The sequence below is a fragment of the Roseovarius sp. genome, assembly GCF_018066915.1.
Classification (GTDB): Bacteria; Pseudomonadota; Alphaproteobacteria; order Rhodobacterales; family Rhodobacteraceae; genus Roseovarius.
Map to the genome: position 1 here is coordinate 1 of NZ_JAGPVV010000347.1, position 55787 is coordinate 55787.

The following is a 55787-nucleotide window of genomic DNA, read 5'->3' on the forward strand; positions in this document are numbered from 1 at the left end:
CCCGGATGCGCTAAGGGCGCCGCGGGGGTTTCCTGTTCTGGGTCCCTGCGGGTGTTGGGCATCCTCTTTCACTCTCAATCCATGCTCGGCCCATACAAGTCCCCGACGGCTTTGGTGTCATTCAGAGGGCCAAGGCGCTCACGATGTTCAACGACCTTGGCGAAATCAACCCGGCCTTCGTGTTGTGTTTGCGGCCAGTCGCTGCCCCAGACTAGCCGCTCGGCTCCGAGGGTCCGCGTCAAAAACGCCGCGTGGGCGCTCATATACAACCCAGTCCGGCAGGGCGCAGAGAGCTTGACGTAAAGGCGGGAAATGTCAGCGAGCCGCGTGATCCGCGACAACAACGGGTCTCTGCATCCGCAGGGCGGGTGGCTCGCGGTCAGAACGCGCGACTTTCAGGCACGGACGCGCAGATTTTCGGGATCATACAGACATCCCGGCACCACGGTTGCGGGTGTGGGAACACCGATCACGTCGACTGTCAGCCGCGTTCCATCCGCTGCAAAGGCAGGTTCGACAAAGCCCATTGCGATGTTCTTGCCCACGCGATGCCCCCAGGCGACCGATGTGACCGAGCCCACCACGCGCCCCTCAGCGAGGATCGCATCGCCGCCATGGGCTGTCGCATGCACGGCGTCCACGATCATCGACACAAAGGCCCGGCGCGGGCCGTCGCCCTTCATCCTTTCAAGCGCCGCCTTGCCGATGAACTCGGCCTTGTCCAATCTGACAAACCGCCCGAGACCGCTCTCGAACGGGTTGAACTCTGTCACCAGATCCGCCTTCCAGTGGCGGTATCCCTTTTCCAGCCGCATCGATTCAACGGCATAGGACCCGAACAGACGCAATCCATGGGGCGTGCCCGCATGGCGGAGTGCGAGATAGGCCGCGTAAAGCTGTGCGTTCGGAACATGGATTTCATAGGCCAATTCACCCGAAAAGCTGACGGACATCACGACAGCCGGAGCAATGCCCACAAAGGCCCGCCGCACCGAAAGCCAAGGGAAAGCCTCTGCCGACCAATCGCCCCGCGCGGCCGCTGCCAGCACGTCGCGCGCCTTGGGCCCTGCCAGCACGAGGATCGTGTAATCGTTCGTCAGGGACCGGATGCTGACCGACTTGTCCTTCGGCAGATGTGTCGTCAGCCAGTCCATATCGTGATATTCCGACGCGGCGGCGGACCCATACCAGATCGTGCCCCCATCCAGATTGGCCAAGGTCGCCTCGCCCTTCACATTGCCATGGTGGTTGAGAAGGTAGCCAAGACCGACCTTGCCGGTCTTCCGCGTCATCCGCCCGCAAAACATTCTGTTGAGCCAGTCGTGCGCGCCCGGCCCGGTGATCTCGAACCGGTTAAAGCCGTTCACTTCGGTTATGCCTACGCCGGTCTGCACAGCATGAACTTCGGCGGCGACGACATCAAAAGTCTCGTTGAGCCGGAAACCATGTGTCTCGTGGAACTGAGGCGTGGGCTTGATATAGGCAACCCGCTCCCACCCGTTCACTACGCCGAACTCCGCCCCTTCCGCCGCCAAGATCGGCGTCAAGGGCGTGGTCTTCATAGGGCGACCTGCCGGGCGATGCTCGTGCGGAAGATGGAACCGGAATTCATTCTGGTAATCCTCGATGGCCTTCACCGCGCACAGCTCGACATTTGCGTGCCCCGTGAAGCGGCGCGGATCGGTCACCCAGGTGTCGTACTGCGCCTCGCCGTGAACAATCTGCTGAGCCAGAATCCAGCCATGCCCGCCCCCTTCGCCGATCCCGGCACGTAAACCGATGATGCAGAACGCGTTGCGCTTGCCGGGGATCGGCCCGACGAGGGGCGCCCCGTCGATGGTATAAGTAATGGGTCCGTTGACGATGGTATGAATCCCCACCTGCTCCAGTGCGGGCATCCGTTTGAAAACATTTTCCAAAACCGGCAGGATGCGGTCGGTATCCGAAGGACACAGCGCGTTGACAAAATTGGGATCGACCCCGTCCATTCCCCATGTCCGGCAGTCCTGCTCGTAGAACCCGACCAGCAGACCCTGCTTTTCCTGCCGCGCGTAGAAATCGTCGATCGGACAGCGCAACAGCGGCACGCGGCGACCAAAGTCGATGATCCCCTGGATCGGTTCTGTCAGGAAATACTGATGCTCCATCGACATCACCGGATGGTGGATTCCCATCATCGCGCCCACCTCGTTCACGCGGTACCCACAGGCGTTCACAACGATTTCGCAAGCGATGTCGCCCTTGTCGGTGTGCACGATCCAGCTGTCATCCGGTCTTTGCGTCAGGCCGGTGACGGGCGTGTTGCGGTAAACCTCCGCCCCCACCTTGCGGGCCCGTCGTGCCAAGGCCTGGCACAGTTGCGCGGGGTCAATGTCGCCATCCTCGCCGTCCCAGAGGCCCCCGATCAGCCGCTCTGTGGTGATCAGCGGATGCCGCCGCGCGCATTCGGCCGCGTCGAGGATCTCGAACTCCACCCCCATGACCTTGGCCTGGCTGGCAAAGTGCCGGTAGCCGTCCATCGTCGTTTCTGAATTTGCCAGGCGAATGCCGCCGTTGCCATGGTGGTAGTTGATCGGATACTCGGGGTCTGCTGCCAACTCCTTGTAGAGTTTGATGGAGTGGCTTTTCAGCCCCACCATCGTTTGCGTCATCCCGAAATTCGTGACCTGAGCCGCTGAATGCCAGGTCGTGCCGCTTGTCAACTCGTTGCGTTCGATCAACACGACATCGGTCCATCCCTCTTGCGTCAGGTGGTAAAGTGTCGAACAGCCGGCAATGCCGCCACCGATCACCACAACACGGGTCTGGGATTTCATCTTTCACGCTCCTCGCTCTTGCCGAAAAACCAAGCGCGAAGGCCGCGTGCTTCGTCAACCAAGCCTCGATCCGTTCAAGGAAAGCGAAGCCCTTCGTCCAAAAATATGAAGCCTTCGCTTGGATGTTGTCAGCTTGTGGCGGATCGACCCCTATGACACGTGAAACGGAGGGCCACGATGACCGACGAACGAACCGGACGGCGCAGCGGCGGGCGGGCAGAGCGGGTTGCTCAGCGTGCGCTGCCGCCTGCGGTAAATCCCTGCTCGCCGGGCCAGCGGGGTGGGCAATACCGGCCCCTCTCCGATGCCGACATGGTGGCGATCTACCAGACTGCCCTGCGGCTGCTGGCCGAGCTTGGTGTGGGCGAAGTGCCCGAGGTTCTGGTCAAGCCCTTCCTTGTCGCGGGAGCGAGGCTCGGCGGCGGTCGCGTCTATTTTCCGCAGGAGTTGGTGGAAAAGGTCATCGGCATGGCTGCCAAGACCTTCACCTTCCACGGTCGCGACACCGCCCGCTCGATTGAAGTTGGCGGCGACCATGTCCATTTTGGGACCGGGGGGGCAGCGGTCCTGACACTGGACATCGACACGGGCGGCTACCGGCCGTCCACCCTGCGCGATCTGTACGATTTCACCCGGTTGCAAGACACGTTGACCAATGTCTCCTGGTTCACCCGCTGCTGCGTGGCGACCGATCTGCCGGACATCTACGAACTCGACGTGAACACAGTCTTTGCGCTGATGAAAGGCACCACGAAACCCGTCGCGACCTCTTTCACCATTCACGAGCATGTCGCCCCGATCATGCGTATGGTCGACATGGGCCTTGGCGGTGACGGCACATCTGGCCTGTTCCGCGAAACGCCGTTTCTCAAGGCTCATATCTCGCCGATGATCTCGCCCATGCGCTATGGCGAAGATGCGGTCATGGTCACACTCGCCTGCATGGCGCATGGCATTCCGCTCTCGTGTATCACGGCCGCGCAATCCGGGGCCACCGCGCCCGCCACACTGGCGGGTTTCCTTGCACAATCCCTGGCCGAAACGCTGGCCAGTCTGATCATGGTCAACGTCATCAAGCCGGGCCATCCGATGGTCTTTTCCAATTGGCCACTGGTGGTGGATCTGCGGACCGGCTCCTTTGTTGGGGGCGGTGGGGAAATCAGCGTGATGAACGCGGCCTCCGCGCAGATTTCAAACTGGCTCGGTCTTCCCTCCGGCGTCGCCTCCAGCATGACGGATGCCAAGGTGCCAGATGCGCAATACGGGTCCGAGAAGGGAATTTCCTCACTGGCCGCAGCGCTGGCTGGCGGAAACCTGATCTACGAATCCTCAGGCATGATGGCCTCGCTTTTGGGTGCGTCTTTCGAGGCATTCATTCTGGATGACGAGATGCACTCGTTGATTTACCGCACTCTGCGCGGCGTCGAAGTGAATGACGAGACCTTGGGATACGAGGCAATCCGTGAGGCAGTCCTTGGCCCCGGTCATTTTCTGGGCGGCGCGCATACCATCGCCGCGATGCAACGTGACTATTTCTACCCCACCATCGCCGACCGCGATGCGCCAATGACGTGGGACGAGAAGGGCCGCCACGATGCTTGGGGGCGTGCAAAACTTGCTGCTCGCCGAGTGCTGGAAACGCACCACCCCACCTACCTGACCCCCGAGGCGGAAGCCCGGATGCGCGCCGAATTCCCCATCCTGCTGGGGCCTTAGATGGCGGAAATATTCAATTAGAGCGTGTTGCGTGAAGGCAAATGAACACAAACCCCCGCTCCGCATTCCGGCAATGGCGCGGGCGAAACGGGATCATCCGCCGAACTCGAGCGTGCCGTTGGCAGTTTCGTCGGGCAGCCCTATTGCCTTGCCGTTACTTCTGCAGGACAGGCGTTGCAGATCACCCTCTGCGCGGCCGGGATCGGACCGGGCGACCGCGTTCTGACACACGCCGTTACACGTGCCCCGGTGCCCCGGCGCAATCGCGCGGGTGCGGTCCTAGCCGTCGTCCTCGGCGACTTCGATTGCCGCCTCGAACCCCGGTGCTATGGCGCAAAAACGGGGAACCAACACGTTGCGCAGGATGCGGCGACAATCCCGAGCCAATGCCTCGGGCAAGTGACCCAGCTCTTCAGCCCGGGCGACAAGGTGGATATGCCGGCTCTCGCCCGCGAACGGCAAAGGCAGGATATCCAGCATCGGGATGAATCGCTCCGCATCGAGCAGGTTCAGCGGCGTCGTCAGGGTCCAGCCCCCGGTCTGGACGACCATGGCAAGCACCGAGCGGGTCGCCTCAAAGGCAAAACGGCGCGGCACGTTCAGCTTTACCCGCTTCAGGTGCTGGGCGACCTTCTGGCCGATGGGCATCGTCTCGGAATACTGCACAAAGGGCAGACGGGCCAGTGTCGCGCGGACGTCCACATCGGGCCGGATCGCGCCCTTGGCGGCCACCAGAATGAACGCCTCTCGCAGGATCGGCACGGACTGATAGGTGTTGCTGTCCGCGGGCAAAAGGGCCGTGACCGCGATGTCCGCATCGCGTGATTGCAGACGCTCGATGATGTGATCGGACCGGCCTGAAAAGGCATGGACAAAGCAATTCCTGAACCGCGCCTGCAGGGCGGACACCAGCACAGGGGTCAAAGAGGCATCCAGATCATCAATGATGGCAAGTTTCAAACTTGGCAGATTGGTCATGCTGATCTCGGCCAATTCGGCCTGCGCTTCCGAGACGACCGACAGGATACGGTGGGCATGGGCGCGCAGCAGTTGGCCCGCGGGCGTCAGCGTCACGGGCTTGGCACGGCGATCAAAAAGCTTGGCCCCGATGGCGCTTTCCAGTGCAGTAATGTGCTGGCTGACACCCGACGATGATCCGCCGATCCGCGCTGCGGCCCCCGCAATTGATCCCGCCTCTTCCAAGGCAACGAACACGCGCAGGCCGCGCAGCGTCAATTCGGCGGGCAATCGAGCAGGGGAGTCGGCGGGCATGAAAGGCTCCTTTTCAATACTCTAGATCAGTTCGTTCATTTTCGGAAACTGCCCTGCACGATGCGGTCAATCATCATGGCACAGAGCAGGATGGCACAGAGCAGGATGGCAATTCCCGCAAGCAACCCTTGCCCCTTGGCCGCGTATTGCAGCGAGGTCAGCACAACCAATCCCAGCCCCTGCGCACCGATCAGGCTGGCGATCACCACCATCGACAGGCACATCAGGATGGTCTGGTTGATCCCCGCCGGGATTGACGCGCGGGCCGGCGGCAGTTCGACCCCGCGCAGCACGTGCCATTTGGTCGCCCCATGGGCGCGGGCGGCCTCTTTCACATCCTCTGCCACGCCGGTCAGACCGAGCGTGGTGAGGCGGAGCGCCTCTTCAAGGTCGTGGGTGATGAAGAGGGTTGTCTTGCCCAGCTTTTGGGACAACTCCATGAATTGGTTCTGCAACTGCCGCCGGATCAGCCCGCCTTGTGCAAGTCGGCCAGCGCTGCGTCATAGGCGATTTGGCGGCGGCCCTCAGCCACGCCGCTGTCGATCAGGCGAAATGGTGTCATAGCTCTTCCCACGCGACTGCGGGACCGGCATCGCGCGGGGGCGCATTGTCTCGGGTCGGTTCCAGTCGCCTGCGCCTGTTCGAGCCGCCGGAGAGCAGGACGCCGCGCAGGTGCCGCGTTTCGGCGATGCGCCGTGCGCGCTCCGCCCCATCCCGAGGATGGCTTTCGCCTTGCGTGAAGCGGACGAAAGATCTGGCCGGGGACCCATGTCACGGACCTGCCTTGTCGCCCCAACTCATCGCGATATAAGAGTGCTTTTGAAAAGAAGAGGATGACATGCGAGTCTTTCACAGAATTGGTGCGATCTGCGCCGCTTTAGTGCTGGCCGGAACAGCCAATGCTCAAACACTATATTTTTCGGCCATTCCCGACGAGGACGAGACCGCGCTGATGACGCGGTTCTCCAAGGTGGCGGCCTATCTTGAGGAAGAATTGGGCGTCGAGGTGGAATTCGTCCCCGTCAAGAGCTATCCGGCTGCGGTCACGGCGTTCCGCAACGATCAGGTGCAGCTTGCGTGGTTCGGCGGGCTGTCGGGCGTGCAGGCACGGCAATTGGTGCCGGGGGCGCGGGCGATTGCCCAAGGGTCCGAGGACCCGACGTTCATCACCTATTTCATCGCCCACAAGGATACCGGACTGGTGCCGGATGAGGCTTTTCCAATGGCCGCTGAAGGGATGAGCTTTACCTTCGGGGCCAAGACCTCGACGTCGGGGCGGTTGATGCCAGAGTTCAATATCCGGCAGAACACCGGCAAGGCGCCAGAGGACTTCTTTGATCGCGTCGGGTATTCGGGTGATCACAGCCAGACCCTGCGGCTGGTGGCCTCTGGGGCGTGGCAGGTGGGTGCTCTCAATTACGCCGTCTACGACAAGGCACTGGCCGAGGGTGCGCCCGAGACCGAGAGCGCCAAGGTGATCTGGCAGACGCCGCCTTATCCCGATTACAACTGGACGATCCGGGGCGATGTCGATGCGCGCTTTGGCGAAGGCTTCGCGGACCGGGTGCAGGCGGCGCTGGTGGGGATGACCGATCCCGACCTGCTGGCGAGTTTCCCGCGCGAGGCCTTCATTCCGGCGCAGAACTCCGACTTCGAGCCGATCGCCGAGACCGCACGCGCGCTTGGCCTGATGGAGTGAACCGGGTGCTGCTGGACCGGCAATCGCTGGGCTATGGGGCTGCGCCGGTCCTGACGGGGGTGAGCTTTGCGCTCGCTCCCGGTGAGCGTGTGGCACTCTTGGGTCGTAGCGGCGCGGGAAAAACGACGCTTCTGGGTGCGCTTTACGATGCTCTTCTGGCTCAGGGCAACCGGGTGGCGCTGGTGCCGCAGGAACAAGGGCTGGTGCCGCAACTGAGTGTGTTGCGCAATGCGCTGATGGGGCGGCTTGACGATCACGGGGCGCTTTACAACCTGACCAATCTTGTGCGCCCGCGCGCGGCGGATCGCGCCGGGGTGGGCGAGGTTTTGAGTATCCTTGGGCTATCGCCGCAAACGGATCGCGCGGTCGAGGGGCTGTCGGGTGGTCAGAAACAACGCGTCGCGCTGGCGCGTGCGCTCTGGCGGGGCGGCGATGTCCTGCTGGGGGACGAGCCGGTCTCGGCGCTGGATGAAACGCAGGGAGCCGAGATCTTGAGCCATATTGCCGCCCGGTTCAACCGTGTGGTGCTGGCCCTGCACGATGTCGATCAGGCGCTAGGGTTTGCGACGCGCGTGGTCGGCCTCAAGGACGGGCGCGTTGTCCTCGACGCCACCCCCGCCGACATTTCGCGCGCGCGGATCGAGGCCCTTTATGCCTGAACACCTGAGCCGCCTTCAGGTCACGGCAGGGCTGTTGTTGCTGGCGCTGTTGGCGCTGCCCTTTGCCGATCTCACGCTGGCGGGGCATGATCCGCGCGGCGTGCTCTGGCGCATGGCGCAAGGGTTTCTCGCCCCCGATTTCAGTGCGGTGGATGAAATCGGTCGCGCCCTGCTGCTCACAGTGATGTTCGCGGTGGCCGGTGTTGCGGCGGGCGGTGTTGCGGGGGTGATCATGGCCCCCTTTTACGACCGACCCGGCCTGCGCGCGTTCTGCATCGCGCTGCGGTCGGTGCATGAATTGTTCTGGGCGCTGCTCTTGTTGCAGGTGTTCGGCATCGGGGCGCTGACCGGTGTTCTGGCCATCGCGCTGCCCTATGCGGGCATCTTCGCCAAGGTCTTTGCCGAACATCTCGACGAGGCCGATCAGCGCTCCGCCCGCGCCTTGCCCAAGGGGGTGGATGCGCTGTCACGGTTTCTCTATGCCCGCGCGCCTCTGGCACTTGAACCGATGCGGATCTATGCGCTCTACCGGCTGGAATGCGGGTTGCGGTCTTCGGCGGTGCTGGGGTTCATCGGCTTGCCGACACTGGGCTTCCAACTCGACAGTTTCTTTCGTCAGGGCGAGTATGGCGCGGCCTCCGCGATCATGATCCTCTATGTGGCGCTCATTGCGTCCATCCGGCTCTGGATGCGCTGGCGGCTGGTGCCGGTCTGGATCGCGGCTGCGTTGGGGGTGCTGGCCTCGGTCCAAAGCCCGCCAATGGGGCAGGGCGCACTTTGGCGCTTCTTGACCGAGGATATCGTGCCTGTCCCGTTACGCGGCGGCTGTGACGGGGCGGCGCTGGCCGATTGGTTGAGGGACATCCTGACCATGGAGGCGCTGCCGGGGCTGGTGGCCACGGTGATCTGCGCGCAAATCGCGCTGGCCCTGACGGGGGCGGTGGCGTTCTTCGGTTTTGGTCTGATCGTGCCCCGCGTGAGCGGCCGCGTGGGCGCTGCTCTGGGGCATCTCGGGTTGGTGATCCTGCGGTCCTTTCCCGAATACATGCTGGCCTATCTTTTTGTGCAGGTCTTCGGCCCCTCGATGCTTCCTGCGATCCTGGCGCTGTCCTTGCATAACGGCGCGATCATCGGTCATCTGCTCGGGCGGCAGGCCGAGGCCCTCTGCCCGGACCTGCGCGCGGATGCGCCGCGCGGTGCCACGCTCTGGGGATGGGAACTGGTGCCTCGCCTTTTCGGCCCGTTTCTGGCGCTCTGTCTCTATCGTTGGGAGATCATATTGCGCGAGACAGCGGTCATGGGTCTTCTTGGGGTCATGACGTTGGGCTTTTTCATCGACAGCGCCATGGCCGAGCTACGTCTGGACCGCGCGCTCGTGCTTTTGGTCGTGGCCGGCGGGCTGACGGCGGCGGTCGATGCGCTATCTCGGGCCATCCGGCGGCGCCTTGGGACGGGGGCGCTACGCCGGGTGCCGCGCGAGACGCTGCTTGGAGAGCGGGCATAACAGAGACACCGGATATGCGCGGCACCCTCTGTCCCAAGCCGGTGCTGGCTCTGAACCGCAGGTTAAAGACCCTGCCGGCAGGGGCTCAATTGGTCCGCACGGCGGCGACGATCCAGCTTTTGTTGGGCAATCAGAGCGTGGCGGGTGGCGCAACATTGCACCACTTACGTCCCGCGTCTTCCGACTGGCCCCGAACGCGGATCTCACAGACCCTTGGGGACGGCGCGCGCGGCTGCGGTGTGGACCCGGCAGGGCTCGACTAGGCGGTAGGGCTGACCGCACTGCGCCGCGCGCTGGGCTTGCCAACCACTTGGTGTCCTTGTGCCGTGCAGGACCAATCACCCGCCTTCCCCCCGCGGTCGAGGCGGCTTTGCGCTCGATCAAGGCGCGCTCTGCCGTCCTCTCTATGCTCAATGCTGTGTTCCGAGTCGTGGCCAATTCCGGTCGTAACCAAGCAAGGCCGCAGGGCGCTGCGCCTCTGCCCATGATCCGAGGGACGATAAATGACCAAAGCACCGCACCGTATCGCAACAACAGTGCCAAGGCGGCCGGTCCCCCGTCGCCCCTCCGTGACCGCCCCCGTGACACCGCCACGACCAGAATCCGCGCCCGTGCATCCGCACCAGACCCTCGACCGCGCCGCGCGCGCCACGCAGGCCCGGCACAGTGCCGGGGTCTCGCCCCATTCCTTCATCGAGGCTTGGGCAGACTGGGCCCAACACATGAGCCAGGCTCCGGGCCGCCAACTGGAACTGATCGAGCGCGCGCAGCGCAACGCGCTCATGCTGATGACGCAGATGGCAGGCCCCAAGACCGACGCGGCCCCGCCCTTTGCACCGAGGCCCTTCGATCACCGGTTCCGCCACAAAGGCTGGCAGAAACAGCCCTTCCACCTCTGGCAGCAGGCTTTCCTTGCCACGCAGGACTGGTGGGATTTTGCAACCGAGCCTCTGCGCGGCCTTCGCCCCGAAAACGCAGAGCGAACCCGGTTCATGGTCCGACAGGCGCTCGACGTCGTGTCTCCGTCGAACTTCCCTCTGCTGAACCCGGAAATCCTCGCGGCCACGATCCGCTCCGGCGGGCGGAACCTGACCGAGGGGGCCGTCAATGCCGCACATGATGCCCTCAAGACCGTGACACAAGCCCGTGATCCGGTGCCAGAAGGCTACCGCCTCGGGCAGGATCTTGCCTGCACGCCGGGCCAGGTGGTGTTCCGCAATGACCTCTTCGAACTGATCCAATATGCGCCGCAGACCAAAGAGGTGCGGTCCGAGCCGATCCTGATCGTTCCGGCCTGGATCATGAAATACTACATCCTCGACCTCTCGCCGCAGAATTCGATGGTGAACTATCTCGTGCGTCAGGGTTTCACGGTCTTCGTGATCTCGTGGTGCAATCCCACCGCCGCGCAAGCGGAGCTCGCGCTCGAGGATTACCGCACCGACGGGGTGATGGCGGCGCTCGGTGCCGTGAACGCCATCGTGCCAGACCAAAAGGTGCACGCCGTGGGCTATTGTCTGGGCGGCACGATCCTCGCTATCGCAGCCGCCACCATGGCGCGCGACCGCGACGACCGGCTGGCCTCGATCACGCTGATGGCGGCTCAGGTCGATTTTGCCGAAGCGGGCGAACTGCTCCTCTTCGTCGATGAAAGCCAGGTGGCCTTTCTCGAGGACATGATGTGGGATCAAGGCTATCTCGACCGGCCCCAGATGGCGCGCACGTTTTCGGCGATCCGGTCCGAAGACCTGATCTGGTCGCGGGCCGTGCAGCGTTATTTCCTGGGCAAGGAGGATACACCCACCGACATGGGCGTGTGGCTGGCCGACACGACGCGGATGCCCGCGCGGATGCATTCGCAATACCTCCGGGGGCTGTTTCTTGAAAACCGCCTGACCGCCGGGCGCTTTGCCGTCGAGGGACAGGTGATCGCGCTCAAGGACATTTCCGCACCGATCTTTGCCGTTGCCACCGAAACCGACCACATCGCGCCCTGGCGCTCGGTGTACAAGACCCAACTCTTCACCAATTGCGACCTTACCTTTGTTCTGACCAGCGGTGGCCACAACAGCGGTATCGTCAACGAGCCGGGCAATCCGCGCAGCCGTTTCCGTGTCTCGCATCGACCGACAGGGGCGCTCTATGTCGGGCCGGATGCGTGGTTAGAGCGCAATGCCGACCGGCAGGGATCGTGGTGGCCTGAATGGGCAGACTGGCTTGCGGGCAAAAGCAGCGGCACGCAGCCCAGCCCCAAGGCGCTCGGGGCTGCCGCACGCGGGCTCCCTCCGATCGAGGCAGCACCCGGCTCCTATGTGCATCAGATGTAGGCGCGATAGCCCAGAGCACTTTGTCGCCCGCTCGCCTCAGATCGGCGGTGCGGCGCGTTCGGTGATCAACTGGCGGGCGGTCACGCGCTCTCGGTGGATCATGTAGAGGCCCGCGCCGATGATGATGGCGATGCCCGTGAGGGTCAGCGCGTTGGGGAAATCTCCAAACACCAGATAGCCCAGCAATGTCGCCACCGGCAGTTCCAGATATTGCAGCGGTGCCAGCGTGGCCGAGGGTGCCAGCGACAGCGCATAGGTCATCATCATGTGGCTCAGCGTCGCAAAGAACCCGACCCCCAGCAACCAGAGCCATGCGATACCGTCCGGCCAGACCGGATCGAGCATGTCGATCCCCGTGCCCTCTGCTAGGATCATCACCGGCAGGCAGAGCAGGCTGGCAATCAGGCCCGTATGAAACTGCAATGTGACCGGATGCACCCGCCGCGACAGCCCGCGTGTGACGAGGATGTAGAACGCAAACCCCACCGCGGTCCCGAGCGGAAAGAGCGCCACCGCACCAAAGGCCGCGAAACTGGGCTGGATCACGAAAAGGACGCCGACAAAGCCCACCAGTGCCGCGCCCACGCGGCGCGGGCCGACATCCTCGCCCAAATAGAACTTGCCCACCAAGAGCACGATGAACGGGGCCACAAAGACGATCGCCAGCGCATCGGCCAGCGGCATGACCCGGATTGCGGCGATAAAGCAGAAGGTTGCGCCAAAGAGCAGCACCGCGCGCGCCAAAAGCGCCAACCATTGCGCGCGCGGCACGCGCACCGACAGCCCCATGATCCAGACAAACGGGGCCATCAGCGCGCATTGCACGATGAACCGCGCGGCGGTGATCTGGCCCACGGGAACGCTGGTCGATGCCAGCTTGGCCGCCACATCCAGCAAGGGAGCGGTCACGCAAAACCCCAGCATCAGGGCAACCCCGGCAAGAATGCGGTCGGTCGACGGAGAGGCAGAGGCAACGCGTGTCATGCCCCCGCATAGGATGTCCCCCCGACCGCGTCTATCCCCTTTGCGACGCATCGCGGCCCCCAAGACAAGCGCCATAGCCCCTCACAGCAGGACCCTAGACATTGTTCCGGCAGAGATTACCATGCAGCCATCCTCATTCCACACCATCCTCATCCCACAAGGAGATTGCCATGGCCGACGGAAGCCCCGACCTCACCACCGCACGGCGCAGCGTTGTCGTCAGCGGCTTTACCAACAGCGTGCTTGATCCAGAGGCCCCGATGCTAGGGCCCGTCGAGAATGGCGGCACGATCATTGCCAACACCGCCCCCGGATGCTGGGGGCCGATGATCACACCACGGTTGCGCGGCGGTCACGAGGTGACGCAGCCTGTGGCGGTGGCGGGTGCCGAAGTGGGCGATGCGGTGGCGATCCGGATACGGGATGTGACCGTGACCTCGATTGCCACGGCCTCGGGGCATGACAGCTCGCCCGAGGGGTTTTGTCTTGGCGATCCCTATGTGGCGGCGCGCTGCCCCGTGTGTGATACGGTCTGGCCCGAAACCCATGTCGAGGGGATCGGTCAGGACTGCGTGAAATGTGACACCTGCGGCAATGCGGTGACGCCGTTCGAGATTGTCCACGGCTATACCGTCACCTTTGACGATACGCGCACCGTCGGCCTGACCCTGCCAGAGGCGGCGGCGGACAGGATTGCCCAGAACCCCAACCACTATGCCGCCCTGCCGGATGCAAGCCGTCAACATTCGATCCTGAGCTATGCGCCCCATGACATGCCGGGTGCTATGGTCCGGATGCGGCCCTTTCTGGGTCAACTTGGGACTTGCCCGTCGATGGCCATGCCCGACAGCCATAATGCGGGGGATTTCGGCGCGTTCCTTGTCGGCGCGCCCCATGCCTATGCGATCACCTCTGAACAACTGGCCGAGCACAAGACCGATGGACATATGGATATCGACGCGGTGCGACCGGGGGCGATCCTGATTGCGCCGGTCAAGGTCAAAGGCGCGGGCGTCTACATGGGCGATATGCACGCGGCACAGGGCGACGGTGAAATCGCGGGTCACACCATGGATGTTTCAGGCAGCGTGACGCTTCAGGTGGAGGTGGTCAAAAACTATCCGATCGACGGCCCAGTGCTCTTTCCGCTGCTCGAAGACCTGCCGCCGCTGGCCAAACCCTTTAGCGCCGACGAGCGCGCAAAGGCGCAGCGTCTGGCCAACCAGTGGTCGGTTGCCGAAATCGAGACTGTTGCGCCTATCTCGGTCATCGGCACCGCCGCCAATCTCAATGACGCAATCACCAACGGGTTGGAGCGGGCGGCAAAACTGCTCGGCATGACCGTCGCCGAAGTGCGCAACCGCGCGACAATCAACGGCGCAATCGAGATCGGGCGCGCGCCGGGGGTCATTCAGGTGACATTCCTTGCCCCCCTGTCCCGGCTTGATGCCGTGGGCTTGGGTCACTACGCGCGCGAACAGTATAACCTCTGAGCCACTGGGTTGGGGGCACCGTCCCCCAACCTGACCAGCGCCGCGCGGCCCCTTTGGTCTAGAGCTTGCTGTGCGTCCCGTCGCAGAGCGGCGCCTTGCCGCTGTGCTTGCACCCGCAAAAGAACACCCGCTTGCTCGTGTCGGCGGTGTATTTCACCGGGGCAAACCCTGTGTCCTTGTGGCTCCCATCGCAAAAAGGCTGCTTGCTGCTCTTGCCACAGGCGCACCAGAAATAGGTTTTGCCCTCTTCGACCTCGACAGGGTAGGGCGCCTTTTGTGCGATAACGGGGTCTGCCATGTGATCTGCTCCTGTGTTGGACCTTGCGCGTAGATAGCACGGTCCCGGCCCTGATCCAGCGCGCCGCGCGCGCAGAGGCCATGGGGAACTAGCGTTTGACATCCCCCCCCTCGCCAGTAAGGTTCCCCAACGCAACGGTTTTCCAAGGTCACGAAGCTCTCAAGATGACATCTTCTCGCGCGATTGCAGTCTTGGGCATGCACCGGAGTGGCACCAGCACTCTTGCCGGGACGCTCCGCGCGGCGGGGGTGGAATTTGGCGCGGTGCTTGACAAGACCTTTCGTCTCAACCCCAAGGGCCTGCACGAGGCCCCCTCAATTCTCTTCATGCATCAGGACCTTCTGGAAACCAATCAGGGCGATTGGCATGATCCCCCCGCCGAGGTCGTGTGGGGCAAACTGCATTCTGCCGTGCGCGATCTCTTCATCGAGTCGCGGGCAGGGGTGCCGGTTTGGGGCTTCAAGGACCCGCGCACCCTGCTGACCCTCGAGGGGTGGTTCGAGGTGCTGCCAGACCTCGCATGTGCGGGCATATTCCGGCATCCGGCCGAGGTCGCGCTGTCCCTGTCCCAACGCAATCAGTTCCCGCTAGACAAGTGTTTCGAGATCTGGCGCGTCTACAACGAACGGCTTTTGACGTTCCAGCAGCAGCGCGGCTTTCCGGTCATGGAATTCGTCGGCGATGCCGCGCGCATGAGGCGGTCCTTTACACAAATGCTGGAACAACTGGACCTGCCTGCCGGGGCCGAGGCGCTGTCCTTTTACGAACCCGAGCACAAGCATCACGACCGTCCCGACCTCGACCTGCCAGCGCCGGTTGCCGCCCTCTATCGACACCTGCAAGATGTGGCGCTCTGACCCCGTGTTCCGCGCACATTCGACCCGGCTTTTCCCCAAGGGACAAGGTGCCGACGCCTATGAGATCACCGGCATAGCCTCCTGCTGCGATTGGGTTCTTTTGACCGACCGGGCCGCGCCGCGGGCGCATCTTGTCCGCCGGGTGCAGACAGACCAGCCGCGCCACATCTTTCTCTCGATGCGGTCGCCCTTCACGGCCATTCCCCATTTCGCCCGCCATGTGCTGCCCATGCTCACCGCGCCTTTCGTTCTGGTCAGCGGCTCCGAGGACGCCACGGTGCCTGTCCAGATGGATCAACGCTGGCGCCGCTTTGATGCCTCTGAACAAGAGGCGATCCAACAGGTTCTCGACCATCCGCTGCTCTTGCATTGGGTCGCCGAGAACCTCGATTCCGCCAGCCATCCCAAGCTGCGACCGATCCCCGTCGGCATGGTCTACAACGCCGAACCCAAGATCCGCGACAGCACCGCATGCCCGACTGTGCCGCCCACAGCCACCCGCCCTTTGCGGGTTCTCTGCGCGCACCGGACCCGCCCCGGACCACAATGGGACAGACGCAAGCATGTCACTGAATTGGCGCAGACCTGCTGGGACAGTTGGTGCACGATCATCCAAGAGGACATCTCGGAGTCCGACTTTCTCGCACTCCTGACGCAGCACGCCTTCGTGCTCTGCGTCGAAGGGGGCGGTCTCGACCCCTCGCCCAAGGCATGGCAGGCGGTGTTGCACGGCACCATCCCGATTGTGCGACAAACCGCGCTCGCCCCGGCTTATCAGCGCTTGCCGGTGGCCTTCGTCGCGGAATGGACCCCAGACGCGCTTGACCCGGCGCGATTACACGCGTGGCTGACCGATCTCGCGCCGCATCACGACAATGCAGACCGCCGCAAAGAGGTGCTGCACAGGCTCAGTCTCGAGTATTGGTGGGACTATATCACCGACCTCGCCCGCCCCGCGTGACCTCTCGCGCCAAGGAACAAGCCCCGGCTGCGGTCTGCGGCAAACATATCCGTTTGAGAGTGGCAATCGGGATTGTGCGAGGGCGAAGCCTTTTCTATGAAAGGCCAATCACGAAACCGAGAGGAAGCGCGATGCAAACAGAGCCTCGACGTTTCCTGATTGCCAGCCACGGATGGAGCGGAAGCTATTGGTTGGCGCATGTGTTGCATGGTCTGCCGGGAATTGCCTGCGTTCATTCCAGCGCAGCCTTGCCCGCCGCAGAGGATGATCCCTATGCGATTGACGCAATCCTGTCTCAGGGCACGCTAGACGACGTTTATGCCCGTCTTGGCGTCCTGCGCGCAGGATATCTTGACCGCGCCACGCGGCAGCCCTCCACGCTCTGCCAAGAGGTCGCGGCAGGCTTTCCAGAGGCGCGGCTCGTCGGGTCCGTGCATACCTTCAGGATGCGGGATTTGCCCCGGTCCTTCGCGGATCTGGGGCCAAAGGGCGCGGGCATTTCCGTGGCCAACCTATTGCGTCACCCTGTGTCCTTGGTGCGCTCCGGCTACGGACAGTTTCGCGACAGCATGGCGATTGATCTCAACGAACACGCGTGGATCGCCCGCCGCGTGGCCGAAACGGACCTGCCCGCGTTCGAGCGCATTTCGGCCCGCCATGGGGTGCGGCCCGGCGCCTTCGACGCGCTCTGTTTTCTGGGGGCCTGCTGCACCCTTGGCGGGCTCGCCGAGGATTTTCGCGCCGCCCGCGCGCTAGAAGACGACGGGCGCGCCGCATGGCTGGGTCACATTCTCATGGAGCGGATGATTGCCGACACGGGCTATCTCGCCCACTGGATCGAGCGGCTCAACGACGGTCCTATGCCCTTGACCACCGGCGCTCTGGACACGTCGGTCCTCGCAGGACGCCGCAATCGCCACAATCATGAGGCAGGGGCCGAAACCCCAGACCGGGTTTTTGCAGAGTGGTCCGATTGGCAGCGCGCCATCTTCGTTCATTGCCTAGATCACTTCGGATTGCGCGCGCCCTATGCGGCGGTCGGATATGATCTGTCGATGCTACCGCCGCCAATGGACGCGCAATGAACGTCGTCATCGCGCTGCTCGTCGGCAATGAGGCCGAACTGATCGAGGCGCAGATCGCGTATCATCTGGATCTTGGCGTTGTCGGAATGGTCATCGCCGACCTGAACTCGCTGGATGGGACAGCCGAACGCCTTGCGCCCTACGCGACCGACCCTCGGTTGGTGATCCGCCGGTTCGAAGAGGACAGCCTCATCTCTGCCCAAGGCATGCGCATGTCCGAGGTCTGGGCCTGGACGCTCGACGCAGCGCGCAGCCATTTTGCGCCCGATTGGGTGGTGCGGCTGGATGCCGACGAATTCCTGATGCCGCAAACCCCCGATCTCGCGCAGGCCTTTGCCGCCCATGACACTCACATCGCGACACGTATTCCGCGCCACAATGCGGTGTTCGAGGCAGGCCCGCCAGAGGTCTTTGCCGGTTCCCGGAGCTACGCCGATCTGGCGGCCCAAGTCATTGTCAAAACACCGCTTTCCTCCGATGCCGCGCGCGCCGGTGCGCAGGATGCCTGCCCCCTTATCCTGACCCGGATTCAGCCCAAGGTCGCGGTTCGGCCCGACGCTGTTGGCAATTTCACAACCGGCGGCCACGGTGCCGTTCACGCGAATGGCACGGCGCTGAAAATTCCGACCTCCCGGTCGCTCGCCATCGTGCATTACTGGTTCACCACGCTTGGCCGCTTTCAACGCAAATCCTCGTTTCTTCTGGAGTTTGAAGAGCGTTATCGCCGGTTCATGCCGGAAAAGGCCGGGTGGAAATGGTCGCATTGGGCGCGGGTCGCCGCCGAGGGGCCAGCGGCCGTCGTGGCGGAATTCGCCCGGCAGTTCCCCGATCCCGAGACCTGCGCCCAGTTGCGCCGCGATGGGATCATCGGCCCCGCAGCCCAACTCTGGAGCGACCCGAATGCCTGAGCCTTGGACCCGCCGTGGCCGATTGCTGATGCCCGAGGACCTACCGGGCAACCACCGGCTGTTGCAGATGCCGTTTTGCTGGGAATTGGCAAACGGGCTCTTGCGCATCGCGGTCTCTGCACGCGATGCGCAGAACCGGGCGCATGTCTTCTCCTTTGATGCCGATCCCGAGGACGACATGCGCATCCATCGCGTCGATCCTGCGCCGATCTATAGCCCAGACAGATTTCCCGGCGCCACCAGCGTGGGCTTGTCGTGTGTGCTGCGCGATACCGACGGGCAAATGCGGGCCTTTGGCGGTGCGCTGTGGCTGACGCCGCCCAATTACCAGATTTCCATCTTCACCTGCACTTCAGACGATGACGGGCAGAGCTTTTCCGACCCGGTTATCGTATTGCCAGCATCCCGGAACCGGGGTTTGCCGGTGCTTTCGGGTTGCGTCCGGCGCGAGGGGCCGCTCTGGCGCATGTGGTATACCGCCTTCGAAGAGTGGAGACCGCGCCCCGGTCAGGACCCGGATGCGCGATATTGCATCCGCCACGCCACCTCGCAGGATGGTCTGCAATGGGCGCAGGACGTGGGGTTTGCTCTTGCACGCCGCTCCGACGCCGAGGCCGGAATCATCAGCCCGACGGTGATTTCGGACAAGCACGGCTATGAAATGTGGTGCAGCCTGCGTGGCCCCTACAGCGATGCCAACCCGCAGTTGCGCCGCTATCGGCTGATCCGGGCAACATCGGAGAACGGCGAACGCTTTGCGATGGATACGCAGGCCCGCGTCTTTGGCAATCCTCCGGTCCCCGGTGATTGGGACCATGACATGCAATGTTATCCTCACCTGTTGCGCGCAGGGAACCGCCCCGATATCCTGCTCTATGTAGGTAATGGATATGGGGCCGCAGGTGTGGGTTGGGCATCCCGTCCGGCAGGGTCTTCCGACACATATCAACCGTTGCCTTAAAGGTCACTGAATGAACATTCCGGCCCCGATCCCCCCACGTCTCGCCAAATTCGCTCCGATCACGACCTCGGAGATCACAGCGCCTGCGCATGAGACAGGCCGCAAACGCTTGCGGATCGCCATCGTCAACCCTGACTATCCGCCGGGCGTCTATACCTATCATTACGGTCTCGAAATTCTCAAAGGGCCGGTCAAATCCTCGATTCAGACCGGTGCCCTGCCAACGCTTGCCGGTTTGCTTGATCCACGCCACGACATTGCGATTTTTGACGAGGCGGTCCGCCCTCTGGATCTCGATTATCTGGCGGGGTTCGATGTGGTCGCATTTACCGCGATGATCGTGCAAAAGCCGCGCGTGCTGCAACTTCTCGCGGCGCTTTTCAGACGTGGGCCGATGGTGGTTCTTGGCGGGCCGCTCGTCACCGCAGAAGAGCATCTCTTTATCGGCAAGTGCGATGCCGTTTTCATCGGCGAAGCCGAAGAAACCTGGCCTGCCTTTGTCGAGGATCTGGCCGCCGGGAACCCCACGCAAACCCGGTATGAACAGACCGAGCGGACGGACATGGCAACCGTCCCCATCCCGCGCTTTGACCTGCTGGAGAGCAGTGCCTATAGCACGGTCTCGATCCAGTTTTCCCGTGGCTGCCCCTTTCTCTGCGAGTTCTGCGACATCATTGTGATGTTCGGCCGCCGCCCGCGCACCAAACCCGTGCAAAAGGTTCTGGCCGAATTGGATGCGGCCCTTGCTGTCGGGTTCCGCAGTTGCTTTCTGGTCGATGACAATTTCATCGGAAACAAGGCTGCCGCCAAGGACCTGCTCCGCGCTCTGATCGACTGGCAGGAAACGCACGGCTTTCCGATGAATCTCAGCACCGAGGCAAGCGTCAATCTGGCCGAAGACGATGAAATGCTCGACCTGATGGTGCGCGCTGTTTTCACGCAGGTGTTTCTGGGCATCGAATCCCCGAACGAGGCCTCCTTGCTCGAAACACGCAAGGTCCAGAACGTCAGAGCGGGCACATTGCTGTCCCGGCTAGAGCGGATTCGTCAATCGGGCATGATCGTGCGCGGCGGTTTCATCGTCGGTTTCGATGAGGACTCGCCGCGCATCTTCGACGATCAGTTCAACTTTATCAGCGCCGCCGCGATTCCCATGGCCACGGTCAGCATCCTGTCACCATTGCCGACCACACCGCTGCACAAACGTCTGGCAGAGGCGGGGCGACTGGTCGAACACGATCCTATCTGCGGGTTCGAGCCTGCGCAGATGAGCCGGGAGCAGCTCAAGGCCGGTCATCAGGATCTGGTTGCCCGGCTGTTTGACCCGGACAACTTTTTCGATCGCGTCTTCAGGTCGTTTGACGGTCCCGAGGCGTTTCGCGACCGCCTTGCGGCGGACCGCACACGTCGCCGCGCAGCCACTGGAGTGCGGACCTATCTGACCACGGCGCGCCACTCTCTGCGGTTGGCAATGCACGCGATCCGCCATCGTCACCCGCGCGTGTTGCCCGCCTATCTGCGGAACTGGCGGCGCAACCGGCGCTTGGGTCTGGTGGCGCTGTTGGGGCCTGAATGTGTCCGGCTGTGCATCTTGCACTGGCACCAGTATCGCCTGACCCATGGACATCTCGGATCAAATTGGTTTTCGGTGGAAACGCCGAACGACACACCGATCACTGTCGGAGCAAATCCTTGAGCGTATTGCATCTTCATGTCGGCCTACCCAAGTGCGGCTCGACGGCGCTTCAGAAATACTTTCGCGACAATCGCGCCGCGTTGCTGGCGCAGGGGGTCGACTATCCCGCGCTGTCACCCGGTCACACGGGCAACCTGACCCCCTATGCCTTTTCTTTCCGCCCGCCTGAGGCGCGGCGATGGTTTCACCAGACCTACCCGAGCTATGACATTTCCAAGGCCGAAACCGATCTGCGTGCGGCCCTTGCGGCGCCAAAGGCTCCCCGCCTGCTCTTGTCGAGCGAGGCTTTGATCAAGCAGAGCCACGGCGTCGACATCGACTGGATGGCCGAGCATTTTGACGCGGTGCATGTCCACATTTTCTTCCGACCTCGCGCGCCACTTCTGATGTCGGCCTACGAGCAGCTTCTACGCGGTGGGCATGAACAAGACGATGTGACTGGCTTTCTCGACAGATCCCTCCAGATGCCGGAAATGCAGCTTGCGGCCTATCTCGCACGCTGGCAGGCCTTTGCCGGGAAGGACCGCACGCACATTTATTTCATTTCCAACGACAGGCCTACAATTGAACGACAGTTCCTGACCGTGCTGGGGATTGATCCCGCCACCATGCCAAAGCCGGTATCCCGCGCCAATCAGGCGAAATCCGCCTTTGTTCATTGCGTTCTGGCCCATGCCAGCAGGCGCAATCTCATCTCGACCGTGCAGCAGAAACAGCGCCTCTTCGCGATTGCGGCTCAGTATGATCCTGATCCCGCCGCGCGCCTCTTGACGCCAGAGATTGCCCACTGGATCGACGCCGCTTATGCCGAGGATACTGACCGCCTCTTGTCGATGCAGCAGGTGATGTCCTGCAAGGACTTGGAAACCGATCCCGAGACCCTGCCGCGTTCAACAACCTTCGCCGAAATCGAGGCCCTGCCGGTCTTCGACGCGGCCATGCAGCAGATATTGGCCGATGGTGCGCTCACGCAGATGCCCGGCCAAGGGGCCTAGTATGTGGCCTGCGGGTGCGGTCCTTCTCCGCCCCGCCTGCCGCCGCTAGTGTCTCTCTCCTTGGGCTTCTGCGGGGATGATAACCTCTTGCAAGACCCCAAGAATCCGGTCGCGCGGCAGATCGACGAAACTCGGCAGACCGATGAGCGTTTGGCAGAGCGACGTGGTGTTTGGCAAAGGGTCAGAGGGCCAGTCCGCATAGGCCGGATGCTGAGCAATCCCGCCCCCATACCAGAACAGGCTATCAATGCCCGCCTGATCAAGCTGGCTCACCAGATGCGCGGCCGCCTCGGGCGAAACCGCTTGATAGAGCGCATAGCAAACGGCCAGTTTCGGCGCGCTGTGGATCGCGGATGACCCCTCGCGCCAGCTTTGCGCCACCTGCGACCATGTCGCGGCCTTTGCCGCCCAACCGTCCAGTTCGGCATGCGCGACACTGGCATGGTATTCGCTCATCTTGCCGTTGATCCCCGGCGTCTGGGCAATCCGTGTTCCCAGAAAGCCAAAATTGAGCGCCGCGTGGACCGCCCTCATCGTGTCGGTATCCGAGGCAACAACCAGCCCGCCTTCGCCACACCCAAAGCTCTTGGTCGCATGCAGGCTGACGGCGACGGGCAGACCGGGGGGCACCTGCCGCGCCTCCGCACAGAACCATTCGAAACAGGCCGCACCGTCGATTGCCACGGCAATGCCGGTATCTTCGGCGAACTGCGCCCAGGCCTCCAGATCCGGCGCGCGCCCATAGGGGGCAACGGGCACCACCACGGCGACCTCCTCCAGCCGCGGATGGGACCGGAGCGCTTGTGGATCAAGAGCCCAGCTTTGGGCATCCACATCCACGATATGCAGCGACAGACCGGCGGCCTGTGCCGCCGCGGCCGTTGCCACATAGGTATAGGCAGGCACAAGGCACAGAGTGCGACCGGGGCGGGGTCGAAACGCCCGCGCCGCCGTGATGGCCGCCCCCAGTGCGAGCGTGCCATTGGCGCAGGCAATGACCGATCCCGCCGGCACACCGAACCCAAACGCAAGCCGCGCCTCAAGCTCTCTGACCAGCGGGCCATGATTGCTATAGCGCCGTGCGGCGTCCATGCGGCGCAGATAGGGTGCGACGGCCTCTGCCGATGGAAGCAGCGGAAGGGCAATCGGCAGCCTGTCTTGCAACGCGCTCTGCGGCAATGGTAGGCTCGGGATATCGCGGGGCGGAGTATTCATGACAGATGTCGTTATTTTCGGGGCTGGGCAGTTGGCCGAAGTTCTGGCGTTTTATCTGGAAGCAGACCCGGACCTGACCGTCGTCGGATACACGGTGGATCGCGCATTCATGCCCGAGTCCGGTCGCTTTGGCAATCTGCCGATTGTCGCATGGGAAACGATAGAGCAGCATTTTCCGTCCGATCAGGTCCAGATCCTTGGCCCTCTCAGCTATCGCGACAATAACCGGTTCCGCCGCGACAGATATCTCGAGGGCAAACGCAGGGGCTATGACTTTGCCAGCTATATCCACCCGTCCTCGCATGTCGCCGGGGCGCATATCGGTGAGAATTCCATCATCCTCGAGGAATGCACCGTTCAGCCCTTCGCCCGCCTCGGGGCCTGCTCTGTGCTCTGGAGCAAGGTCCACATCGGCCATCATACAGAGATCGGCGATGCCTGCTTTTTCGCCTCCTATTGCGGCATCGCCGGGAATTGCCGCGTCGGCTCGTGCTGTTTCTTCGGCGGGCATTCCGGCCTTGTCGACAATTGTTCGGTCGGCTCCGATTGCATCGTGACCGCCGGCACCGTCATCACCCGGTCCGTGCCCGAGGGCGCGGTCGCCTTTGACCGCAAGCTTCAGATCGTCGAGAAAGCGGCGCGGCGGTTCGCCCGCAAGCTGTTGGGCTAGGCGGCCGACATGCGGGTGGCGATCATGCAACCCTACCTTTTCCCCTATGGCGGCTATTGGCGCCTTCTGACCGAATGTGACACCTTTGTCCTGTTTGACTGTGTGCAGTTCCCAAGGCGCGGCCGCGTCCATCGGTGCGAAATTGCGCCGCAAACCTGGCTGACCCTGCCTTTGGCCCCCGCCCCACGGGCGGCACTCATCCGCGACATGACCTTTGCCAACAATGCGCCCGCCCTGATGGCCCGGCAAGTGTCACGCCTGCCTTGGGCCACGCCGCGCGATACCGCCCTGCGCCGCGAGGTCTTGGGTCTGCTCGAGGCCCCGACAGGCAATCTTGTCGATCTTCTTGAAACCGGGCTGCGCCTTGTCGCGCAGGCGCTGGGCGCGCGCGCCACGATCCTGCGCAGTTCGAGCTTGGGCGTTTCGCCCGATCTGCGGCGGCAGGATCGCGTGATCGAGATTGCCGGGCGTCTGGGCGCCACCCACTACCTGAACGCCCCCGGTGGCCGCGCACTCTATGACGCCGAGAGCTTTGCGCGTCACGGCCTCATGCTCGAGTTTCTGCCCGATTACACCGGCGACATTCCGTCAATGCTTCGGGCGCTCTTCGAACGCCCGATAGACGAGATTGCCCACGATATCCGCCAGAGCGCCCCCGGCGGCGGCATGGCCGCAGAGCCTTAGAGCGCGACTGGATCTTAGGGTGCCCCTGCGCTGTCAGTAGGTGCCGACAACCTCTGCATAGGCCCCGCGCAATTGCAGCGTGATCGTGACCGTGTTTTCGTCGCGGTTGCGCCAGAACCAGCCGTGTTCCCCGGCAAAGGCGGCTGTGATCTCGCCTTCTCCGGCGGTGGCCCCGCGCCCACTGTCATAATCCACCGATTGCCCGTCACCATGAGCATGTAGATCAAAATTGATCCGACCCCCGGTTGCGGCCCAGGCATAGCTGGCGACATCGCCCGCCTGCATCACCAGCTTGACCTCTGCACTGGCCCCAGGTTCCAGCGTAAAGGTCACGTCGTCCCGCCAGGCCTCTTGCGCCTGCGCGGACCCTACCAAGAGGCCAAAGACCGCATCGCTCAAACTTGAGGACTGATCCGGCGCGCTCTCTGCGTCCATCAGGCGATCTGCTTCGGCCTCCTTGGCAAGCTGGACCTTGATCTCGCCCATTTCGGTCAGCCCCAGCACGCGGCCAATTCCGGTGGGGTCGATGGCATATTCCGCAGGTAAAACCACGGTCACAAGGATCGCAAGCGCGCTGAGGCCTGCAAGGATGCTGGACCGAAAGAGCTGCGCGCGGCTCGGCAGGTCTTCGAGGCGGGGTTTGGGTGCATTGTTCATTGTGGTCTCCGTTTCTTCAGACTGAGGCGAGATAGCCAGCCACCTGTTGGCCGGTCAGCAAAACGCCGAGGAGGATCATGAGGATATTCGCAGCACTGGCCTGCTGCATGAAGTTGGGACTGCGGCGCCAGTAGCCCATGACGATGAGAATGAGGGCCAGCGCCAGTATCTGACCCAGCTCAACCCCCACATTGAACGCCAGCAGATTGGCCAATAGCCCATCTTCGGCAATCTCATAGTCGAGGATCTTGGTCGCAAGACCGGTGCCGTGAAAGAGGCCAAAGATCAGCGTTGCGGCCTTGGTATCGGGCTGGAACCCGAACCATTTCTGATAGGCCCCGAGGTTGTCGAGCGCCTTGTAGACCACCGACAGCCCGATGATCGCATCAATGATATAGGCGTTGATGCCCCAACCATACCAGACGCCCGCAAGCATCGTGACCGAGTGGCCAAAGGCAAAGATGCTGACATAGAGGGCGACGTCCTTCATCTTGTAGAGAAAGAAAACGACGCCAAGCAGAAAGAGGATGTGATCGTAGCCCGTTACCATGTGCTTGGCACCGAGATAGAGAAAGGGAATGATGTTCACCCCCCAGATTTCCTGAATATAGCCCGCATCGCCTTCGGTGACGTTATGGGCAAGAGCGTGGGGGGCCGACAGCAAGAGTGCCGCCAGTGAAAGCAGGATCAGCGAGACCAAAGGGCGTGATGCCACGGCGCGCGTGACCCGTGAAAACGAGGTCATGGATGGATCTCCGATAAGCTGTTGAAGGATCGGTGACGCCGCACTGCGCGGCGCGGATCAGGCGCGCGGAGGTCGTTCGATCGCGTAGGCGCGATGCCACCCATCAGATGCAGGTCGAGGCCGAAAGCCATCGCGATAGCCCGGCATCGCGTCCGAGACCGCGCCAAGCGCCAGCAGCGCCTGACTGTGATCATGGTCCGTCACATCATGGCTATGCCCGTGGAGCGCCCAGTAGAGATCCTCTTCAAATCCATGCGAATGGCCATGCTCTGCAATCATTTCGGCATGATCGGCCACAACCTCGAGCAGGGAGGGCACATGGCTTGCGCGCGGCGCGATCGACCATATCGCAAGCGTCAGGCACAAAAGCGCCGCAAGCGTGGTCTTTCCGACTGTCCGTACGTGTTGCACCGGTCTGGTCCGCCTGATCCTAGCCTCGTCGCGGCACGTTGACCGTGCCGTCCTCTTTTGCCCTGTTATATGCCAAACCTCAGCCCCTATGCAACCAAACTGGCCCCTCTTGACCGGCAAAAGCCCGCCTTGCGGTCATCCGCCCGCGCCCTGTCCCTCTCATCCGCCGCGTGGTCCAGCGCCCTTGGTGCAGGGCTGCGGCATCCCGCAGCGCCGCGATCACCCCGCTATGGCGGCGCGGTAGAGCGTTGCGGCATCGTTGCCCGACAGATCGACATCGTCGAGCATCAACACCGCCCCTGCCGCGATGTCGCGCGTCAATCGCACCCCATGGGCCAGACCAATGGGCAGCGCCGCCCCCGCCCGGCTGAGCGGCAGCGCCTTGCCCCAGACCGTATAGCCGCCCTCGCCATCCAGCACCTCGCCCGCCTTGAGCGCCCGCTTGGCGACCGAGGCCACGGTGCCGCGCATCTCGCGCGCTTGGCCGGTGGGCTCGTGGCGCAGCGCGGCACTCAGGACGGAAATCGACAATTCCAACCCGATCAGATGAAAGGGCTTGTACATCGACGCAAAACGCCCGGTGGAATCCGTGGGCAGACCGTATTGCTTGAAACAGGCGGCGGCATAGTCATTGGGCGCCTCGAGCACCACATAAACCCCCCAGCGCAGATCACGGAACACAGGCCGCCCGTCGCGTTCGAGCGAGGACACGGTTTCCACCATGCCGCGCCGGTCCAGTTGCCCGCCCACCGCGCGCGGGCGCAGCACATGCGCCAGATCATCCACGCCACATGGGGGAAAGCCGAGGCCATTGTCGGGCACATCGAGACCGCAGGCATTGGCAATCGCCACCATCTCGATGGCGCTCTTGGTGCCATCGAGAAAAGAGTTGAACATTTGCGGATTCATCCCCGCTGCGGCCGCCTCTTGCGCGGTCAGGCCATAATGCGACCAGACGTCATCGGGCGTGACGGCATGATAGGCAGGCAGGTATTTGGTGCCCTTGCCCGCCGCCGTGACGTGAAATCCGGTGGCGCGCGCCCAATCGACCATTTCCGACACGAGCGCCGGTTGATCGCCGTAGGCCATGGAATAGACCACGCCCGCCGCCCGCGCCTCGGCAGCGAGGAGGGGGCCAGCCAACACATCCGCCTCGACATTCACCATCACCACATGCTTGCCGCCTGCAATGGCGGCGCGCGCATGGATAATCCCGGCGCGCGGGTTGCCGGTGGCCTCGATCACCACATCGACATCATCCCGCAGCCCAAGGGCTGCACCATCCTCGATATAGGCCGTGCTGGCCATGCGGCTCTCGTCCCAGCCGACCGCGGCACAGGCGGTCCGGGCGCGGGCGGGATCGAGATCCGCAATCGCCGTCACCTCGAGCCCCGCGATGGTCGGCACCTGGCTCAGGAACATCGAGCCAAATTTGCCCGCGCCAATCAGCCCCGCCCGAACAGGCCGCCCCCGATCCGCAGCCTCAGAGGCCAGTCGCGCTAGGTTCATCTCATATCTCCCATTCCGCCCCCAAGGGCCTGCGCCCCGCACCGTGCCGCCGGGGGCCACATTCCGATTTTCCCGCGATCATATCTCGTGCCACGCAAACGACAATGGCACCGGCAAAGAGGCGGCGCAGATTATCTGCCGCGCGACCGGCGATCCTGTCGTGAGTTGTCCGCGCGGAATGGGTGCCTCTGGTGGTGTCGGACATGCTCTGACAACCTTACAAAATCACCGACAGATTTGTAAGGTTTGTAAGGTTCAAACTCGGAAGTGAACCGCCAAAGACTCAGGCAGATCGAACTCTTCCAGCACCCGCGCGCGCCCCGGTTCGGACATTTTCAGCGCGGTCTTGGTCACGATCCGATCCAGCTTTTCAGGGTCTTGCGAGGGGGCAAACGGCGCGAAATACCATTTGAGAAAGGTGAAACAGATCACATCCTCCAACGCCTGCACGTCCGCATCGCGTTTGATCCCCTCTTTGCGGATCATTTTCTGAGCGCGTTCAATGTCTTGGCTGTCATAGCCTGCGTCTTGCATGATCTCGCCCACACGGGTTGCGTGATGTTTGGCAAGAGTCGTGCGCCATGTCAGATAGCCCGCGCGCCCTTCTGGAAAATCCTGTCTTTTCAAGATCCAACGTTCAATATGCTGGCCCCGCGCGGCGATTTGCAGGGGCTCTGATGCGTTGGGGAACAGCCGGTTACATTCCGCGCTCATCCGCCGCCCATAAAGCCACGCCGCGGGCTCCCCTTCGCGCACATCCGGGTCATGGCGGTTGGCCGCGTCAATCGCGGCAAGGGCATTTTCCAGTTTATTCACAATGCCTTACCTCCCGCCATTATCCTAGCTGGGCTCTGACCGGTCGGACAGGCCCAAACATTCCCATAGCGTATCAGGGGCAGAATCGCAGCGTCAAGCGTCGCCGGGCGCTGTAGTGCAAGGCATCTTTGCGAAAGGATAATCAAGTATTTGATTTATAATATAAATTTTCAGAAAACGCCACTTGGCGCCCTGCGTCCTCTTACGCCCGTTCGTCCTCTGTCGGCAACAGGATGGACGCCTGAAAGCCCGATTTCGCCCCCGGACGCGGGGACTCAAGAACAAGCGGGCTCTCGATCCGATCCGCAATGGCGGCCACAATGGCAAGACCCAGACCGCTACCCTCCGCCCCCACATTCGCCCGTTCAAACCGCACCGTCAGCCGATCCAGCCTGTCACGCGGCAGCACCGGCCCTTCGTTCGCCACAACCAGCCGCCCCCCTGGCGTCAGCGTGACCTCGACCGGAGCCGTGTCTGCCCCATGCCGGAGGGCGTTTTCCACAAGATTTCGGCACAAAATCGCGAAAGCATCGGGATCAATATCCGACAAGACCGCCGTTTCCGGCAGCGTCAACACGATCCGCCCCGGCGCGGCCCCGCGCGCCAGATCATCCACCACCACACGCGCGATGGCCCTCAGATCGGCGCTATGGTCCATCCGCAGCCGCCCACCTTCGGCGCGCGCAAGTTGCATCAGGCGTTCAGAAAACCGGGTCAGGCGCTTGAGCGTCGTCTCGATTTCGGCCGCACGCGCCTTGGTGGCCGGGTCCTGCGTCTCGGACCCGAGGCGCTGCGCTTGCGCGATGGCCCCAGCCAGTGGCGTCCTCAGCTCATGCGCCGCGTTCGCCGCAAAGCTGCGCTCGGCCTCGAATGCATCGCGCAATCTGGACAACAGACTATTCAAGGTGGCAGCGAGCGGGGCGATTTCCGTGGGCAGATCGTCGCCGGGAACCTCCGAGAGGTCACGGGCACCGCGCGCCTCAAGTCTGGTGCGGAACCGGCGCAGCGGGGCGAGGCTGAAGCGGACGGCCAAGATGATGGCCCCTAGGGCCAGAGGCAGCACGATCAGGAGTGGCAGGCCGAGGCCCATCTGGATTTCCCGCGCAACAGAGGCACGATGCGCCAGCGGTTCGGCCACGGTGATGCGGATCGTTCCCTGAAGAGCGGCGTCACTGTAATAGCGATGGCTGGCGGTTTCGACAAACCCCGGCCCCTCCCATGGCGGGAACATGGCCACATCGGCGGCATGAGATTGCAGCAGGATACGCCCCTCGGCATCGCGCACGAGATAGGTAAAGAACTCGTCATGCGCGCGGATCGGGGCCAGCCGCTGCGTCACGCCTTGATCCTCGCGCCCGACAATGTCGGTCACGGCCAATGGCAGGATGCGTTCTGCGGTCTCGCGCAGCGCGCTGTCGAACACCTCGTCCATCTCGCTCCGGACGATCACGGCCGTGACCGAGGCGGCCAACAGCCACAGGACCGTGAGCACGAGGCCAAGCGTAAGGCCAAGCCGTGCCTGAAGGCTGGCGCGCCACCTCATGCTTTGCCCAAGCGGTAGCCCATGCCGCGCTCTGTCTCGATGATGGCGGAACCCAGTTTCTTGCGCAGGCGGCTGACATGGACCTCGATGGTGTTGCTCTCGATTTCAGCGTCGAAGCTATAGAGCTTTTCTTCCAGTTGCGCCTTGGACAAGAGCTGACCGGGCCGCGCAAGCAGGGCTTCGAACAGCGCCCATTCCCGCGCGGTCAGCGGGACCGGCTTGCCATCGCGATGCACGCTGCGCGCCGCAAGGTCGATGTCGAGCGGACCATGGCTGATGATCGGGTTTGGGTTGCCGCTGTAGCGCCGCGCGACGGACCCGATGCGCGCGGACAGTTCGGCCAGATCAAAGGGTTTCACCAGATAATCGTCGGCCCCCGCGTTCAGCCCTTCGATCCGGTCAGAAATCTGGTCGAGCGCGGTCAGGATGATGACCGGCGTCACGTCACCCCGCGCGCGCAAACTCTTGAGAAACCCGATGCCGCGCCCATCGGGCAGCATCAGGTCAAGCAGGATAAGGTCATAGGCCGCGCTGCGCTGTGCGTCGTGCGCGGCATCAAGGCGCGTGACCCAATCGACCGACTGGCCATCGCCTGCGATCTGGTCGCGCACTGCGGCACCCAGAACCGTGTCGTCTTCGATCAACAGGATGCGCATTGTTTGTCCCCCATTCCGGCCAGTGTTCTTTCATCGGCCCGTCTTACGCAAGGCTGACGGTTTCAGGGCAAGCGTGTCAGCTTGGCGTAAGCTTTGATGTTTGGTCTGCGTCGGTCCGTCTCCGGTCTCTGACCCAGGATGAACAGTGGCTGCAATTTAGGGCTGACTTGGATCAAGGACCTGCCCGCGTGACACGTATATGCCGTTTCGAGCCGGGTTGAGAAGCGGTCCCCGGATATGAGAGGAACAAATAATGAACAAATACACCTTACCGGTGGCCTCAGTGCTATTCCTCGGAGGGTTGCTCATAAGCTGGGTGACACATGGGACTGGCGTTGTGGTCAATGATCCGGAGCGCAATATCAGTATCCCCGAAACGCTGACCGTGCCCCTGCAGGTGCAGGCGGCCTACAACGATGACAGGATGTTCTTTCGCTATCGCTGGCCTGCGGAGAGTCCCGGCATTTTTCACGATGTTCTGGTTTATCAGGATGGCGAATGGCAGGTTCGTGGCAACGCTGTTCCGGGGTCCAACCCTGACGGGCTGCACGAAGACCGCGTGGCGATGATGCTTGACGATGGATCGGTGCCGGAATTCGGGCGCTATGGCGGGTATATCACGATCGGGGCCGGCTTGGCCGGACTGACCGATGAGGCCTCCGAGGAGGTCACGAAATACCTGCCTGCGACGCGCAACCGCTTGGGCGCATGGGATGACATGGCCCCCGAGGATGTCCAGGCACGGCTGCGCGCGGCCGGATATTTCCTTGATCTTTGGCACTGGCGGGGTGGGCGGTCAAATCCGCTGGGCTACGCTGATGACCAGAATATCGGTGCCGGGCGTGATGGCGATGATGGCAAGTCCGCGTATTCGACCAATTGGGACAAGGAGATATCGCAACCCAAGGTGATGTTTGATTCAGGCAGAACAGGCTATGCCGCCTTGCGCTGGGAGGACATGATGGCGGGCCGGATCACGCAGGAACAGGCCTATGCGCTGACACCCAACGTTTCAGTGCCGTTCGACCCCGAGCGCACATGGCAGAACGGTGACGTGATCCCGAGACGCATCCTTAACCTGCCCGACGGATCGCGGGCCGACATCACAGCGCCCGGAAAGGGCCGTTGGTCCGATGGCTATTGGGACGTCACGCTGTCGCGCGCGCTGGATACTGGCGCACCGCAGGATGACAAGATCCTGCATGATCTGGGGGTCTATGATGTGGCCTTTGCGATCCACCGCAACGCGACTGGCGGGCGTTGGCACTATGTATCGTTGCCACAGAGTCTGGGTCTGGACCGCGAGGCCGATATCAAGGCCGTGCGCTTTGCCGGAAGTCAACCGCAATGGGGTGACGCCTGGACCGACATCACTCTCTTTTACCCCGGACAGGTGACTTGGCCGTTGCTCAATTCCGGTGCCCACGCAGGCGCAGAGCGCATCGCCGAAGGCGTGCCGGTCCGGTTTCGTCATACCCCGGAACAGTTGAGCAACTACGGCATCGAGGTCGAATTCAACGATCAGATCCGGCGGCAATGGGGGCTGACCATTCTGGCGGGCCTTGTGCTGATCGCGGGGTTCGGCGTCGCCTTGAACCGATCCATCTCTGCCACGAAAGGAGCCTGAAAATGGCCGCATATCATGTTGTTCTTGTTCACTTTCCAACGGCTCTGTGGCTGGCATCGGCGTTATTGATCTTTTTGCGGGTCATCAACGACGGGTCGGTGGGGCAGGCGGCGGATCGCGCCTTGCCGGTGTTTCTGGTGCTGGGTGTGCTGTTCGGTGCCGTGACCTATGGTGTCGGGCTGATGGTCTGGGACTGGCAGGCGCTCTCGTCTAGTCCCATGGGGCGCAACCATATGCTGACGGCAAGCTGGTCGCTGGCCTATTTCACCCTGCTGGCGATCACCCGCCTGATGCAAGGCGATGCGCTCTGGCATGGGGTGCCTCGCTTTGTGATGCTTGTTCTGTCCGGTGTGGGCGTCGTTCTTGTCGGGGTCACTGGCACGCTCGGTGGGCATCTGATCGGGGTCTATACCGAGGTCGGGCAAATATTGCGCGCCCTCGGGTGGGAAATATATTCCACCTATTATGTGCCCAATCTCACGGTCGGCTTGCTGATCGTGCTTGGGATTGTCATGACCCTGCTTGGTGTGATGGCCGGTCGCAAGGGCTCGGCCTGATCCGCGCCGAAGGGCCGCCTTGTCGGGTGGCCCTCTATCCAAACCGAGGCTGAAGGTAATCTGACGCACAAAGCCGCCTGCCTTCAGCCTGCCGTCAGCTTCGCCGCGCATATCTTGCCCCAAGAGTCGTGCCACGAGGAGTTTGGCCCATGAAGAAGACAGTGACAATTCTCGGATTTCTCGCGGTCTTTCCGGCCGGTGCTGCATTGGCGGAGGATGACTGCTTTGTGCCGATGGCCGATTGGCAGCCGCGCGATGCTGTCGCCCGACTGGCCGAAGAGAACGGCTGGGCCGTGCGCCGCATCAAGATCGACGATGGCTGCTATGAGATTGACGGTCGCGATGCCAATGGCCGCCGGATCGAAGTGACGGTCCATCCCGCGACGCTTGAGGTGATTGAGATCGAATACGAGGACGAAGACGACGATGCGCGCCGCAGCCGTGATCGCGAAGGAGAGAAAAATGACTGAAGCCAACGCTCACCCTACATTCCAACCGGACGCCGGGACAAAACCTGTGGTCCGGGTCTGGGACCCTCTGATCCGGGTCTTCCATTGGAGCCTTGTCGCCGCCTTTGTGGTGGCCTGGCTGAGTGCCGAAGAGCTTGACACGGTTCACGAGGTCGCGGGCTATGTCGTCGCCGGTCTGGTGGCCTTTCGCCTCATCTGGGGCCTTGTCGGTAGCCGGCATGCCCGGTTCTCTCAATTCCTGAAAGGTCCGCGCGCGGTCATGTCCTATCTTGGCGATATGGCACGCGGCAAGGAGCGGCGCTATCTTGGCCATAATCCCGCGGGCGCGGCCATGATCGTGGCGCTGCTGGTGACGCTCTCGGGCACCGCCTTGACGGGTTGGCTGATGGCAGAGCCGGACCGTCTCGCACTCCTGCCTGACATGCCGCAGATCGTAGCACCCGCCTGGGCCGATGACGATGGCGGCGCAGAGAGCGGGGCCGAAGGCGTGCTGGAAGAGGTCCATGAAACACTGGCCAATCTGATGCTTCTGCTCGTGGCCTTGCATGTGGGTGGCGTTGTGCTGGCCTCGTTCCGGCATCACGAAAACCTCGCCCGCGCCATGGTCACGGGTGACAAACGCGCGCCCGCACCCGGCGACATAGGCTGATCGTTGCGAATCCTTGGCCGATCATGCCCCAGGCCCGATTTGGCCCCGCTGTAGAAAGGCGGGGCTTTTTCATTCCTGACGCCAAGCTGAAGCAGGAATCACCGCTGCGTCAGGGTTTCCTCAGGTCCACCCCCGAGATTGGGCGCAGCAGACGAAAGGAGACCCTGCCATGAAAAAGACCCTGACGCTTCTCGTCGCCTCGACCGCGCTGACCGCTGCCATTGGCGTTCCCGCCTGGAGTGCGATGCACGTGCCTGAGAGTGAAGGCCTTCGGTCCCTCGCCGCGCTCGTCGATGAGGGGCACCAAGAGCTGCCGCTCGTGCTCGTGAGTGGCGATGACGATGACAATGACGACCGTGATGACGACGATGACGATGACGAAGAAGAAGATGAGGAAGAAGAAGATGAGGACGACGATGATCGCGGGGGTGCGCGCAATCCCGCGCCCGCCGGTACCGTCGCCCCGCCACAGAACGGCCTCTTTGGCACCGGCACCCCGCCACAGGTCAAGGTGAACTGATCCACGCGGCGGCGCGGCGGATGCTGCTGCGCCGCACGTTCAACGCGACAACGCTCCCGCAACAAGGAAACTTCCCATGAAATCGCATCTCGCAACGCTTACGCTCGCCACCGCTCTGGCGCTTCCCGGCTTTGCCATGGCCCGCCCCGTGACGCTGACCACCGCTCTGACCAATTATGGTGGCGACGGCGCCTATATCGCGCTCTATGTCACCGACGCCTCTGGCGCTTATGCCGGTAGCCTGTGGATGGCGGGCGGAAAATCAAAGTATTACAAGCATCTGAGCGACTGGCATCGTGCCACGGGCGGAGACACGGCGCAGGTCAACGGCATCACTGGTGCCAGTGTCGGCGCGGGCCGAACGCTCGAAATCACGCTTGATCTGGCCGATGCGCTCTTTGATGCGGGCTACACGCTCCATATCGACGCGGCCGTCGAGGATATGCGCGACAGCCCGAATGAGGTGGCCGTGCCCCTCACGACAGCAGGAGCGGGCACACCCGTGCCTGGCCGCCGCTACGTTGCCAGCTTTGCTTACGACATGTGAGGAGGGGCCATGATCCGCGCATTTCACCGTTGGCCGGGTCTACTGGCCCTCGTCCTCGTCACTATCCTCACCCTGAGTGGCACGGCCCTGTCGGTCTTTCCGGCGGCCGAGCGTCTGACCGCCCCGCAGGCCGAGGCCGGGCTGACGGTTGCCACTCTCGCGGGCCGCATTCAGGCGGCCTATCCGGGCGTCGAGCAGATCCGGCGCGCGCCCTCGGGGCGGATCACGGCCTATTGGTTCGATCAGGGCGCGCCCGGTGCTGCCGTGATCGACCCTGCCACCGGTCAGGGCGTGGCCTCGGCCGATCCCAACACGGTTCAGCGCTGGCTCACCAATCTGCACCGCTCGCTTTTGCTTGGGGATACAGGCCGCATCGCCATGGCCCTCGGGGCGGCGGCGATGCTGGCTCTGTCGCTCTCGGGGGCGCTGTTGCTCGCACGGCGGATGGGCGGCTGGCGGCATTGGTTCGCGCGCGCCCGCGGTCCGCTTGCCGGTCGTCTGCATGTCGAGATTGGCCGCATTGCCGTGATCGGGCTTGTCCTGTCGTCCATGACGGCCCTCTGGATGACGGCCTCTACCTTTGATCTGCTTCCGGACACGGGCACCACGCTCGCCCTGCCCGCAGAAGTCAGCGGAAAGACGGGGCTTGCAGTAGACCTGATTCCGGTCCTCGGCCAAACCTCTGTCAGCGCGCTGCGCGACCTGAGCTTTCCCTTTCCGGGCGATGCGACGGATGCCTTCACACTCCGGACCGATCAAGGCATGGGATATCTCGATCAGGGAAATGGCGCGCTGCTTGCCTGGGCAGACCTGACCGGGTGGGAGCGTGTCTCCGAAACCATCTATATGTTGCACACCGGGCAAGGCGCGGCGGTGCTGGGGCTGATCCTCGGGCTTATGGCCCTCGGGGTTCCTGCGATGGGAGTGACGGGTGTGTTGGTCTGGTTGGCCGGGCGGCGCGGGCGGCCACGTATTCGGGGCAATCAGCCTATGGCGCGCGCCGACACGATCCTGTTGGTTGGCAGCGAAGGGGGCAGCACCTGGGGGTTTGCCGCCACGCTTCATGCGGCGCTGACAGAGGCCGGGCAGAGCGTGCATGTCGGCCCGATGTCGAGCTTTGCGCCAGAGCGTTATGCTTCGGCGCAACGGATCATCCTGCTTGCCGCGACCTATGGCGATGGGGCGGCACCGGCCTCGGCCTCGGGGTGTCTTGACCGTCTGAGCGGTTCCAAACACGCGCCTCGCACTCCGCTCGCCGTTCTGGGGTTTGGCGACCGCAGCTTTCCGGCCTATTGCGCCTTTGCCAAGGCGGTAGCCCAAGCGTCACAGGCGCATGGGTGGCCCGAACTCTTGCCCTTCGACACCATCGACCGCCAGTCGCCGCAGGACTTTGCCCGTTGGGGCCGCGCGCTTGGCGAGGTGCTCGGGATTGACCTCGACATGACGCACCAACCCGTGCTGCCCAGAACAGAGACGCTGACCCTCGTGTCGCGCCGGGACTACGGCGCGGAGGTTCAGGCTCCGACGGCGATCCTGCGCTTTGCCCTGCCGCGTGTCACGCTCTGGCAGCGATTGATCGGGGGCGGATTTGCGCGCTTTGTGGCGGGTGATCTGATCGGTATCCTCCCCGAGGGCAGCCCCCTGCCAAGGTTCTATTCACTTGCCTCTGCGCGCCGTGACGGGTTTGTCGAGATTGTCGTGAAGAAACATCCCGGCGGCCTCTGCTCGGGCCAGCTTGCGGCATTGGTGCCGGGCGACACGGTGCGCACCTTCCTGCGCCCCAATCCCGGGTTTCATGCCGGTCGGGATCGCGCGCCGCTGATCCTGATTGGTGCTGGTACCGGTATTGGCCCGTTGGCAGGCTTTGTGCGCGGCAATGTGCGTCACCGGCCCATTCACCTCTTCTTTGGCATGCGTCATCCCGACAGCGATTTCTTTTACGGCGAGGAAATGCCTCTGTGGCAGGACCAGCGCCGTTTGACCCGGCTGGTCACAGCCGCCTCACGCGTCGCGCGACCCCTCTATGTGCAAGACGCGCTGCGCCGTGACGCGAGCGAAGTTGTGCGACTCATTCGCGACGGGGCGAGGGTGATGGTCTGTGGTGGGCGCGACATGGCGGCAGGCGTGGCTGATGCGCTGACCGAGATTCTCGCACCGACCGGGCTGACGCCTGCGACACTGAAGGCGGAGGGGCGGTATGTCGAAGATGTCTATTGAACAGGAGCGTATTGCCCTCAATGGCCCGACCATGGGCACGCGGTGGTCGGCGCTCTTTTTCGCAGAACCGGGTTTTGACGCGGGCGCAGTCGAGACCGCGCTGCAAGCGGCGGTCGACGAGGTAGATGCGCAGATGTCTACTTGGAAGGCGGACAGCGACCTGATGCGCCTCAACGCTGCAGCGGTGGGCGTGCGGGTGGCGGTGCCTGCGCGGCTCTCCGCGGTCCTGCGCCTTGGCCTCGAGATCGGGCGCGCCACGGGCGGGGCGTTTGACATCGGCATGGGGGATGCGGTGAAAGCTTGGGGTTTTGGCGCAGAGGCGGCCGCCCCCCATGCCATCCGCGCGGCAATGACTGCCCAACGACGCCCGGCGCATGAGGTGCTGGACCTTAACGAGACACACGCCCGCAAGCTTGCGCCTCTTGCTCTTGACCTCAATGGCATCGCCAAGGGCTATGGGGTGGACCGGCTGGCCGAAACCCTGCGCGCCCATGGGATCGCTGACGGTCTTGTGGGTATAGACGGAGAGATGCGCGCGATGGGGGCGCGTTCCGATGGCGCAGCTTGGACCATCGCTGTGGAAGCGCCGGACACAGAGCGCCGGATGCCCCATTCTATTCTGGCCTTGGAGGACGCGGCCGTCGCGACATCGGGTGATTACCGTCACTGGATCGACGTGCAGGGAAAGCGCCTGTCTCACACGATGGACCCAAGGCGCGGCGCACCTCTGATCGCCGCGCCTGCCTCTGTCACTGTCGTGGCCCGCACCTGTGCCGAGGCCGATGCCTGGGCGACGGCGCTCATGGTGCTTGGGCCAGAGGCGGGTGCTGCACTTGCGGACGCACGCGGGCTCGATGCGCTGTTTCTCTTGCGTGAGGACGGGCAGGGCCTGCGGAGCATCGGGGTCGGACGACTGTTCGCCGCTGGTGTCGCACCATAATCCCAAGGGCAAGTGCCGAATTGGCCTGCCCTGTGACCCTCGCCCATGCCGCGCCCGCCCGTTGTTACCGCTTGGGAGCGGTCGTCTGTCTGCGCTTCAAGGTCACAACCTTTTCATTCCGCTCAATAAATGGACAGTGCTGCGCAATTTTGTGCAGAATTGCATTCAAAATTCAATTCCTTTGCGGTTTCTGCGCTGCGGAATCTGGTTTCTGGCCTGTGGAACTTCATGGTCTGCCCATCTGCAACCGATGGATAAGGACAGGACTATGGACAGACGCAAGTTTCTGGCGGCCGCTGCCGCCGCTCCTCTGGCCGCCCCGAGCATTGCGCGGGCACAAACCAGTTTCGCTTGGAAAATGACCAATGCCTATGGGCCCGGTTCCCCCTTTTATGTCGAGGGTCCGGGCAGCCCCAAGGATTTCTGTGACAAGGTTGCCGCGATGTCCGGTGGCCGCATGACCATTCAGCATTTCGCGGCGGGCGAGTTGATCCCGGCGCTCGAAGGCTTTGACGCGGTGCGGGGCGGGGCGGTCGAGATGAATGCGGCCAACGCCTATTTCTGGGCCGGAAAACTGCCAGCAGCGCAGTATTTTACCACCGTGCCCTTTGGCATGAACTTTCAGGGCATGACGGCCTGGCTCTATCATGGCGGTGGCATGGCGCTCTGGGATGAGCTTTACGAGCCACTTGGCCTCAAGGCGCTGCCGATGGGCAATACCGGCGTGCAGATGACCGGCTGGTTCCGCGAACCGATCGAGAGCATCGCCGATTTCAAAGACCTCAAGATGCGTATTCCCGGTCTGGCCGGCAAGGTCTATGCCGCGCTGGGTGTTGATGTGAAACTCTTGCCGGGTGGCGAGATTTTCCCGGCACTGGAACGGGGCGTGATTGATGCGGCGGAATTTGTCGGCCCCTATCAGGATCGCCGCCTCGGGCTGCATGATGCGGCCAAATATTACTATACGACCGGCTGGCACGAACCCTCGAACGTGACCGAACTCTTGATCAACAAGGCCGCGTGGGACACGCTGCCTGCCGATCTTCAGGCGATTGTGTCCACCGCTGCGATGGCCTGCAACCTCGAGAGCCACACTTGGTGCGAGGCCAACAATGCCGCAGCCCTCAAGGATCTGGTCGAGAATGAGGGCGTGATCGCCAACACCTTGCCTCAAGATGTGGTCGACGAGTTGAAAGCCGTCACGCAAAAGGTGCTGGAAGAAGGTGCCGCAGCCGATCCCGCGACCAAAAAGGTGCATGACGCCTTTATGGCGTTCAAGGCCGAGCATGACAGTTGGGCCGCCGTGTCCGAAAAGCCGCTCTACGCCTTGTGATGCAGACGGGGATCAAACGCGTCACGGACGGGGCTTCTGGCCTCGTCCGTGGGATCGGACATGTCGCGGCATGGAGCGCGCTAGCGCTGGTGCTGGTCGTCGCGTTCAACGTGCTGGCGCGCTACCTCTTTTCCTATGGCACCGTCGCGCTGCAAGAAGCCGAGTGGCACATCATGGCTGTGAGCGCGCTCTTTGGAATGTCTTATGGCCTCAATCAAGGAGGCGAAGTTCGGGTCGATATCTTCTACGGCACGATGCGGCCCAAAACACAGGCGCTGGTCGATCTCGTCTCGAACACCGCGCTCTTTGTCATCGCGCTGATCATTGCATGGCTTTGCATCGCCTATGTGCAATCGAGCTATGCGATCAACGAAGGCTCGCCCGATCCCGGTGGCCTCGGATACCGTTACCTGCTCAAGGCGAGCATGCCCGTGGCCTTTGTGCTCTTGGCGGTGCAGGCGGTCGCGATGACCGGCCATGCCGCGCTCAAACTGATGACCCCCTCCCCAGAAAGACAGGAATAGGCAGGACCGATGCCCTATACAGAAATTCTCGCGCTCTGCATGATCGGCGCGTTCTTTATCCTGTTGCTGATCGGCATGCCGGTGGCGATCTGCCTTGGCGTAACAGGGTTTGTCTTTGGCTACATGGGCTTTGGCTCCATGCTCTTCACGCTGATGCCCGCGCGGATATTCGGGGTGATCACCAATTACACGCTTTTGGCGCTGCCGCTCTTCATCTTCATGGGGATCATGCTTGAAAAATCCCGAATAGCCGAAGACCTGCTGGAGGTGATTGGCTTTGCCATGGGCGGGCTGCGCGGCGGCATGGCGCTGGCCATCATCCTTGTCGGTGTGCTGATGGGGGCGGCCTCGGGGGTGGTTGGCGCGACCGTGGTCACGATGGGGCTGATCGCGCTCGGCCCGGTGATCAAGCGCGGCTACAGCGCCAGCGTGGCCGCAGGTGTGATCTGTGCCTCGGGAACGCTGGGGCAGATCATCCCACCCAGTTTGGTTCTCATCCTGCTGGCCGATATCATGGGGCAATCCGTGGGCACGCTCTTTGCGGCGGCGCTTTTGCCGGGGCTGATGCTGGCGGGGCTTTTTGTGGGCTATGTCCTCATCCTCGGGTTTCTCTCGCCCAAGACCCTACCCGCCATCCCGCTCGAGGAACGCGCCGCGATGCTGCGCGGTGAGTTGGCGGGCAAGCTGATCAAGGTCGTGTTCCCGCCCATTGCCCTGATTGTTCTGGTTCTGGGCTCGATTATCGGCGGTGTCGCTGCGCCGACCGAAGCGGCCTCCATGGGTGCCTTTGGCTCTATCGTTCTGGCGGCATTGGCGGGGCGGCTCAATCTCTCGATCCTGCGCGACGCGGTGCGCGCAGCCTTTGTCACCTCTGCCATGGTGTTCCTGATCCTGATCTTTGCCCAGCCGTTCGGGCTGGCCTTTCGTGGACTTGGCGGCGAACATCTGGTGCAATCAGCGTTTTCCAGCGTTCCGGGGGGGTTGGAAGGCCAGATCTTTTTCCTGATGCTCTTGCTCTTCGTGCTGGGATTCTTTCTGGAATGGATCGAGATTTCCTATATCGCTTTGCCGCTTTTTTTACCGATTTTCATGCAGTCGGGGGCGGATCTGACCTGGATCGCCATACTGGTGGCGATGAATCTGCAAACCTCGTTTCTCACGCCACCCTTTGGCTGGGCGCTGTTCTTTCTCAAGGGCGTCGCCCCGCCCGAAGTCACGACCGCGGACATCTACAAAGGCGTGATACCCTTCATCGGCCTCCAACTGGTCGCACTAAGCCTTGTGTATTTCTCACCGGGGCTGGCCACGTGGCTGCCCCAAGCGATCGGATGGTGAGCCATGCTCCATGCAGCCTTGGGATATAACGGCGCGGTATCCGCGCCCCACCGCGCCGCCGCTCTGGCAGGACGCGATGTGTTGCGCGACGGTGGCACGGCGATCGAGGCCATGGTCGCCGCCGCCGCGACGATTGCGGTGGTCTATCCGCACATGAACGGGATCGGCGGGGATGGCTTCTGGCTGATCAAGCAGCCGGGCAAGCCGCCGGTCGGTATCTTCGCAGGCGGTCAGGCGGCAAAGCTCGCGACCCCGGAGTGGTATGCGGTGCGCGGGCATCTTCGTGCCATCCCCACGCGGGGCGGTCTGGCCGCGCTGACGGTGCCCGGCACAATCGGCGGCTGGCAGGCGGCGCTTGGGGTGCAGGACGCAAAGCTGCCGCTCTCGCGCCTCTTGGCCCCGGCGATTGCCTATGCCGAACACGGGATCGCCGTGACCGGCAATCAATCCCGCACCACGGCCGAAAAGCTGGAGGGGCTGCGTGATGTTCCGGGCTTTGCCCAGACGTTTCTGATCGGCGGCAAGGTGCCAGAGACAGGCGCGCATCTGCGCCAACCGGCCCTCGCCCGCACGCTGCGCCACCTGTCAGACGAGGGCCTACGCGCCTATTATGACGGTCCGCTGGCCCGCACCCATGCCGCCTATCTTGAGGAGAACGGCAGCCCGCTGCGGATGGAGGATTTTAGCGCCTATGCCGCAGAGCAGGTAACGCCCTTGACCTTGGAGACTTCGCAAGGGCGGCTTTACAACATGATACCGCCCACGCAGGGGGTTTCATCCCTGATGATCCTCGGTCTCTTTGACCGTTTGGGTGTGGTAAAGGGCGAAGGCTTTGATCACATCCACGGGTTGATCGAGGTCACCAAACAGGCGTTCATCCGGCGCAATGCCGAACTGGGTGACCACACCCATATGGCGACACCGGCGCAGAATTGGCTTACGGGTGCGGCGCTTGACGTGCTGGCGGCGCGGATCGACAGAACCAAGGCCCTGCCCTGGCCTTATGAGCCCAAAGAGGGCGATACGATCTGGATGGGGGCCTGCGACGCGGAGGGCACTATCGTCAGCTTTATCCAGTCGGTGTTCTGGGAATTCGGCTCTGGTCTCACCTGCCCGGATACGGGCGTTTTCTTTCAGAACCGGGGCGCGGGGTTTTCGCTGGCTCCGGGGCCAAACCAGCTTGCCCCCGGCAAACGGCCGTTCCACACGCTCAACCCCGCCATGGCCGAATTGCGCGACGGGCGGATCATGGCCTATGGCACGATGGGCGGCGAAGGTCAGCCGCAGACGCAATCCGCCGTCTTCACGCGATACGCGCAGTTTGGGATGGACCTGCAAGCGGCCGTGACCGCCCCCCGTTGGCTCTTGGGCAAGACATGGGGGCAGGACACCACATCACTGAAACTCGAGGATCGGTTTGATCCGGACCTGATTGCGGCGTTGCGAGGGGCCGGGCATGAGGTCGAGCTGATCGCGCCCTATTCGGATCTTGCGGGCCATGCCGGGGCTGTGGTGCGCCATCCCAGTGGGTTGATCGAGGCCGCCGCCGATCCGCGTTCGGACGGGGCCGCGATCACCGATTGAGCGCAGGGGGCAAGGGGGGAAAGCTCGCGTGCCCGTCAGGCCGCCGAAGACGTGTATCGCTCTGCGCCGCCAAGCCGGAGGATGGTGGCACCTCTTTTCGGCAGATGTCCCCGCAGTCGCATGCGCAGACCATCATCCACCTCGAGCCCCAACACCAGCAATTTTGGGGGCAAAAGCTTGATACGGACGATTCCGAGCGCCAAGCGTTCGGTGTGGGTCAGGTTCTTGCCCCCCTCCAGAACCGTACCATCCAACCCGCCCAGCCGATCGAGCAGGGGGCCAAGGCCCACGTCGCGAGCCAGATGTTCGAGCGTTGCGTCCTCTGGTCGGGTGTCGCAGCCCATCAATAGCGCGCGGCGCAAAGACCCTTGCAGGAGTTCCGGGCTGCTGCTGACGCTGTGCACATGGCGGCGCAGGCTGCCACGGCTCAGATCGCGCAGGTCCACACCCGACAAGAGGATGCGGCCCGCTGAGGGCGTCTCCAGACCAAGCAGCATGTCGCTGACCGCCTTTGCATCGACCTCGCCAATGGGCAGACAGGTTTCGGTCCCCCCCTTGGCGTGCAGGGACAGCACTTGACCCGATGGCAGGACGACATCCTCGAACGTGACATCGACCGTGCCTTTCGAAAGGCTTTGCCCGGCCCGGTAGAGATCGCGCTTCTGCCGCGACAGCGCAGCTTGGGCCTTGATCGCGGCGGCGCGAAAAGCGGCGCGATGGTTCCAGACCCCGCCAAGGTCGCGCAGAGGGGATAGCAAAAGCCCCAGCACGGCCAGTGCGGCGGCGATGTCGCCAGTGCCCAAACCGGCGCGGTGCCCCGTCAGAATGACCAGAGCCGCTGCCAGCCCGGCGGCAAGATCGGGCAGCGCATTGACGGTTTCGGCGCTCAGGCGGTGGCGCAGGGCGGCGCGGATCATGGCCGTGGTGCGTTTGTCCAGATGTGCCAGTTCCTTGCCCCGTCGGCCCAGACGGTCCAATTGCGGGGCCAATGGCATGCGTTCGGCCATGTCTGCCGCGATCCGTGCCCGGCGCACCCGCAGGCGCCGTTGCAGCGGGATCAACCGCATGCCGCCGAGCGTGATGGCAAAGAGCGTGATCCCAAAGACCGGCACCACGGCCATGGCAAACACCGAATTGAGCAGCCAGAGCACCACAAGCATCGTCGGGATCAGCACGGCCCCTGCGACAAGCCGCGGCAATCCTAGGCCCAGCCAGTTGCGAAAGGCCGTCATGTCCCCGACAAAGCGGAGCGACATATAGCCCGCGCGCCGCTCTGCCACTGCACTTGCGGGCATATGCGCTGCGTGCTCGAAGAGGGCCGCCCGGATCTGGCGGGCATAGTCCTGGCCGATGCCTTCGCCCAGATACCGCGCGGCGATGCGTGTGGTCGCGATCAAGCCCCCCGCACCCCCGAGAACGACCAGACCGATGGGCGGCAAGGCACCACCGCTCTGCATCGCCTCGAAGAGGGCGCGGGTGGCAAAGGCGGCGGCCCCGGCCGCCACGCCCTGAACCAGCGTGAGTGCGGCGACAAGGGCGAGGCCACGCCCGCGCCCGCGATCCAGAAGAGGGGGCAGCGCCATCAGGCCGCCCGCCGATCCATGCCAAACGCGCGTAAGGCAAAGACATTCGCCTCGGCAGGGTCGGCCAGATCTCCCTTGCGCAGCACCGGCACGCCTGTGGCCCCTTCTGCTTCGGCCACCGCCATGGGCGAGCAACTGAGGATGCCGGTCAGCGCATCGGGGCGCAGCCCATGACGGGCCAGTTCAGCCACCCCGCCCGCCGCCGCAACAGCATCGCCGCAGGCAAAGATCAACCCCGACTGACGGTCGCGCAGCCATGGGTCCGCGATCAAGGCACCGGTTTCCCGCTGGAACAAGCCGTCGGCGATTTCCATGACGGCAATCTCGCAGCCCCGTTCCGCCGCATGGGCCAGCAAGAGGTCGAGCCCGGCCTTTACCCGCTCCAACGGTTCGCGGTAGGTCGTGACCATGCCGGCATCGGTGAAATCGGCCACCCAATGCGCGCCCGTGTCTGCATATTCATTGAAATCACCAAATGCCCCAGTGCCCGTGCCCTTGAGTGCGGCCACCTTGTAGCCCGCGCGCCGCAGCCCCAGCGAGAGCTGTGCCGTGGCCAATGTCTTGCCCGAGTTCATCGCCGTGCCCAGAACCACGATCACCGGAATATCGCGGGCGACATTCGTGGGCGGCAAGGCGAAGCGCTCGAGGTTCACGGGCTGTCCGGCGATATCGAGCAGCCGACCCATCGGCAAGAGGCGGGTTGCGTTCCTGATCCGCTCGTTGCGGGACACCATCCGTCCGATACAGCCGCCCCCGGCCAGCAGGTCGGCCCCGTCAGCATCAATCTCGGCCAGCCCTTCGAACTGGTCCGGAGCATAGCGCGCGCCGCAAGCCAGCACCACCTTGTCGCCCGGATAAATCAAGGACGGACGCCCCGTTGAAAGCTGAACACGCTGATGTTGCCCAAGGCTTTCGACCTGCGCGAGGATCAGATCGCCGGGGCGAGCCGCGGCAAAGTCAGTGTCCATTCCGGCAATTGCGCTGCGATCCACGCGGCGGGTCGAGAAGGTCCATTTGGCATCGGAGACAGAGGAAAGGAGGTCATGTGTCATGGGGGGTATCCTGAACAGAGGTGGGAAGAATTCAGCTTGCGACAGCAAGGGACGGCCAGCCGCAGGTCGCGTTGCCATGGCTTGTCACCTTGGCGGCGAGGCCTGCGTCTCGGATCGCTTGGGCCACGTCATGGCCCACGCCCGGCAACTGCGTGAGGGTGATGTCGGGTATGATGCCCTTGGCGCGCGCCGCCGCTCGGAAATGCTCGACATAGGTCTGCGCCCGCGCAATGCGTGTTGCTCCCTGAACCCGGTCCAGTTTGGGCGACTGGCGCAGGGCGTCATCGCGCAACGAATCCTCTAGGCCAACGAACACTTGAACCGACAGGCGCAAATAGGCGCTCAGCGCCTGTTCATGCCGCCGCGCCCAAGACAGGCTACCGGGATCGGCATCAACCCCAAGACCGTAAGGATAGGCCATGCTGGTGTCTGGCAGGCAATACCATCCTGCCGCCGCAAGGTTGAGCCGCCCCACCCGGTTCGGATAAAGCATTGCAAAGCGATGCGCGAGTTGCGCGCCCCCGGAGTGCCCGAAGATGTCCACCGGCCCCGCGAAAGCGGCATCTAGCATGGCCAGATGCGACAGAAGGGCCAAGAGCGCCTGATCGGGCCGCGCGGCGCGGCATGGCCGCTGGAAATGTGGCCAGGCAGAGGCCGAAAAATGCGGCACGACCACGATGCGCCCGCTTCTCTCGGACTCTGGCGTGAATAAAGCCACCAACTCATCAGCGTTGCGCGAAATACCGTGGAGAACCACCAGCGGCGGCAGGCCGGATAATCCCGCCGGTTGGATGACCTGCGCAGGCAAGGTGCCCGAGGGCGAGGCCACCCGATGTGGGGTGACGATTGTCTGGAATGTCGGGCGATGCATCTGCGTCTCCTGCAAGTTGTTCTGCTAGGCAAACGGGGCAAAGGCGGGATTATTCCACCGCCCTGAAATTTTCCCATAACACGCGGCGCAGCGCCCATATTGAAATCGGTGCCGAATGCGTCATGTCCCAGATTGCCCGTTGTTATTGCAAGAGATTGGAGCCGCGATGACCGACTGGAGTGCGACCCGTGCTGCGGGCGAGGCGAGGCTCGCCGCCTTTGCGCCTCGCATGGGGCGGCGCTATGCCAATGGTCGCAACACCGACAATGGGCCGGGGGCGCACAGCGCGGTGTCAGGGCTTTCGCCCTATATCCGGCGACGGTTGGTGCTCGAACCCGAGGTTGTGGCAATGGCGGTCGCGGCGCATGGTCCGGAGCAGTCTGAAAAATTCGTGCAGGAGGTCATCTGGCGCGGCTATTTCAAAGGCTGGTTGGAGCGCCGTCCGCAGGTCTGGGCCAGCTATGTGCAGGGTCTTGAGAGCGATCTTGCCGCCCTTGATCACGACCGCCGCCTGCGCCGCGAGGTGGCGCGGGCGATGGACGGGCAGACCGGCCTTGCCTGTTTCGATGCCTGGGCTGCGGAGCTGGTCGAGACCGGGTATCTGCACAATCACGCGCGAATGTGGTTCGCCTCGATTTGGATTTTCACCCTTGGTTTGCCGTGGCGTCTTGGGGCGGATTTTTTCTACCGGTATCTGCTCGACGGGGATGCGGCGTCGAACACATTGGGCTGGCGTTGGGTGGCTGGCCTGCACACCAGAGGCAAGCCCTATCCGGCGCGCGCTGACAACATCGCCACCTTTACCAACGGGCGCTTTACGCCGCGCGCTTCGGACTTTACCGAAGTGACAGAAGGGCTTGAGGCGACCGAGCCGGAGGGGTTGCCGCCTGTGCAGCCCTTGCGCTCGGTGCAGGGTCCGCAACCCGGTCGCCCAACCTTGCTCTTGATCACCGATGAGGATTGCCGGGTCGAGGATTTCGACCGTGCCGCGCTTGATATTCGCGCCGTGGTGACACTGGCCAGCAGTCATCTTCGCTCACCCTTGCCGGTCTCCGAGGCGGTCCATCGGTTCGAGGCGGGCGCGCTCGACGATGCCGCCGCGCGACTGGGTGTGGCGGTGGACATGGCGCGCGCTGATCATCCCGCAGCACTCGCGGATTGGGCGGTGAAATCCGGGGCGACACAGATCGTGACCCCTTATGTGACACAAGGTCCTCTTTTTGACTGGTTGGACGAGGCTCGGTCCTCTCTTGCGGCGCGGGGCATCGCCTTGACCGAGTGGCAGCGCGCCTGGGACCTTGCGATCTGGCCGCAAGCTACGGCCGGGTTTTTCAAGGTGAAGCAGAACATCCCTCGTATCCTGAGGGAAAACGGACTTGGCTGAGGGCGTGCGCGGGATCAGCGCATCTGTCGTGCGGATTGAGGTTAAGAGCCGAAGAAGCCGACTTTAGTCGGAAGACCGGGGCCTCCGGATCGCGTAGAACCTCTGTCAGGCTTGACACATCCGGCAAGAACGGACGGAACTCGGTTTAGATGATCCGGCGTTGCAGATGACCGCTTGATACCCAAGTCGCGAAACCGCATGCAGTGTGGCAGGAGAGCCCGTGACAGTTGTGGAAAAAGAATACGCTGTCGATGAGTCGGGTCTGGACCATGGACCGGTCAAACCCTCGGCGCGCATCTTCGGGGCGTTTCATGGCCTGCCGTTGCACCGCCGCTTTGCCATTGTCGGGGGCATTGTCAGCCTGATCGGAATGGTTCTGATCGGAGCCTTTGTCAATTCACGCATCGAGAGCGCTGTGGTGCGCAACTCGGCTATTTCCGCAGCCGTCTACATGGAGAGCCTGATCGCACCGCTTTCGCAGGACCTTGCGGACGGCGATACGCTGTCCAAGGAGCGGCGCGCCAAGCTTGAGGAAATTCTTGCGCGGCCTGCGGTGCGGGAAAGGATTCTGTCCGTCAAGATATGGAAGCAAGGCGGACTTGTGGCCTATGCCAGTGATGCAGCAATCATCGGACAGACATTCGAGCCGCATGGCGACCTTTTGGAGGCTTGGGAAGGGGATATCATCGCCGGATTTGACGATCTGGACCACGACGAATCCCGCGGCGAGCGCGCGTTTGGTCTGCCGCTGCTCGAAGTTTACAATCCGATCCATTCGATCCGGACAGGAGAGATCATAGCCGTTGCCGAATTCTATCAGGATGCCAGCGAACTCAATGATGACCTGCGTGTCGCGCGCCGGACGGCTTGGGCGGTTGTCGCGGCGGTTGCTGGTCTGACTTTTGTGACTCTGTTCGGCATTGTGCGCGCAGGCAGTCGGATGATTGAATTTCAAAAGTCGGAATTGCAGCAACGCCTGCGACAGATCACCAAGGTGGGGCTTCAAAACGATTTGTTGCGCCTGCGCATCCAGAATGCGTCGGAACAATTCTCGGCGCTCAACGAGCAACTGCTCAGGCGGATTGGGGCGGAATTGCATGACGGTCCGGCGCAGGCCCTGGCCTTTGCCAATATGCGCATCAGCGCGTGGCGCAAGGCCGGCGGACCCGAGGAGGCAGAGCTGATCTTGCGCGCGCTGGATGAGGCGTTGGCCGATATTCGCGGATTGGCGCGCGGTTTGGTGCTGCCCAAACTGGAAGGAGCCAGCATCGCGGAAACGATCCGGAGGGCCGCCGAAGCGCATGCCGAACGCACGCAGACCGATGTTATTCTCGATAGCAGCGATGACGAGGCTGAAAACCTGCGGCCCGGTCTGCCGCAACTCATTTGCATCTTTCGTTTCGTGCAAGAAGGCCTGATGAATGCCTGGCGTCACGCGGACGGCATTGGGCAAAAGGTAGAGTTTGCGATGCAGGCCGAGAGCCTTGTCGTCTCGGTAAGCGACAGGGGGTGTGGTTTTGATCCAGAGGCCAAGATCGACAACGGGCGTATCGGTCTCGCCGGGTTGCGGGAGCGGGTTCAGAGTGTTGGGGGGATGTTCAATGTCGATACGGCACCGGGGCGGGGCACGCGGTTGATCATGCGTCTACAGATTGAACAGAGTGTATCATGACAGAGCGTATCGGTATCGTCATTGCGGATGATCACCCCTTGTTTCGCGGTGGCGTCATCCGATCCTTGCACGAAGACGGCGGTTTCGAGGTGCTGGCAGAGTGCACAAGCGCCGATGACGCGGTGGCGGCAACCGCAAGGGTCCTGCCGGACATCGCCTTGCTCGACATCTCGATGCCGGGAAACGGGTTGACGGCTGCCGAACGGATATCCGAGCAGTTTCCAACCGTTCGCATCATCATGCTGACTGTTTCGGAACAGGATGATGATCTCTTGCGGGCGCTCAAGGCGGGGGCCTCTGGCTATGTTCTCAAGGGCGTCGCGGTCGAGACCCTGATCGAAGCGCTGCATAGCGTGCACGCGGGCGGCAGTTTCATCTCGCCAGGACTGGCGGGCAAGGTGCTCTCGGCGATGGGGGCGGGCAAGACCCGGAATGCGCGCGTCTCCGATCCAATCTCGGATCTGACGCATCGTGAAGAGCAGATTCTCCGTCTTGTGGCGCGCGGGGCCTCCAATCGGGAAATCGGCGAAGAGCTTGGTTTGCGCGAAGCCACGGTCAAGCACTACATGAGCTACATCTTGCAGAAGCTGCACGTTCGCAACCGGGTCGAAGCCGCCTTGATGGCGCGAGAAAAGGGACTCTGAGGCCGGAGGAGATCAGACTTTCGTGCCGATATGCCCCCGACTTTCGGCCCTGTCTTGGGACCTGCCGTTGCGCGAGTGTTCCCCAACTCTTGGTCAACACGAGAGAGAGACGACCCCTATTTCTTACCACCCTGTCCGGATTGCCGGTCCGCATGACCCGGATTTGCTGATCCCGGAGCATCCCACGGGTGGGCGTTAACGGCGTGCTTGGCTCCCCAGACCTAGCCGTCGTCGCCCCCGGTCTTTGAGGCCGGGGGCATTTTTTTAATCCCCCTCCTTTCAGACCATGGTCGGAAATTTCGCCCGACCCTTGGGCGGTTCGGGCGGCTGCAAGCGGCAGTAGGTTGGGCCCATGTCGGAGGATAGGAGTATTCCAAATGGACATCTTTGCGATCGAACGGAGATCGAACACGATCAAGATCGAATACGCGGACGGCTCACGCGAGGAAGTTGAGGCAGGCATTTACGAGCGCAAGAATTCGGACGGCGACACGGTGCAGCAACGCCGCGCAACGGCTGCCGATACCGCCAGATTGGGCGCACTGGCCGAATCCTTCGAGGCGGGCCTCTCTGCCCGGTCTGCGGTTGTGATCAGCGTGGAGGTGGTCGGCACATCGATCGAAGTCACCTATGCGGACGGCACAAAGGAAGAAATCTCGAACGGGATTTACGAGCGCAAGAACGCTGCAAACAAAACCATCATCGAGCGTGACGCCACAGTGTCGGATTCGCAGCGCCTGAACAGCCTTGCAAACGGCGGCACGCCAACGCCGGGCAGCGATGACGGCACGCCGGATCAAGGCTCGGGCGATGTGGGCACGCCCCCAAGCGTCACAATCGACGGCACGACATCAGGAGAACGTATTCACGGACGCTCAAAGGCGGAGCATATCCGCGGGCATGGCGGTGATGACGACATGCGGGGACGGGCGGGCGACGACCTGGTTGACGGTGGTTCGGGGGATGACCGTATTCGCGGGGATCGTGGTGACGACAGCGTTCTCGGCGGAGGCGGCGATGACACGCTGCGCGGGGATCTGGGAGATGATCTTGTGCAGGGCGGCGACGGCGACGACAATGCGCGCGGCGATGGCGGCAATGATACGGTCGAAGGCGGAATCGGCGATGACATTCTGCGCGGCGATGCTGGTGATGACGTCTTGCGCGGGGGCGATGGCAAAGACCGTCTCAAGGGCGGAGGCGGTGATGACAACATCGACGGCGGCGATGGCAATGATCGGGTCCTTGGCGGTCGCGGCAATGACACGCTGCAAGGGGGCGAAGGCGTTGATACCTATGAAGGTGGCCTTGGCAATGATGTCTTTGTGTTCGCAAGGGATGGCAGTCTCGACAAGATCGCCGATTTCGGGACTGGCACAGACGTGATAGACCTGAGCGCCTATGGGATTGCCAGTTTTGATGCGCTGCTCGATCTTGCGAGCGAACGCAGAGGCGATACTTTCCTGAATTTCGGCACAGGCGATGTGCTCCGGATCGACGACGTAAGATTGGCTGATCTCGACGCGTCCGATTTCATCCTGTAACCACTGCATGATCTGCGCGGCGATGGATTGACCGTCGCCGCGCAGCCATTTTGCGGCAACTGACCCGGCCGGATCAGAGAGCCTTGTGGGCCTTGTTCTTTACGGCCACGCGATGGTGCGCCCAATCACTGGAAATCCCGCGCCAGATCAGGCGCGCTGCCAGATGGGCTTCGCGCATTGCGGCATGAATATCGCGTAAGGCCACGGCACCGCCGATGCGCGTGATGCCGCCGGGTATCGGCGTTGCGCCCGGCTCTTGCAGACAGGCGCTGAGATCGTTGTGGAGGTCTTGGACAGGGGGGCTGCCAGCCTCGATCGCAACCTGATCTGCGTCCAGGGTGTGAACCGCGCCGGTGAATGTGTGAACGAACCGTGCCTGAAGCCTGTTTCCCGTGTGGGTCACGCCAATCAGTTCCAAGTCTGTCATGCACAGCACGTCTTGAAAACCCACGTTCGTGCGAAATCCCGGGCTGTCGCGAGGAGCACTTCCTGCGCGACAGAACTAAGGTGCGCCGCACAATGCGGTCACAAGTCATTGAAGTAAAGGTGGAGTTAGTGGTGCCCGGGGGCGGGACATCTCAAACTAAGCCGCGCGCGCCAATTTGGTTTTAAATTATTGTTTTTGAGCAATTTTATTGAAATATGGACAAGCGGTGTGGGGTGAGGTATGCGAGAAATGTGATACAATTTGTGATACAATTTCGGAACTAGCCATGAAAAATCTCATCAAGCGCGGAAACGTGTTTTGGTTCCGTATGAGGTGCCCCAAGAAGTACCGGAATGTCTTTGCTCAAAGCCATATAAGCGAGTCACTTGGCACCGATAGCAAGCTTGCTGCAGAGGCGTTAGTGCCGCAGGTGAAGCAGAAATGGCTTCTGGAGCTTGAGGCTCGTGAAGCCGGAACACAATCCCCCGGTTCAACGGAGACATTTCGTGCAATGCTTCAGCTCGCAAACCGGGAGGGCTTACGCCCGGCAACGGCGACCGAGCTGGCCGAAGGCAGTCTTGATGTGCTCCTTTCCAGATTATCAAAACTGCAGACAGTAGATCCAAGCGGGCAAAGTGCTCTTTTCGCGGCTTCGCTTGGAGGATTTGAATTGCCTGAAACAATGGTCTCAGAAGTGGCCACAAAGATGTCAGAATATCTACCTTCGCACGTGCAAAATAAGAACGCGCGCCAAAAACGGACGTGGGGCAACAAGTACAAGCGTGCAAGCAAGACATTTGAAGAGGCTATTGAAGATAAACCGGTCATCAAGGTTACAAAGGACGATGCATACGCCTTTCGCCGCTATTGGGCAAATAGAGTCGATACTGAGGAAATTACTACAGCATACGCCCATAAGCACATTGGCTATCTTCGGATGATAGTTGATGCATTTTACTCTCATCTGCACGTTGACGAGTATTTCAACCCGTTTAATGATTTAAATCCTATCGAAAAACCTCGATGGGAGCGACTTTCTGCCGAGAGCCGGAAACCAGAATTTACCCCAAAGTGGATTCAGGAAACAATTTTGACTGGCGAAAAGCTGAAAGATTTAAACGAACAAGCTCGCGATATTTTGATTGTTTGTGCCGAAACCGGATGTCGTCAGACTGAGATTTATGATCTTCCAGCGACATCAATTAAGCTAGCTGAAAAGGTTCCGCACATCGAAATAAAGCTTGAAACTGAGGGCGACAACAAAAGGGAAATTAAAACAAAGTCATCGAATAGAAAGGTTCCCCTGCTGGGTGCTGCCTTGGAAGCTATGAGGAGAAATCCTTGTGGTTTCCCAGCTTATCGAGGTAAAGGGAACTTTAGTAATACTGTCTCAAAACACTTCAAGGAAAAAGGCTTATTTCCTTCTGCAAATCACCAAATTTCTGGCCTCAGACACAGTTATGAAACAAGAATGCGTGTAGCAAAAATTGATAACGAAGAGCGCGCCTTCATGATGGGGCACTCGATAAGAAAGCTTCGGGGGCGAGAGGTTTATGGCACGAAAACTAAACTAGAGATTCAAGCTCTACTTGCTGAGTTGGTTGTTTTTCCAACTAAAACTTGGAAGCCCCGAACGCCCAATGAAATTCATGCCTTGATTGATGAAATTCTTGAGAAAGAAGGGCATAGATCTCGAGCTTCTATTCTTTAATTTGTATTTGCCCACTTATTTACTCTGTTTATGACTTCGGTCTTAGCCTGCAAGCTTTCAAGCTCACTCTCTAGTCGCTCAAATAGTGGTAGATAAATTTCCCCATCTTTGCGATTTTTAATTGCAATGGCGAGGTATTTTAGCGCCTTCTTTATGTTTTTTTCGTTATATTCCAATTGACTGCACCCATCTCTGGGTGACGATTTACTAATAGATGGTTAAAGTGAGTTTAAAAATATGTTCATTTTGGTTCCTTTAATCATTCATATATTCGGTGTCCTGCGCAGTGTTTTTTCAGGTGACAGTTTTCGGAAGTATCGTTGTGGTGCCCCAGATAGTGCCCCACTAAAATGTGCCACAATTGGGTCGAAATTTCCCCAATATGCGGGAGGATCAAAATTGTCGGAAAGTAATGTAAACCGGAAGCGATCGTGCTGAAATCACGTCAGGTTAAAGTAGTGAAAGGACAAGGCTATTCGTTCGCTGACGCCGCTCGACAGATCACCGTGTCTCATCAGACCAATTATTATTGATGGCTCAAATTTGAATGACGTATGATGGCAAAGCCGCGAAGAGGAAGACCGAAAGTACCAGACAGGGTACTCTTTAACATCAGATTTCGGGTGGACTATTTTTGAATGACGTATGATGGCAAAGCCACCAAGGAGACCAGAAAAGGTAAGAAAACCAGTATCCCTTATAGTTGTAAGCCATTAGCAGGCAGGTTGTTCCGCACGAAAAATAATAACTATCGTATCCTTGCACAGGTTCAGTGAGTTCCCTTTATATAAGTGCTTTCCCATCCCACCTCTGATGCAACGGTCTATCCATGTTTATTGTGCGCAGCACTGATTGCAAACATATCGTTAGCCCCTGCAATGTTTCAGACGGTCAAGGTGACTTCTTCGATGCCGTCCCCAAGGCTGATATGGCCTCGATGGAACATCTGATCTTTTCATTTTCTACCAAGCCTGATACGCGCGTCAGAGAGTATTAGAACAACGGCATCAAGATAGCGATCAAGTCATCTGTGGACGGGTTGGCAATTGTCCATGCCAGAGACATTCTGGCCTACTGCATCAGCCAGCTGATGACGGCCATCAATGAGGACAAGGAAGTTTTGCAGACTATCCGGTTTCGTACTTTCGACATGCTGGTAGCTACGAAGCGCAACACCGCAGGATCTGGTTAACCGTACAGAGATTGTTCGCAATCGCGGCATCATCGACGCTCTGGGCGGGAAGTGGACTTTCGGTGGGATAGTCAGTTGCCCCGTGGCTCAAAAAAGCAGTCACTCGGCAGTGAGTTTGGGCTGTCGCAGAACCTTTCTTATCTGTGCACAAGCAACTGTGACTGCGCAAATTCTGGTAACATGGAATTATTTCATACTTTTCGCGCAATTTACGATCCTTCAAACTGGTTTGATCGCATCAAGATGGACGACTATGCGTGCATGGCG

Annotated in this window: 50 protein-coding genes and 2 pseudogenes; 34 read left to right on the plus strand and 18 right to left on the minus strand. The window is 62.0% G+C overall.

What is annotated here, in order from left to right:
• Positions 1-74 precede the first annotated feature (74 nt).
• Positions 75-344: an amidohydrolase family protein gene (locus KBT70_RS19210; protein ID WP_363270991.1), complete on the minus strand. Its 270-nt coding sequence runs from the start codon at positions 342-344 to the stop codon at positions 75-77.
• Positions 345-395: 51 nt separating this feature from the next.
• On the minus strand, positions 396-2816 hold the full coding sequence (locus KBT70_RS19215) for an FAD-dependent oxidoreductase (protein WP_296637921.1): 2421 nt from the start codon (positions 2814-2816) through the stop codon (positions 396-398).
• Between the two features lie 177 nt (positions 2817-2993).
• Between KBT70_RS19215 and KBT70_RS19220 the strand changes: the two genes are divergently transcribed.
• Both KBT70_RS19220 and KBT70_RS19225 read left to right on the plus strand, forming a co-directional pair.
• Positions 2994-4532 (plus strand): trimethylamine methyltransferase family protein, encoded by a 1539-nt coding sequence (locus KBT70_RS19220; RefSeq protein WP_296637923.1) that lies wholly within the window; start codon positions 2994-2996, stop codon positions 4530-4532.
• A gap of 108 nt (positions 4533-4640) precedes the next feature.
• Positions 4641-4760, plus strand: a pseudogene (locus tag KBT70_RS19225) (DegT/DnrJ/EryC1/StrS family aminotransferase); the annotation flags it as partial.
• A gap of 51 nt (positions 4761-4811) precedes the next feature.
• On the opposite strand, the gene KBT70_RS19230 reads toward KBT70_RS19225, so the two are convergent.
• Entirely contained in the window at positions 4812-5804 is a 993-nt protein-coding gene (locus tag KBT70_RS19230; protein WP_296637926.1) for a LysR family transcriptional regulator, read from the minus strand.
• Positions 5805-5839: 35 nt separating this feature from the next.
• Positions 5840-6181, minus strand: a pseudogene (locus KBT70_RS19235) (ABC transporter permease subunit); the annotation flags it as partial.
• Between the two features lie 461 nt (positions 6182-6642).
• Here KBT70_RS19235 and KBT70_RS19240 point away from each other — a divergent pair.
• The 4 genes from KBT70_RS19240 to KBT70_RS19255 all read left to right on the plus strand — a co-directional run bounded on the left by KBT70_RS19240 (position 6643) and on the right by KBT70_RS19255 (position 11993).
• Positions 6643-7503, plus strand: coding sequence for a putative selenate ABC transporter substrate-binding protein (locus tag KBT70_RS19240; RefSeq protein WP_296637929.1), 861 nt, complete (start codon positions 6643-6645; stop codon positions 7501-7503).
• A gap of 5 nt (positions 7504-7508) precedes the next feature.
• On the plus strand, positions 7509-8162 hold the full coding sequence (locus tag KBT70_RS19245; RefSeq protein WP_363270994.1) for an ATP-binding cassette domain-containing protein: 654 nt from the start codon (positions 7509-7511) through the stop codon (positions 8160-8162).
• A complete protein-coding gene (locus KBT70_RS19250) occupies positions 8155-9666 on the plus strand; it encodes an ABC transporter permease (RefSeq protein WP_296637934.1) in 1512 nt (503 codons plus the stop codon). Before KBT70_RS19245 ends, KBT70_RS19250 begins: the two co-directional genes overlap by 8 nt.
• A gap of 503 nt (positions 9667-10169) precedes the next feature.
• Positions 10170-11993 carry an alpha/beta fold hydrolase gene (locus tag KBT70_RS19255; protein WP_296637936.1) on the plus strand — a complete coding sequence of 608 codons (1824 nt, stop codon included), beginning with the start codon at positions 10170-10172 and terminating at the stop codon, positions 11991-11993.
• A gap of 36 nt (positions 11994-12029) precedes the next feature.
• Here the strand turns inward: KBT70_RS19255 and KBT70_RS19260 are convergent, their stop codons facing one another.
• Positions 12030-12977 carry a DMT family transporter gene (locus KBT70_RS19260; RefSeq protein WP_296637938.1) on the minus strand — a complete coding sequence of 316 codons (948 nt, stop codon included), beginning with the start codon at positions 12975-12977 and terminating at the stop codon, positions 12030-12032.
• Positions 12978-13147: 170 nt separating this feature from the next.
• Here KBT70_RS19260 and KBT70_RS19265 point away from each other — a divergent pair, with 170 nt between their 5' ends.
• Positions 13148-14470, plus strand: coding sequence for an acetamidase/formamidase family protein (locus tag KBT70_RS19265; RefSeq protein WP_296637940.1), 1323 nt, complete (start codon positions 13148-13150; stop codon positions 14468-14470).
• Positions 14471-14528: 58 nt separating this feature from the next.
• Here KBT70_RS19265 and KBT70_RS19270 read toward each other — a convergent pair whose 3' ends face one another.
• Entirely contained in the window at positions 14529-14768 is a 240-nt protein-coding gene (locus tag KBT70_RS19270) for a CDGSH iron-sulfur domain-containing protein (RefSeq protein WP_296637943.1), read from the minus strand.
• A 164-nt stretch (positions 14769-14932) separates the two neighbouring features.
• Between KBT70_RS19270 and KBT70_RS19275 the strand changes: the two genes are divergently transcribed.
• From KBT70_RS19275 to KBT70_RS19305, 7 genes are all read left to right on the plus strand, one after another.
• Positions 14933-15625 carry a hypothetical protein gene (locus tag KBT70_RS19275; protein ID WP_296637944.1) on the plus strand — a complete coding sequence of 231 codons (693 nt, stop codon included), beginning with the start codon at positions 14933-14935 and terminating at the stop codon, positions 15623-15625.
• Positions 15612-16586, plus strand: coding sequence for a hypothetical protein (locus tag KBT70_RS19280; protein WP_296637946.1), 975 nt, complete (start codon positions 15612-15614; stop codon positions 16584-16586). Before KBT70_RS19275 ends, KBT70_RS19280 begins: the two co-directional genes overlap by 14 nt.
• A gap of 131 nt (positions 16587-16717) precedes the next feature.
• Positions 16718-17671, plus strand: a complete 954-nt coding sequence (locus tag KBT70_RS19285) for a hypothetical protein (RefSeq protein WP_296637949.1) — start codon at positions 16718-16720, stop codon at positions 17669-17671.
• On the plus strand, positions 17668-18579 hold the full coding sequence (locus KBT70_RS19290; protein ID WP_296637951.1) for a glycosyltransferase family 2 protein: 912 nt from the start codon (positions 17668-17670) through the stop codon (positions 18577-18579). Before KBT70_RS19285 ends, KBT70_RS19290 begins: the two co-directional genes overlap by 4 nt.
• Positions 18572-19540 (plus strand): hypothetical protein, encoded by a 969-nt coding sequence (locus KBT70_RS19295; RefSeq protein ID WP_296637953.1) that lies wholly within the window; start codon positions 18572-18574, stop codon positions 19538-19540. Before KBT70_RS19290 ends, KBT70_RS19295 begins: the two co-directional genes overlap by 8 nt.
• A 10-nt stretch (positions 19541-19550) precedes the next feature.
• Positions 19551-21236, plus strand: coding sequence for a radical SAM protein (locus KBT70_RS19300; RefSeq protein ID WP_296637955.1), 1686 nt, complete (start codon positions 19551-19553; stop codon positions 21234-21236).
• On the plus strand, positions 21233-22231 hold the full coding sequence (locus tag KBT70_RS19305) for a hypothetical protein (protein WP_296637957.1): 999 nt from the start codon (positions 21233-21235) through the stop codon (positions 22229-22231). Before KBT70_RS19300 ends, KBT70_RS19305 begins: the two co-directional genes overlap by 4 nt.
• Before the next feature lie 45 nt (positions 22232-22276).
• Here KBT70_RS19305 and KBT70_RS19310 read toward each other — a convergent pair whose 3' ends face one another.
• The gene (locus KBT70_RS19310) at positions 22277-23446 is read right to left on the minus strand and encodes a DegT/DnrJ/EryC1/StrS family aminotransferase (protein WP_296637959.1); all 1170 of its coding nucleotides are present in this window, start codon (positions 23444-23446) and stop codon (positions 22277-22279) included.
• Here KBT70_RS19310 and KBT70_RS19315 point away from each other — a divergent pair.
• Together KBT70_RS19315 and KBT70_RS19320 are read left to right on the plus strand one after the other, a co-directional pair.
• On the plus strand, positions 23445-24116 hold the full coding sequence (locus KBT70_RS19315) for an acetyltransferase (RefSeq protein WP_296637961.1): 672 nt from the start codon (positions 23445-23447) through the stop codon (positions 24114-24116). The genes KBT70_RS19310 and KBT70_RS19315 overlap by 2 nt on opposite strands.
• 24 nt (positions 24117-24140) lie before the next feature.
• Positions 24141-24800, plus strand: coding sequence for a WbqC family protein (locus KBT70_RS19320; RefSeq protein ID WP_296637963.1), 660 nt, complete (start codon positions 24141-24143; stop codon positions 24798-24800).
• 33 nt (positions 24801-24833) lie between these two features.
• On the opposite strand, the gene KBT70_RS19325 is transcribed toward KBT70_RS19320, so the two are convergent.
• The 7 genes from KBT70_RS19325 to KBT70_RS19355 all read right to left on the minus strand — a co-directional run bounded on the left by KBT70_RS19325 (position 24834) and on the right by KBT70_RS19355 (position 31137).
• Positions 24834-25457: a transmembrane anchor protein gene (locus KBT70_RS19325; RefSeq protein ID WP_296637965.1), complete on the minus strand. Its 624-nt coding sequence runs from the start codon at positions 25455-25457 to the stop codon at positions 24834-24836.
• A gap of 16 nt (positions 25458-25473) precedes the next feature.
• Positions 25474-26202: a HupE/UreJ family protein gene (locus KBT70_RS19330; RefSeq protein WP_296637968.1), complete on the minus strand. Its 729-nt coding sequence runs from the start codon at positions 26200-26202 to the stop codon at positions 25474-25476.
• Positions 26203-26259: 57 nt separating this feature from the next.
• Positions 26260-26613, minus strand: coding sequence for a hypothetical protein (locus tag KBT70_RS19335; RefSeq protein ID WP_296637970.1), 354 nt, complete (start codon positions 26611-26613; stop codon positions 26260-26262).
• A 219-nt stretch (positions 26614-26832) separates the two neighbouring features.
• Positions 26833-28122 (minus strand): SAF domain-containing protein, encoded by a 1290-nt coding sequence (locus KBT70_RS19340; protein ID WP_296637972.1) that lies wholly within the window; start codon positions 28120-28122, stop codon positions 26833-26835.
• A 255-nt stretch (positions 28123-28377) separates the two neighbouring features.
• Positions 28378-28938 (minus strand): DUF4202 domain-containing protein, encoded by a 561-nt coding sequence (locus tag KBT70_RS19345; RefSeq protein ID WP_296637973.1) that lies wholly within the window; start codon positions 28936-28938, stop codon positions 28378-28380.
• Positions 28939-29140: 202 nt separating this feature from the next.
• Complete coding sequence (locus tag KBT70_RS19350; RefSeq protein WP_296637975.1) at positions 29141-30481, minus strand: ATP-binding protein; 1341 nt, start codon at positions 30479-30481, stop codon at positions 29141-29143.
• Positions 30478-31137, minus strand: a complete 660-nt coding sequence (locus KBT70_RS19355; RefSeq protein WP_296637977.1) for a response regulator transcription factor — start codon at positions 31135-31137, stop codon at positions 30478-30480. Before KBT70_RS19355 ends, KBT70_RS19350 begins: the two co-directional genes overlap by 4 nt.
• A 253-nt stretch (positions 31138-31390) precedes the next feature.
• Between KBT70_RS19355 and KBT70_RS19360 the strand changes: the two genes are divergently transcribed.
• The 12 genes from KBT70_RS19360 to KBT70_RS19415 all read left to right on the plus strand — a co-directional run bounded on the left by KBT70_RS19360 (position 31391) and on the right by KBT70_RS19415 (position 43440).
• A complete protein-coding gene (locus KBT70_RS19360; protein ID WP_296637980.1) occupies positions 31391-32764 on the plus strand; it encodes an ethylbenzene dehydrogenase-related protein in 1374 nt (457 codons plus the stop codon).
• A 2-nt stretch (positions 32765-32766) separates the two neighbouring features.
• The gene (locus KBT70_RS19365) at positions 32767-33321 is read left to right on the plus strand and encodes a hypothetical protein (protein WP_296637984.1); all 555 of its coding nucleotides are present in this window, start codon (positions 32767-32769) and stop codon (positions 33319-33321) included.
• A 149-nt stretch (positions 33322-33470) separates the two neighbouring features.
• Entirely contained in the window at positions 33471-33791 is a 321-nt protein-coding gene (locus tag KBT70_RS19370; protein ID WP_296637986.1) for a PepSY domain-containing protein, read from the plus strand.
• Positions 33784-34440 carry a cytochrome b/b6 domain-containing protein gene (locus KBT70_RS19375; protein WP_296637988.1) on the plus strand — a complete coding sequence of 219 codons (657 nt, stop codon included), beginning with the start codon at positions 33784-33786 and terminating at the stop codon, positions 34438-34440. The genes KBT70_RS19370 and KBT70_RS19375 overlap by 8 nt, the downstream gene beginning before the upstream one ends.
• Positions 34441-34609: 169 nt before the next feature.
• The gene (locus KBT70_RS19380) at positions 34610-34960 is read left to right on the plus strand and encodes a hypothetical protein (RefSeq protein ID WP_296637990.1); all 351 of its coding nucleotides are present in this window, start codon (positions 34610-34612) and stop codon (positions 34958-34960) included.
• A 76-nt stretch (positions 34961-35036) separates the two neighbouring features.
• On the plus strand, positions 35037-35507 hold the full coding sequence (locus KBT70_RS19385) for a DUF2271 domain-containing protein (protein WP_296637993.1): 471 nt from the start codon (positions 35037-35039) through the stop codon (positions 35505-35507).
• A gap of 9 nt (positions 35508-35516) precedes the next feature.
• The gene (locus KBT70_RS19390; protein ID WP_296637996.1) at positions 35517-37724 is read left to right on the plus strand and encodes a PepSY domain-containing protein; all 2208 of its coding nucleotides are present in this window, start codon (positions 35517-35519) and stop codon (positions 37722-37724) included.
• Positions 37705-38664 carry an FAD:protein FMN transferase gene (locus tag KBT70_RS19395; protein WP_296637998.1) on the plus strand — a complete coding sequence of 320 codons (960 nt, stop codon included), beginning with the start codon at positions 37705-37707 and terminating at the stop codon, positions 38662-38664. The genes KBT70_RS19390 and KBT70_RS19395 overlap by 20 nt, the downstream gene beginning before the upstream one ends.
• A 268-nt stretch (positions 38665-38932) precedes the next feature.
• Complete coding sequence (locus KBT70_RS19400) at positions 38933-39997, plus strand: TRAP transporter substrate-binding protein (RefSeq protein ID WP_296638001.1); 1065 nt, start codon at positions 38933-38935, stop codon at positions 39995-39997.
• Positions 39997-40521: a TRAP transporter small permease subunit gene (locus KBT70_RS19405; protein ID WP_296638004.1), complete on the plus strand. Its 525-nt coding sequence runs from the start codon at positions 39997-39999 to the stop codon at positions 40519-40521. The genes KBT70_RS19400 and KBT70_RS19405 overlap by 1 nt, the downstream gene beginning before the upstream one ends.
• Positions 40522-40530: 9 nt before the next feature.
• Positions 40531-41856 (plus strand): TRAP transporter large permease subunit, encoded by a 1326-nt coding sequence (locus KBT70_RS19410; RefSeq protein WP_296638008.1) that lies wholly within the window; start codon positions 40531-40533, stop codon positions 41854-41856.
• A 3-nt stretch (positions 41857-41859) separates the two neighbouring features.
• The gene (locus tag KBT70_RS19415) at positions 41860-43440 is read left to right on the plus strand and encodes a gamma-glutamyltransferase family protein (RefSeq protein WP_296638010.1); all 1581 of its coding nucleotides are present in this window, start codon (positions 41860-41862) and stop codon (positions 43438-43440) included.
• Positions 43441-43475: 35 nt separating this feature from the next.
• On the opposite strand, the gene KBT70_RS19420 is transcribed toward KBT70_RS19415, so the two are convergent.
• The 3 genes from KBT70_RS19420 to KBT70_RS19430 are packed head-to-tail and all read right to left on the minus strand — an operon-like array spanning position 43476 to position 46946.
• Positions 43476-45023: an ABC transporter ATP-binding protein gene (locus KBT70_RS19420; protein WP_296638012.1), complete on the minus strand. Its 1548-nt coding sequence runs from the start codon at positions 45021-45023 to the stop codon at positions 43476-43478.
• Complete coding sequence (locus tag KBT70_RS19425) at positions 45023-46075, minus strand: hypothetical protein (protein ID WP_296638015.1); 1053 nt, start codon at positions 46073-46075, stop codon at positions 45023-45025. Before KBT70_RS19425 ends, KBT70_RS19420 begins: the two co-directional genes overlap by 1 nt.
• A gap of 31 nt (positions 46076-46106) precedes the next feature.
• Positions 46107-46946, minus strand: coding sequence for an alpha/beta hydrolase (locus tag KBT70_RS19430; protein WP_296638018.1), 840 nt, complete (start codon positions 46944-46946; stop codon positions 46107-46109).
• Between the two features lie 166 nt (positions 46947-47112).
• Between KBT70_RS19430 and KBT70_RS19435 the strand changes: the two genes are divergently transcribed.
• From KBT70_RS19435 to KBT70_RS19450, 4 genes are all read left to right on the plus strand, one after another.
• Positions 47113-48330 (plus strand): FAD-binding domain-containing protein, encoded by a 1218-nt coding sequence (locus KBT70_RS19435; protein WP_296638020.1) that lies wholly within the window; start codon positions 47113-47115, stop codon positions 48328-48330.
• 220 nt (positions 48331-48550) lie between these two features.
• The gene (locus tag KBT70_RS19440) at positions 48551-50002 is read left to right on the plus strand and encodes an ATP-binding protein (RefSeq protein WP_296638024.1); all 1452 of its coding nucleotides are present in this window, start codon (positions 48551-48553) and stop codon (positions 50000-50002) included.
• A complete protein-coding gene (locus tag KBT70_RS19445; RefSeq protein WP_296638027.1) occupies positions 49999-50646 on the plus strand; it encodes a response regulator transcription factor in 648 nt (215 codons plus the stop codon). The genes KBT70_RS19440 and KBT70_RS19445 overlap by 4 nt, the downstream gene beginning before the upstream one ends.
• A 377-nt stretch (positions 50647-51023) precedes the next feature.
• Positions 51024-52190 (plus strand): calcium-binding protein, encoded by a 1167-nt coding sequence (locus tag KBT70_RS19450; RefSeq protein ID WP_296638029.1) that lies wholly within the window; start codon positions 51024-51026, stop codon positions 52188-52190.
• A 73-nt stretch (positions 52191-52263) separates the two neighbouring features.
• Here KBT70_RS19450 and KBT70_RS19455 read toward each other — a convergent pair whose 3' ends face one another.
• The gene (locus tag KBT70_RS19455) at positions 52264-52617 is read right to left on the minus strand and encodes a hypothetical protein (protein WP_296638031.1); all 354 of its coding nucleotides are present in this window, start codon (positions 52615-52617) and stop codon (positions 52264-52266) included.
• Between the two features lie 286 nt (positions 52618-52903).
• On the opposite strand from KBT70_RS19455, the gene KBT70_RS19460 reads away from it, so the two are divergent.
• Both KBT70_RS19460 and KBT70_RS20755 read left to right on the plus strand, forming a co-directional pair.
• Positions 52904-54328, plus strand: a complete 1425-nt coding sequence (locus tag KBT70_RS19460) for a DUF6538 domain-containing protein (protein WP_296638033.1) — start codon at positions 52904-52906, stop codon at positions 54326-54328.
• A 1012-nt stretch (positions 54329-55340) separates the two neighbouring features.
• Entirely contained in the window at positions 55341-55520 is a 180-nt protein-coding gene (locus tag KBT70_RS20755) for a replication initiator protein A (RefSeq protein WP_363271008.1), read from the plus strand.
• Positions 55521-55787 lie beyond the last annotated feature (267 nt).

What these genes read in the sequence shown, in the direction of transcription:
- KBT70_RS19215 (WP_296637921.1), bottom strand. Translation starts at nt 2,816, where the DNA reads ATGAAATCCCAGACCCGTGTTGTGGTGATCGGTGGCGGCATTGCCGGC.
- KBT70_RS19220 (WP_296637923.1), top strand. Translation starts at nt 2,994, where the DNA reads ATGACCGACGAACGAACCGGACGGCGCAGCGGCGGGCGGGCAGAGCGG.
- KBT70_RS19230 (WP_296637926.1), bottom strand. Translation starts at nt 5,804, where the DNA reads ATGCCCGCCGACTCCCCTGCTCGATTGCCCGCCGAATTGACGCTGCGC.
- KBT70_RS19240 (WP_296637929.1), top strand. Translation starts at nt 6,643, where the DNA reads ATGCGAGTCTTTCACAGAATTGGTGCGATCTGCGCCGCTTTAGTGCTG.
- KBT70_RS19250 (WP_296637934.1), top strand. Translation starts at nt 8,155, where the DNA reads ATGCCTGAACACCTGAGCCGCCTTCAGGTCACGGCAGGGCTGTTGTTG.
- KBT70_RS19255 (WP_296637936.1), top strand. Translation starts at nt 10,170, where the DNA reads ATGACCAAAGCACCGCACCGTATCGCAACAACAGTGCCAAGGCGGCCG.
- KBT70_RS19260 (WP_296637938.1), bottom strand. Translation starts at nt 12,977, where the DNA reads ATGACACGCGTTGCCTCTGCCTCTCCGTCGACCGACCGCATTCTTGCC.
- KBT70_RS19265 (WP_296637940.1), top strand. Translation starts at nt 13,148, where the DNA reads ATGGCCGACGGAAGCCCCGACCTCACCACCGCACGGCGCAGCGTTGTC.
- KBT70_RS19270 (WP_296637943.1), bottom strand. Translation starts at nt 14,768, where the DNA reads ATGGCAGACCCCGTTATCGCACAAAAGGCGCCCTACCCTGTCGAGGTC.
- KBT70_RS19275 (WP_296637944.1), top strand. Translation starts at nt 14,933, where the DNA reads ATGACATCTTCTCGCGCGATTGCAGTCTTGGGCATGCACCGGAGTGGC.
- KBT70_RS19280 (WP_296637946.1), top strand. Translation starts at nt 15,612, where the DNA reads ATGTGGCGCTCTGACCCCGTGTTCCGCGCACATTCGACCCGGCTTTTC.
- KBT70_RS19285 (WP_296637949.1), top strand. Translation starts at nt 16,718, where the DNA reads ATGCAAACAGAGCCTCGACGTTTCCTGATTGCCAGCCACGGATGGAGC.
- KBT70_RS19290 (WP_296637951.1), top strand. Translation starts at nt 17,668, where the DNA reads ATGAACGTCGTCATCGCGCTGCTCGTCGGCAATGAGGCCGAACTGATC.
- KBT70_RS19295 (WP_296637953.1), top strand. Translation starts at nt 18,572, where the DNA reads ATGCCTGAGCCTTGGACCCGCCGTGGCCGATTGCTGATGCCCGAGGAC.
- KBT70_RS19300 (WP_296637955.1), top strand. Translation starts at nt 19,551, where the DNA reads ATGAACATTCCGGCCCCGATCCCCCCACGTCTCGCCAAATTCGCTCCG.
- KBT70_RS19315 (WP_296637961.1), top strand. Translation starts at nt 23,445, where the DNA reads ATGACAGATGTCGTTATTTTCGGGGCTGGGCAGTTGGCCGAAGTTCTG.
- KBT70_RS19310 (WP_296637959.1), bottom strand. Translation starts at nt 23,446, where the DNA reads ATGAATACTCCGCCCCGCGATATCCCGAGCCTACCATTGCCGCAGAGC.
- KBT70_RS19320 (WP_296637963.1), top strand. Translation starts at nt 24,141, where the DNA reads ATGCAACCCTACCTTTTCCCCTATGGCGGCTATTGGCGCCTTCTGACC.
- KBT70_RS19325 (WP_296637965.1), bottom strand. Translation starts at nt 25,457, where the DNA reads ATGAACAATGCACCCAAACCCCGCCTCGAAGACCTGCCGAGCCGCGCG.
- KBT70_RS19330 (WP_296637968.1), bottom strand. Translation starts at nt 26,202, where the DNA reads ATGACCTCGTTTTCACGGGTCACGCGCGCCGTGGCATCACGCCCTTTG.
- KBT70_RS19340 (WP_296637972.1), bottom strand. Translation starts at nt 28,122, where the DNA reads ATGAACCTAGCGCGACTGGCCTCTGAGGCTGCGGATCGGGGGCGGCCT.
- KBT70_RS19350 (WP_296637975.1), bottom strand. Translation starts at nt 30,481, where the DNA reads ATGAGGTGGCGCGCCAGCCTTCAGGCACGGCTTGGCCTTACGCTTGGC.
- KBT70_RS19355 (WP_296637977.1), bottom strand. Translation starts at nt 31,137, where the DNA reads ATGCGCATCCTGTTGATCGAAGACGACACGGTTCTGGGTGCCGCAGTG.
- KBT70_RS19360 (WP_296637980.1), top strand. Translation starts at nt 31,391, where the DNA reads ATGAACAAATACACCTTACCGGTGGCCTCAGTGCTATTCCTCGGAGGG.
- KBT70_RS19365 (WP_296637984.1), top strand. Translation starts at nt 32,767, where the DNA reads ATGGCCGCATATCATGTTGTTCTTGTTCACTTTCCAACGGCTCTGTGG.
- KBT70_RS19370 (WP_296637986.1), top strand. Translation starts at nt 33,471, where the DNA reads ATGAAGAAGACAGTGACAATTCTCGGATTTCTCGCGGTCTTTCCGGCC.
- KBT70_RS19375 (WP_296637988.1), top strand. Translation starts at nt 33,784, where the DNA reads ATGACTGAAGCCAACGCTCACCCTACATTCCAACCGGACGCCGGGACA.
- KBT70_RS19380 (WP_296637990.1), top strand. Translation starts at nt 34,610, where the DNA reads ATGAAAAAGACCCTGACGCTTCTCGTCGCCTCGACCGCGCTGACCGCT.
- KBT70_RS19385 (WP_296637993.1), top strand. Translation starts at nt 35,037, where the DNA reads ATGAAATCGCATCTCGCAACGCTTACGCTCGCCACCGCTCTGGCGCTT.
- KBT70_RS19390 (WP_296637996.1), top strand. Translation starts at nt 35,517, where the DNA reads ATGATCCGCGCATTTCACCGTTGGCCGGGTCTACTGGCCCTCGTCCTC.
- KBT70_RS19395 (WP_296637998.1), top strand. Translation starts at nt 37,705, where the DNA reads ATGTCGAAGATGTCTATTGAACAGGAGCGTATTGCCCTCAATGGCCCG.
- KBT70_RS19400 (WP_296638001.1), top strand. Translation starts at nt 38,933, where the DNA reads ATGGACAGACGCAAGTTTCTGGCGGCCGCTGCCGCCGCTCCTCTGGCC.
- KBT70_RS19405 (WP_296638004.1), top strand. Translation starts at nt 39,997, where the DNA reads ATGCAGACGGGGATCAAACGCGTCACGGACGGGGCTTCTGGCCTCGTC.
- KBT70_RS19410 (WP_296638008.1), top strand. Translation starts at nt 40,531, where the DNA reads ATGCCCTATACAGAAATTCTCGCGCTCTGCATGATCGGCGCGTTCTTT.
- KBT70_RS19415 (WP_296638010.1), top strand. Translation starts at nt 41,860, where the DNA reads ATGCTCCATGCAGCCTTGGGATATAACGGCGCGGTATCCGCGCCCCAC.
- KBT70_RS19420 (WP_296638012.1), bottom strand. Translation starts at nt 45,023, where the DNA reads ATGGCGCTGCCCCCTCTTCTGGATCGCGGGCGCGGGCGTGGCCTCGCC.
- KBT70_RS19425 (WP_296638015.1), bottom strand. Translation starts at nt 46,075, where the DNA reads ATGACACATGACCTCCTTTCCTCTGTCTCCGATGCCAAATGGACCTTC.
- KBT70_RS19430 (WP_296638018.1), bottom strand. Translation starts at nt 46,946, where the DNA reads ATGCATCGCCCGACATTCCAGACAATCGTCACCCCACATCGGGTGGCC.
- KBT70_RS19435 (WP_296638020.1), top strand. Translation starts at nt 47,113, where the DNA reads ATGACCGACTGGAGTGCGACCCGTGCTGCGGGCGAGGCGAGGCTCGCC.
- KBT70_RS19445 (WP_296638027.1), top strand. Translation starts at nt 49,999, where the DNA reads ATGACAGAGCGTATCGGTATCGTCATTGCGGATGATCACCCCTTGTTT.
- KBT70_RS19450 (WP_296638029.1), top strand. Translation starts at nt 51,024, where the DNA reads ATGGACATCTTTGCGATCGAACGGAGATCGAACACGATCAAGATCGAA.
- KBT70_RS19455 (WP_296638031.1), bottom strand. Translation starts at nt 52,617, where the DNA reads ATGACAGACTTGGAACTGATTGGCGTGACCCACACGGGAAACAGGCTT.
- KBT70_RS19460 (WP_296638033.1), top strand. Translation starts at nt 52,904, where the DNA reads ATGAAAAATCTCATCAAGCGCGGAAACGTGTTTTGGTTCCGTATGAGG.